General features: G+C 62.2%; 57 protein-coding genes. 19 read left to right on the forward strand and 38 right to left on the reverse strand.

What is annotated here, in order from left to right; translation table 11 throughout:
* Nucleotides 1–143: 143 nt before the first annotated feature.
* Nucleotides 144–839: an ATP-dependent DNA ligase gene (locus tag AC0L3D_RS24610; protein WP_287240919.1), complete on the forward strand. Its 696-nt coding sequence runs from the start codon at nucleotides 144–146 to the stop codon at nucleotides 837–839.
* A 24-nt stretch (nucleotides 840–863) separates the two neighbouring features.
* Here the strand turns inward: AC0L3D_RS24610 and AC0L3D_RS24615 are convergent, their stop codons facing one another.
* Nucleotides 864–1,016, reverse strand: a complete 153-nt coding sequence (locus AC0L3D_RS24615; RefSeq protein WP_473646089.1) for a hypothetical protein — start codon at nucleotides 1,014–1,016, stop codon at nucleotides 864–866.
* Between the two features lie 308 nt (nucleotides 1,017–1,324).
* Between AC0L3D_RS24615 and AC0L3D_RS24620 the strand changes: the two genes are divergently transcribed.
* A complete protein-coding gene (locus AC0L3D_RS24620) occupies nucleotides 1,325–1,639 on the forward strand; it encodes a hypothetical protein (RefSeq protein WP_473629307.1) in 315 nt (104 codons plus the stop codon).
* Between the two features lie 18 nt (nucleotides 1,640–1,657).
* On the opposite strand, the gene AC0L3D_RS24625 is transcribed toward AC0L3D_RS24620, so the two are convergent.
* Nucleotides 1,658–2,089 carry a hypothetical protein gene (locus AC0L3D_RS24625; RefSeq protein ID WP_128248162.1) on the reverse strand — a complete coding sequence of 144 codons (432 nt, stop codon included), beginning with the start codon at nucleotides 2,087–2,089 and terminating at the stop codon, nucleotides 1,658–1,660.
* 745 nt (nucleotides 2,090–2,834) lie between these two features.
* Between AC0L3D_RS24625 and AC0L3D_RS24630 the strand changes: the two genes are divergently transcribed.
* From AC0L3D_RS24630 to AC0L3D_RS24665, 8 genes are all read left to right on the forward strand, one after another.
* Complete coding sequence (locus tag AC0L3D_RS24630; protein ID WP_473629306.1) at nucleotides 2,835–4,064, forward strand: septal ring lytic transglycosylase RlpA family protein; 1,230 nt, start codon at nucleotides 2,835–2,837, stop codon at nucleotides 4,062–4,064.
* Nucleotides 4,065–4,273: 209 nt separating this feature from the next.
* Entirely contained in the window at nucleotides 4,274–5,440 is a 1,167-nt protein-coding gene (locus AC0L3D_RS24635) for a D-alanyl-D-alanine carboxypeptidase family protein (RefSeq protein ID WP_473629305.1), read from the forward strand.
* A gap of 64 nt (nucleotides 5,441–5,504) precedes the next feature.
* Nucleotides 5,505–6,176 carry a dTMP kinase gene (gene tmk, locus AC0L3D_RS24640; protein ID WP_473629308.1) on the forward strand — a complete coding sequence of 224 codons (672 nt, stop codon included), beginning with the start codon at nucleotides 5,505–5,507 and terminating at the stop codon, nucleotides 6,174–6,176.
* A complete protein-coding gene (locus AC0L3D_RS24645) occupies nucleotides 6,173–7,228 on the forward strand; it encodes a DNA polymerase III subunit delta' (RefSeq protein ID WP_473646090.1) in 1,056 nt (351 codons plus the stop codon). The genes tmk and AC0L3D_RS24645 overlap by 4 nt, the downstream gene beginning before the upstream one ends.
* A gap of 80 nt (nucleotides 7,229–7,308) precedes the next feature.
* Nucleotides 7,309–8,862, forward strand: coding sequence for a methionine--tRNA ligase (gene metG, locus AC0L3D_RS24650; protein ID WP_023799204.1), 1,554 nt, complete (start codon nucleotides 7,309–7,311; stop codon nucleotides 8,860–8,862).
* Nucleotides 8,862–9,656 carry a TatD family hydrolase gene (locus AC0L3D_RS24655; RefSeq protein WP_023799205.1) on the forward strand — a complete coding sequence of 265 codons (795 nt, stop codon included), beginning with the start codon at nucleotides 8,862–8,864 and terminating at the stop codon, nucleotides 9,654–9,656. Before metG ends, AC0L3D_RS24655 begins: the two co-directional genes overlap by 1 nt.
* A 3-nt stretch (nucleotides 9,657–9,659) precedes the next feature.
* Entirely contained in the window at nucleotides 9,660–10,478 is an 819-nt protein-coding gene (locus tag AC0L3D_RS24660; protein ID WP_473646092.1) for an MBL fold metallo-hydrolase, read from the forward strand.
* A 15-nt stretch (nucleotides 10,479–10,493) separates the two neighbouring features.
* The gene (locus AC0L3D_RS24665) at nucleotides 10,494–10,964 is read left to right on the forward strand and encodes a YbaK/EbsC family protein (protein ID WP_473646094.1); all 471 of its coding nucleotides are present in this window, start codon (nucleotides 10,494–10,496) and stop codon (nucleotides 10,962–10,964) included.
* An 81-nt stretch (nucleotides 10,965–11,045) separates the two neighbouring features.
* On the opposite strand, the gene AC0L3D_RS24670 is transcribed toward AC0L3D_RS24665, so the two are convergent.
* Nucleotides 11,046–11,699: a TetR/AcrR family transcriptional regulator gene (locus tag AC0L3D_RS24670; protein ID WP_287346941.1), complete on the reverse strand. Its 654-nt coding sequence runs from the start codon at nucleotides 11,697–11,699 to the stop codon at nucleotides 11,046–11,048.
* Between the two features lie 243 nt (nucleotides 11,700–11,942).
* On the opposite strand from AC0L3D_RS24670, the gene AC0L3D_RS24675 reads away from it, so the two are divergent.
* The gene (locus AC0L3D_RS24675) at nucleotides 11,943–12,890 is read left to right on the forward strand and encodes a homocysteine S-methyltransferase family protein (RefSeq protein WP_023799209.1); all 948 of its coding nucleotides are present in this window, start codon (nucleotides 11,943–11,945) and stop codon (nucleotides 12,888–12,890) included.
* A 508-nt stretch (nucleotides 12,891–13,398) separates the two neighbouring features.
* Here the strand turns inward: AC0L3D_RS24675 and AC0L3D_RS24680 are convergent.
* The 4 genes from AC0L3D_RS24680 to AC0L3D_RS24695 form a co-directional block, all read right to left on the reverse strand.
* Nucleotides 13,399–14,634, reverse strand: coding sequence for a MalY/PatB family protein (locus AC0L3D_RS24680; protein WP_473646095.1), 1,236 nt, complete (start codon nucleotides 14,632–14,634; stop codon nucleotides 13,399–13,401).
* A complete protein-coding gene (locus tag AC0L3D_RS24685) occupies nucleotides 14,631–14,777 on the reverse strand; it encodes a hypothetical protein (RefSeq protein WP_287240854.1) in 147 nt (48 codons plus the stop codon). Before AC0L3D_RS24685 ends, AC0L3D_RS24680 begins: the two co-directional genes overlap by 4 nt.
* A gap of 48 nt (nucleotides 14,778–14,825) precedes the next feature.
* Nucleotides 14,826–15,395 (reverse strand): OsmC family protein, encoded by a 570-nt coding sequence (locus AC0L3D_RS24690; RefSeq protein ID WP_473646097.1) that lies wholly within the window; start codon nucleotides 15,393–15,395, stop codon nucleotides 14,826–14,828.
* A gap of 375 nt (nucleotides 15,396–15,770) precedes the next feature.
* Nucleotides 15,771–16,334 carry a TetR/AcrR family transcriptional regulator gene (locus AC0L3D_RS24695; protein ID WP_023799212.1) on the reverse strand — a complete coding sequence of 188 codons (564 nt, stop codon included), beginning with the start codon at nucleotides 16,332–16,334 and terminating at the stop codon, nucleotides 15,771–15,773.
* A 429-nt stretch (nucleotides 16,335–16,763) separates the two neighbouring features.
* Between AC0L3D_RS24695 and AC0L3D_RS24700 the strand changes: the two genes are divergently transcribed.
* Nucleotides 16,764–16,904 carry a hypothetical protein gene (locus AC0L3D_RS24700; protein WP_473646120.1) on the forward strand — a complete coding sequence of 47 codons (141 nt, stop codon included), beginning with the start codon at nucleotides 16,764–16,766 and terminating at the stop codon, nucleotides 16,902–16,904.
* Between the two features lie 428 nt (nucleotides 16,905–17,332).
* Here AC0L3D_RS24700 and AC0L3D_RS24705 read toward each other — a convergent pair whose 3' ends face one another.
* The 5 genes from AC0L3D_RS24705 to AC0L3D_RS24725 all read right to left on the reverse strand — a co-directional run bounded on the left by AC0L3D_RS24705 (nucleotide 17,333) and on the right by AC0L3D_RS24725 (nucleotide 20,054).
* Nucleotides 17,333–17,755: a DUF2076 family protein gene (locus AC0L3D_RS24705; RefSeq protein ID WP_287173880.1), complete on the reverse strand. Its 423-nt coding sequence runs from the start codon at nucleotides 17,753–17,755 to the stop codon at nucleotides 17,333–17,335.
* Nucleotides 17,719–17,889 carry a DUF2076 domain-containing protein gene (locus AC0L3D_RS24710; protein WP_287173828.1) on the reverse strand — a complete coding sequence of 57 codons (171 nt, stop codon included), beginning with the start codon at nucleotides 17,887–17,889 and terminating at the stop codon, nucleotides 17,719–17,721. Before AC0L3D_RS24710 ends, AC0L3D_RS24705 begins: the two co-directional genes overlap by 37 nt.
* A gap of 126 nt (nucleotides 17,890–18,015) precedes the next feature.
* Complete coding sequence (locus AC0L3D_RS24715) at nucleotides 18,016–18,732, reverse strand: Bax inhibitor-1/YccA family protein (RefSeq protein ID WP_023799215.1); 717 nt, start codon at nucleotides 18,730–18,732, stop codon at nucleotides 18,016–18,018.
* Nucleotides 18,733–18,753: 21 nt separating this feature from the next.
* Nucleotides 18,754–19,527, reverse strand: a complete 774-nt coding sequence (locus AC0L3D_RS24720; RefSeq protein WP_287240916.1) for an anti-sigma factor family protein — start codon at nucleotides 19,525–19,527, stop codon at nucleotides 18,754–18,756.
* Nucleotides 19,528–19,535: 8 nt separating this feature from the next.
* Nucleotides 19,536–20,054 (reverse strand): sigma-70 family RNA polymerase sigma factor, encoded by a 519-nt coding sequence (locus AC0L3D_RS24725; protein WP_473646099.1) that lies wholly within the window; start codon nucleotides 20,052–20,054, stop codon nucleotides 19,536–19,538.
* A gap of 361 nt (nucleotides 20,055–20,415) precedes the next feature.
* Between AC0L3D_RS24725 and AC0L3D_RS24730 the strand changes: the two genes are divergently transcribed.
* The 3 genes from AC0L3D_RS24730 (at nucleotide 20,416) to mazG (ending at nucleotide 23,861) form a co-directional block, all read left to right on the forward strand.
* Entirely contained in the window at nucleotides 20,416–21,582 is a 1,167-nt protein-coding gene (locus AC0L3D_RS24730; protein WP_287240848.1) for an OpgC family protein, read from the forward strand.
* 182 nt (nucleotides 21,583–21,764) lie between these two features.
* Nucleotides 21,765–22,949, forward strand: coding sequence for an amino acid aminotransferase (locus AC0L3D_RS24735; protein ID WP_473646102.1), 1,185 nt, complete (start codon nucleotides 21,765–21,767; stop codon nucleotides 22,947–22,949).
* Nucleotides 22,950–23,036: 87 nt separating this feature from the next.
* On the forward strand, nucleotides 23,037–23,861 hold the full coding sequence (gene mazG / locus AC0L3D_RS24740; RefSeq protein ID WP_031254926.1) for a nucleoside triphosphate pyrophosphohydrolase: 825 nt from the start codon (nucleotides 23,037–23,039) through the stop codon (nucleotides 23,859–23,861).
* Between the two features lie 6 nt (nucleotides 23,862–23,867).
* Here mazG and hflX read toward each other — a convergent pair whose 3' ends face one another.
* The 8 genes from hflX to dusB all read right to left on the reverse strand — a co-directional run bounded on the left by hflX (nucleotide 23,868) and on the right by dusB (nucleotide 34,131).
* Nucleotides 23,868–25,259: a GTPase HflX gene (gene hflX, locus AC0L3D_RS24745; RefSeq protein ID WP_023799220.1), complete on the reverse strand. Its 1,392-nt coding sequence runs from the start codon at nucleotides 25,257–25,259 to the stop codon at nucleotides 23,868–23,870.
* Nucleotides 25,260–25,505 carry an RNA chaperone Hfq gene (hfq, locus tag AC0L3D_RS24750; protein ID WP_006202172.1) on the reverse strand — a complete coding sequence of 82 codons (246 nt, stop codon included), beginning with the start codon at nucleotides 25,503–25,505 and terminating at the stop codon, nucleotides 25,260–25,262. It abuts the gene before it with no gap.
* Nucleotides 25,506–25,650: 145 nt separating this feature from the next.
* Nucleotides 25,651–26,511, reverse strand: a complete 861-nt coding sequence (locus tag AC0L3D_RS24755; protein WP_023799221.1) for a D-amino-acid transaminase — start codon at nucleotides 26,509–26,511, stop codon at nucleotides 25,651–25,653.
* Between the two features lie 188 nt (nucleotides 26,512–26,699).
* Nucleotides 26,700–28,061 carry a nitrogen assimilation response regulator NtrX gene (gene ntrX / locus AC0L3D_RS24760; protein WP_027153990.1) on the reverse strand — a complete coding sequence of 454 codons (1,362 nt, stop codon included), beginning with the start codon at nucleotides 28,059–28,061 and terminating at the stop codon, nucleotides 26,700–26,702.
* Nucleotides 28,051–30,336 carry a sensor histidine kinase NtrY-like gene (locus AC0L3D_RS24765; protein WP_473646104.1) on the reverse strand — a complete coding sequence of 762 codons (2,286 nt, stop codon included), beginning with the start codon at nucleotides 30,334–30,336 and terminating at the stop codon, nucleotides 28,051–28,053. The genes ntrX and AC0L3D_RS24765 overlap by 11 nt, the downstream gene beginning before the upstream one ends.
* A 170-nt stretch (nucleotides 30,337–30,506) precedes the next feature.
* The gene (gene ntrC / locus AC0L3D_RS24770) at nucleotides 30,507–31,967 is read right to left on the reverse strand and encodes a nitrogen regulation protein NR(I) (protein ID WP_023799224.1); all 1,461 of its coding nucleotides are present in this window, start codon (nucleotides 31,965–31,967) and stop codon (nucleotides 30,507–30,509) included.
* The gene (locus AC0L3D_RS24775; protein WP_023799225.1) at nucleotides 31,964–33,106 is read right to left on the reverse strand and encodes a two-component system sensor histidine kinase NtrB; all 1,143 of its coding nucleotides are present in this window, start codon (nucleotides 33,104–33,106) and stop codon (nucleotides 31,964–31,966) included. Before AC0L3D_RS24775 ends, ntrC begins: the two co-directional genes overlap by 4 nt.
* Nucleotides 33,103–34,131 (reverse strand): tRNA dihydrouridine synthase DusB, encoded by a 1,029-nt coding sequence (dusB, locus tag AC0L3D_RS24780; RefSeq protein WP_473646106.1) that lies wholly within the window; start codon nucleotides 34,129–34,131, stop codon nucleotides 33,103–33,105. Before dusB ends, AC0L3D_RS24775 begins: the two co-directional genes overlap by 4 nt.
* Before the next feature lie 218 nt (nucleotides 34,132–34,349).
* On the opposite strand from dusB, the gene AC0L3D_RS24785 reads away from it, so the two are divergent.
* Nucleotides 34,350–35,579: a bifunctional 2-C-methyl-D-erythritol 4-phosphate cytidylyltransferase/2-C-methyl-D-erythritol 2,4-cyclodiphosphate synthase gene (locus tag AC0L3D_RS24785; protein ID WP_023799227.1), complete on the forward strand. Its 1,230-nt coding sequence runs from the start codon at nucleotides 34,350–34,352 to the stop codon at nucleotides 35,577–35,579.
* The gene (locus AC0L3D_RS24790) at nucleotides 35,576–36,085 is read left to right on the forward strand and encodes a CinA family protein (protein ID WP_023799228.1); all 510 of its coding nucleotides are present in this window, start codon (nucleotides 35,576–35,578) and stop codon (nucleotides 36,083–36,085) included. Before AC0L3D_RS24785 ends, AC0L3D_RS24790 begins: the two co-directional genes overlap by 4 nt.
* Here the strand turns inward: AC0L3D_RS24790 and AC0L3D_RS24795 are convergent.
* The 16 genes from AC0L3D_RS24795 to AC0L3D_RS24870 all read right to left on the reverse strand — a co-directional run bounded on the left by AC0L3D_RS24795 (nucleotide 36,061) and on the right by AC0L3D_RS24870 (nucleotide 49,886).
* Nucleotides 36,061–36,519: a type II toxin-antitoxin system RatA family toxin gene (locus AC0L3D_RS24795; protein WP_023799229.1), complete on the reverse strand. Its 459-nt coding sequence runs from the start codon at nucleotides 36,517–36,519 to the stop codon at nucleotides 36,061–36,063. The genes AC0L3D_RS24790 and AC0L3D_RS24795 overlap by 25 nt on opposite strands.
* 12 nt (nucleotides 36,520–36,531) lie before the next feature.
* The gene (gene lipA, locus AC0L3D_RS24800; RefSeq protein ID WP_027153994.1) at nucleotides 36,532–37,497 is read right to left on the reverse strand and encodes a lipoyl synthase; all 966 of its coding nucleotides are present in this window, start codon (nucleotides 37,495–37,497) and stop codon (nucleotides 36,532–36,534) included.
* A gap of 126 nt (nucleotides 37,498–37,623) precedes the next feature.
* Nucleotides 37,624–37,881, reverse strand: a complete 258-nt coding sequence (locus tag AC0L3D_RS24805) for a GlsB/YeaQ/YmgE family stress response membrane protein (RefSeq protein WP_023799232.1) — start codon at nucleotides 37,879–37,881, stop codon at nucleotides 37,624–37,626.
* 96 nt (nucleotides 37,882–37,977) lie between these two features.
* Entirely contained in the window at nucleotides 37,978–39,441 is a 1,464-nt protein-coding gene (lpdA, locus tag AC0L3D_RS24810; protein WP_473646107.1) for a dihydrolipoyl dehydrogenase, read from the reverse strand.
* A gap of 19 nt (nucleotides 39,442–39,460) precedes the next feature.
* Nucleotides 39,461–40,099 carry an SGNH/GDSL hydrolase family protein gene (locus tag AC0L3D_RS24815; protein ID WP_023799234.1) on the reverse strand — a complete coding sequence of 213 codons (639 nt, stop codon included), beginning with the start codon at nucleotides 40,097–40,099 and terminating at the stop codon, nucleotides 39,461–39,463.
* 147 nt (nucleotides 40,100–40,246) lie between these two features.
* Complete coding sequence (locus AC0L3D_RS24820; protein ID WP_023799235.1) at nucleotides 40,247–41,656, reverse strand: pyruvate dehydrogenase complex dihydrolipoamide acetyltransferase; 1,410 nt, start codon at nucleotides 41,654–41,656, stop codon at nucleotides 40,247–40,249.
* A 101-nt stretch (nucleotides 41,657–41,757) separates the two neighbouring features.
* Complete coding sequence (locus tag AC0L3D_RS24825; RefSeq protein ID WP_473646109.1) at nucleotides 41,758–43,188, reverse strand: pyruvate dehydrogenase complex E1 component subunit beta; 1,431 nt, start codon at nucleotides 43,186–43,188, stop codon at nucleotides 41,758–41,760.
* Between the two features lie 15 nt (nucleotides 43,189–43,203).
* The gene (gene pdhA, locus AC0L3D_RS24830; RefSeq protein WP_287247996.1) at nucleotides 43,204–44,250 is read right to left on the reverse strand and encodes a pyruvate dehydrogenase (acetyl-transferring) E1 component subunit alpha; all 1,047 of its coding nucleotides are present in this window, start codon (nucleotides 44,248–44,250) and stop codon (nucleotides 43,204–43,206) included.
* Nucleotides 44,251–44,422: 172 nt separating this feature from the next.
* Nucleotides 44,423–44,746: an FtsB family cell division protein gene (locus AC0L3D_RS24835; protein WP_128187469.1), complete on the reverse strand. Its 324-nt coding sequence runs from the start codon at nucleotides 44,744–44,746 to the stop codon at nucleotides 44,423–44,425.
* Between the two features lie 201 nt (nucleotides 44,747–44,947).
* Entirely contained in the window at nucleotides 44,948–46,222 is a 1,275-nt protein-coding gene (eno, locus tag AC0L3D_RS24840) for a phosphopyruvate hydratase (protein WP_473646111.1), read from the reverse strand.
* Nucleotides 46,223–46,626: 404 nt separating this feature from the next.
* A complete protein-coding gene (locus AC0L3D_RS24845; RefSeq protein WP_095494874.1) occupies nucleotides 46,627–46,992 on the reverse strand; it encodes a PRC-barrel domain-containing protein in 366 nt (121 codons plus the stop codon).
* A 97-nt stretch (nucleotides 46,993–47,089) separates the two neighbouring features.
* Nucleotides 47,090–47,287, reverse strand: coding sequence for a dodecin family protein (locus AC0L3D_RS24850; protein WP_473646113.1), 198 nt, complete (start codon nucleotides 47,285–47,287; stop codon nucleotides 47,090–47,092).
* Between the two features lie 101 nt (nucleotides 47,288–47,388).
* A complete protein-coding gene (kdsA, locus tag AC0L3D_RS24855; protein WP_473646115.1) occupies nucleotides 47,389–48,219 on the reverse strand; it encodes a 3-deoxy-8-phosphooctulonate synthase in 831 nt (276 codons plus the stop codon).
* Nucleotides 48,216–49,142 carry a VOC family protein gene (locus tag AC0L3D_RS24860; RefSeq protein WP_473646117.1) on the reverse strand — a complete coding sequence of 309 codons (927 nt, stop codon included), beginning with the start codon at nucleotides 49,140–49,142 and terminating at the stop codon, nucleotides 48,216–48,218. The genes kdsA and AC0L3D_RS24860 overlap by 4 nt, the downstream gene beginning before the upstream one ends.
* A 210-nt stretch (nucleotides 49,143–49,352) precedes the next feature.
* Nucleotides 49,353–49,643 carry a Dabb family protein gene (locus tag AC0L3D_RS24865; protein WP_473646118.1) on the reverse strand — a complete coding sequence of 97 codons (291 nt, stop codon included), beginning with the start codon at nucleotides 49,641–49,643 and terminating at the stop codon, nucleotides 49,353–49,355.
* A gap of 108 nt (nucleotides 49,644–49,751) precedes the next feature.
* Entirely contained in the window at nucleotides 49,752–49,886 is a 135-nt protein-coding gene (locus AC0L3D_RS24870) for a hypothetical protein (protein WP_023799246.1), read from the reverse strand.
* Between the two features lie 244 nt (nucleotides 49,887–50,130).
* Between AC0L3D_RS24870 and AC0L3D_RS24875 the strand changes: the two genes are divergently transcribed.
* Nucleotides 50,131–51,387 (forward strand): class I SAM-dependent methyltransferase, encoded by a 1,257-nt coding sequence (locus AC0L3D_RS24875; RefSeq protein WP_473587199.1) that lies wholly within the window; start codon nucleotides 50,131–50,133, stop codon nucleotides 51,385–51,387.
* A gap of 207 nt (nucleotides 51,388–51,594) precedes the next feature.
* Here AC0L3D_RS24875 and AC0L3D_RS24880 read toward each other — a convergent pair whose 3' ends face one another.
* Nucleotides 51,595–52,860, reverse strand: a complete 1,266-nt coding sequence (locus tag AC0L3D_RS24880; RefSeq protein WP_473629284.1) for an NAD(P)/FAD-dependent oxidoreductase — start codon at nucleotides 52,858–52,860, stop codon at nucleotides 51,595–51,597.
* 226 nt (nucleotides 52,861–53,086) lie between these two features.
* On the opposite strand from AC0L3D_RS24880, the gene AC0L3D_RS24885 reads away from it, so the two are divergent.
* Nucleotides 53,087–53,746: a 5-formyltetrahydrofolate cyclo-ligase gene (locus AC0L3D_RS24885; RefSeq protein ID WP_473629283.1), complete on the forward strand. Its 660-nt coding sequence runs from the start codon at nucleotides 53,087–53,089 to the stop codon at nucleotides 53,744–53,746.
* Here the strand turns inward: AC0L3D_RS24885 and AC0L3D_RS24890 are convergent.
* Entirely contained in the window at nucleotides 53,743–54,216 is a 474-nt protein-coding gene (locus AC0L3D_RS24890) for an Lrp/AsnC family transcriptional regulator (RefSeq protein WP_023799250.1), read from the reverse strand. The two genes, AC0L3D_RS24885 and AC0L3D_RS24890, sit on opposite strands and share 4 nt — an antisense overlap.
* Nucleotides 54,217–54,468 lie beyond the last annotated feature (252 nt).

Below are 54,468 nucleotides of genomic sequence, written 5' to 3' on the forward strand. Positions count from 1 at the left end.
GCAACAGAATGCGCAGGCAGCGTAGCCGCAATCTAGGATCTCGCAGCTAACCACACCGCCATCATGCCGGTGAGCGATTTGCCGCGCTGCGCAAGGCCATCACCAGGCACCAGCACGACCTCTATTTCGTCGCGTTCGATCTGCTGCATCTCAACGGCCACGACTTGCGCGACATGGTGCTGGAGGACAGGCGGGAAATCCTGGCCGGCCTTATAGGGTCTGACAGCCGCATCCAGTTCAGCGAGACGATGCCAGGCGAAGCCAACGGGATCTATCATCTGATCGACGCGGCAGGCCTGGAAGGGATGGTATCGAAGCGTCGAGACAGCAAATATCGCAGCGGCCCGACTACAAATTGGCTGAAGACAAAATCCTTCACCGAAAGCGAGTTTGAACTTCTCGGAGTTGAACGCGAGAGGGGCAAGCCGGCGTTTGCTCTGATGGCTGACCCAGGTACCCGGAAATATGTCGGCAGTGCGTTCGTGAGCGTCAATCGCGAGATGCGGGAGCGGCTTTGGAAGCGCGTCCAGGAACATGCCGGGCCACCGCCCAAGGACATGCCAAAGCGGCCGGCAACGCAGTGGGTTAAGCCGGGGATCAAAGCCCGCGTAAAGCACCTCAGAGGCGAGGAAGACCTTCGGCACGCCTCACTGCAGGATTTCTGGACGACGATTGAAGACGACGACGTATGTCTCCCTCTATTCATGGCCCATACGCCACTCCATCCGGCCCCACGCATACCCACGGCTGCTGAACGCCTCCGATCTGGAGGTTCCCCTGGGTGTAGCACTCGGTCCGCGATCCTCGAATGTTATCCAGCACGAGGATGCAGACGATGAGAATGGCCGCGACGACTAGCGTCTTCATGTCGACGCCTCATCCAAAGAAGTAGTGCTCGCCGCCACCGAGGTCGAGGCGGCCAGCTGGACCCAACTTGTCGTCGCTCTTGGGGTCTGCTTGTCCATGAGGAGGCGGGCGTAGTCGGCTGGCTCGATGCCCGGTGGCAGGTCGATCATGGTGCCCCCGCTTGATGTGATAGAGCAAATTTTGATGCCGGTTATACCACAAAATGTTAGAAGCTGCTAATGTTCAGGTGCCCTGGATGGGGCCGCGGCGTAGTTCGAGGGTGGGTCAGCGAACGCCTCATGTCCGCTATGACGCCGGGCCAGTTAGCCGGGTGGCATCGCTGAAGACTCGAGACGCTATCAGCGAGGCCGAGAAGCGAGGGTCGGCAAGCTTCCTCGCGCTCCAACCCGCTTGCCAGCGACATCAAATTTTAGGAATATAATCTCCATTGCGGCGAACCCCTTTTACGGAGATCGCCATGCCTTTAAAAACCCTCGCCGACACCCTGGCCGCCCGCGAAACCATCTATGTCAATTGTGCGCACCCGATGTGCTGCAAATCGACGAAGCTCGACATCCAGGCGCTGATTGACAGGCTCGGGCGTGACCACGGCTCGATGCATGACGACCTGGTCGGGCTCTTTGTCTGCTCAAATTGCAAGGCTGCTGGCCGTGACCGCCGGCAAGTGTTCTTCACAGCAGCGGGCGCGCAATCGCGACTGGAAGCCAACCTTCGAACGAAAGGGCTGAAAGTGGCCGGCGCCGCTTGCTGCAAGGCGCGCTCGACGATTTGAGCGTAGCTCGTCTTGTGCTTAGGGCCCTGCTTTGACGGCGCATTGCGGAAACTGTCCCGCGGCCCGATCTGCAAGCGCCTTTTTCGTCTCAGCTTCTGTCACGCAGGCTCGGCCATCCATCTTGACGGTGAAGCCGTTGGACTGGAGGCAGCGAACTATATATCGGTCGCGCAATTCGCCATTAACGTCATAGGTTGTCGAAGAGGCCGGGATATTCACGGCGCCGATTCGGTTGCACGTCACCATCGTTCCATAGGTGTTGCACTGGATTGTGCCTGGGTTGTTGTATCCAGGGCGAACATCCGTCGCGAGCGACTGCGGAATCTCTTTGAAGGAGTCGATCTTGCATTGGTCAAGCGCTACGACGGTCGAATTCAGATCCACGCCCGGCTTGAAGATGATCGGCGCCGGACCTGTCTGACAGCCGGCAATCACAGCGGCGGGCTGCAAGTAGAAAGCGTTTGCGCATTGTGGTTCCCCCTCCACACACTGAACTTCAAAAGCTGCGCCCCCGCAAGAGGCGCCCCTGACGTCTCAACGCGATATTCCCGGTTAGCCCGCTGCCTCATGGTGGCGGCTTCGTCCTTTGGGGAACAGGCTAAGAACGTGCTGCTACGCTTTTTGCAACGCAATGCTACGGTATCGGACGGGACGACTTGGCACAAACGGCGCTGGCGAGTCTTCAAACCCTTGCTAGAGAAGGCTTTGCAGGGACGCTGCGATATGGCTCGGTATGGCTGGCACCGAATTTCAAGACCGGTGCCTTAAACCGCTCGGCCATCCCTCCATCGTGATTTTTCAACCACCTGGATGCTCGTCCTGATCGCAACGCGTACCCTGTGGGCACGCCTTGGAGATCGTTCGCGCTTCATTGCTCTAGTGCGCCCAACGAAGTCCTGTCAACCGGCTGTTGCCGGTTCCTGCCAGGGGCAGGGCACGGGCGCTTGACGGCGGGGCTTGAGCAGGACGAGCAGCGCTGCGCCAAAGCTCGATACGCTGTGATTTCTCACAGCGATCGCCGGGACGGCTTGTGCCACAATCTCGCCCGGTTCCGACCATAATCGGTTAATACGGTGATAAACAATTCCTGTGCACAAGGGATTGCGAATCAAGGCGGCGCTGGCATTGTCGGGTAGGTTTTGGCCCTGCCGACGGTCAAGTTGCGGTGCCTTTGTTGAGAGGGGACAATCAAAAAATGCCAAGCACGACGCGCCCGCGTCTTCGTCGCGCTTCCGCTTTCGCGTTGTGTGCCCTGTCGGCTGCCTTGCTGGCGGCTTGCGCGGCGCCGCCACAGCCGAAGGCAATGGTCAACAAGAAGCCTCGCTCCAAGGAATATTTTGCCGAATCCGAATATGGCGTAAAAGCCAGCCCGCGCGTTAGCTTCAAGATGTCGGGCCTGCAGCGTGGCGGCGGACGCGATCAGCTCGGCAAGCCCTATCAAGTGCGCGGCAAGTGGTATTATCCGAAGGAAGACAAGCGCTACGCCAAGAAGGGTCTCGCCTCCTGGTATGGCGAAGCCTTCCACGGCAGGCTGACCGCAAACGGCGAAGTCTATGACATGACACATCTGACCGGCGCGCATCCGACAATGCCACTGCCGAGCTATGCGCGCGTCACCAATCTGAAGACCGGCAGCTCGGTCGTCGTGCGCGTCAACGATCGCGGTCCTTACCATGACGGGCGCATCATCGATGTGTCGAAGCGCGCCGCCGAAATGCTCGACTATGCCAATATCGGCACGGCCAAGGTGAAGGTCGAATATGTCGGACGGGCGCCGCTGCACGGCAATGACGAACACTATCTGATGGCCTCTTACCATCCCGGCAACAGGGCGCCGGATCCGTCGGACGGCCTGCCCATCGGCGTCATGATCGCCATGAATGGACCATCGCCGAGCACGGCGTTGGCCGCCGCCGCTGCCTTTCCCGGTCAGTTGACGAATTCCGCATCGGCACAGCCTGTCGTGGCAGCGCAGACGCCGGCCGCTGGCAGCGTGACGCTGCCCGATTTCGGGCCGATCGTGCCGGAACGGCCGCAGATCAATCTGCCGCCGCAATCGCCGTTCAGGGTAGCGACGCTGTCTTATGCGAGCGAACGCGTGCAGCGCTCCTCCACTGTCTTTGCCGCGATGGATGGCGCCGGCATGTCGCCTGCCGAAATCCTGCAATCGTGGAAGCGGCAAGGTCCTTCGGCCGCTTCGCCCACCGACTATATCGCGGCGGGCTCGTTCGAGGATGCCGCCGAGGCGCAGCAGGTGGCAACCCAGCTTTCCGGCTTTGGCAAGACCGAAATCCAGCGCTCCGAATTCGAGGGCAAGGACTGGTATTCGGTCAATCTCTATCCGGACGGCCATGGCAGCCTGGACGACATGCTGCAGGCGGCATGGTCGCACGGCGCGCCGGACGCGCTCGTGGTTCGGAATTGACCGGCAAAACCTGAAGTTTTGGCCGGTTGTCCATCGCGCGGTTGCTCGGCCGGGACAAAGCCTGATAATGCATGTCGCGCAAAGGTGTGCAGCGGTTTTGCGATAACGACATGCATAAAACAACAGCCTAAAGCACGTCGCGTGAGGTCGTCGAAGGCGACGCGCTTTACAGCTTGCCCGGAACTACCGGCTGACAGGTCGAACTTCTCATGAAATTTCGCTTCGCCGCGCCTCTCGCCGGGCTTCTGGGTTTTGGCCTCCTGCTGCTTTCGCTGGCTCCAGCCGCGGCGCAGCTTTTCGAAACCAAGGCCGCGCAGGCCTTCATGATCGATGCCGAAACCGGAACGGTGCTGTTTTCCAAGGATGCCGACAGGCCGATTCAGCCGGCGTCGCTGGCCAAGCTGATGACGATGGAGGTGGTTTTCAACGCCATCAAATTGGGGCGCGTGACGCTCGACGATACATACGTGGTGAGTGAGAACGCATGGCGCACCGGCGGCGCGCCATCCGGTACGTCGACGATGTTTGCCCAACTCAAGTCGACGATCCGGCTTCAAGACCTGATCCAGGGCGTGACGGTCCAGGCAGCCAATGACGGCTGCATCATCATCGCAGAAGGGTTTGCCGGGTCGGAGGCGAATTTCGCGACTGAGATGACCGAGCGCGCAAGGCAGATTGGCCTCGAGAAATCGACATTCGTCAATGCAACCGGCCTGCCGGCCGATGGTCAGCAGACGACGGTTCGAGAGCTTGCGCTCCTTGCCCTGCATATCTGGCGCGAGTACCCGGACATCTATCGCTACTACGGCCAGAAGGATTTCACCTGGAACAAAATCACCCAGAGGAACCGCAACCCGCTGCTGGCGATGGATATCGGCGCCGACGGCCTGGCGATGGGCAGGAGCGAGGCATCCGGCTTCGGCATCGTCGGCTCGGTCAGCCAAGGTGGCAGGCGGGTCATTGCGGCGATGAGCGGCCTGGCAAGCGACCGCGAGCGCGCCGAGGAAGCGCGAAAGCTGCTCGATTGGGGCCTTCGTTCCTTTGAGAAAACCGAGATTTTCGCCAAGGACGAGGTGGTCGGCGAGGCCCAGGTTTTCGGCGGTGCGAAATCCGGCGTGGCGCTGAAGGCAAAAGCGCCCGTGGTCATCTTCCTGCCGATCGCCAACCGCGACAAGCTGACCGCCAGGATCGTCTATGAGGGACCGGTTGCAGCCCCCGTGGAGGAGGGGCAACCGGTGGGTGCGCTGCGGGTCTGGATCGGTGACACGCTGAGCCAGGAGACGCCGCTTTTTGCCGCCGAGCCGGTTGACGTCGGCTCGCTGCCGCAACGCGCGCTCGATGCCGCCAAGGAACTGGCGGTCGGCTGGCTGCGTTAGCAGCCGCGGCGTGGACCTTTTCTCAAGTCAGGACTATTACGGTCCCGCAGCATGGACAAAGGCTTTGGTGAGCGGATTCTTCATCACCTTCGAAGGCGGAGAAGGGGCAGGCAAGTCGACGCAGATCGAGCGCCTGGCCGGCAAGATGCGCGCCAAGCAATACGATGTCGTTGTCACGCGCGAGCCGGGCGGCTCGCCAGGCGCAGAGGCGGTCCGGCATGTCCTGCTTTCCGGCGCTGCCGAGCCATTCGGCCCCAGAATGGAGGCGCTGCTGTTCGCCGCCGCGCGTTCCGACCATGTCGAGCAGGTCATCCGGCCGGCGGTCGAGCGCGGCTCGGTCGTGCTTTGTGATCGCTTCATGGACTCCTCGCGCGTCTACCAGGGCGTCACCGGCGGCCTCGATCCAGCCTTCATGGACGCGCTGGAAAAGGTCGCCATCAACGGCATGGTGCCCGACATGACGCTGATCTTTGATCTCGACCCGGCCGAAGGACTGCGGCGCGCCACCGCACGGCGGGGCACCGATGCCGGCGCCGACCGCTTCGAAAAGGAAACGCTTGATATCCATCAGCGCCGCCGCGAAGCGTTTCTGGCGATCGCCGCGGCAGAACCCGAGCGCTGCATCGTCGTCGACGCGTCCGCCGACCCCGACACGGTGGAGAATGTCGTCGCCGGCGCCGTGTTCGCGGCGCTGGAGACGACGACGCCGAGACACAGGAAGCAGGCGCCGGGATGATTTTCGAACGGATCGCACCAGAACAGCACGACACACTTGACGGCGTACCGGAGCCATCCGAGACGCCGCGCCTGGTCGGACATGACCAGGCAGCGAACATGCTGGCGTCAGCCTATCGCTCCGGGAAGCTGCCGCACGCGCTGATCTTTGTCGGGCCGGTCGGCATCGGCAAGGCGACGCTCGCTTTTCATCTGGCGCATCATTTGTTGAAGCATCCGGCGTTCGAACAGGCGCCGGAGGTCCTTGCCGTTCCCGATCCGGCGTCATCGCTGTTTCGCCAGATCGCCACCGGCGCGCATCCCTCGGTGCTGCATCTGACCCGCCCACCGAACGACAAGACGAAAAGCTTCAAGACGGTCGTCACTGTCGACGAGATCCGCAAGGTCAGCCGTTTCCTGTCGCTGACCTCGCATGACGGCAGCTACCGGGTGGTGATCGTCGACCCGGCCGACGACATGAATACCAATGCGGCTAACGCCTTGCTGAAGAATCTTGAAGAACCACCTGCACGCAGCTTGTTCATCCTCATCGTCCACGCGCCGGGCAGCCTGTTGCCGACGATCCGCTCACGCTGCCAGATGGTGCGGCTCACGCCGCTCGATGCCGAGAGCCTGATGACGGTTTTGGAAAGCGTCGAACCACCGCCTCCGGACGATCCCGCGGCGCGCGCGGCACTGGCCAAGCGGGCAGGGGGCAGCGCCCGCACCGCAATCCTGTTGACGCAGTATGGCGGGCTGGAAATCGCCGAGACGCTCGACGCCCTGGCGACAGCGGCAAAGAGCGATGTTGCCGGCGCCTATCGCCTCGCCGAGGCGGTCGCCGGGCGCGACCGGGCGATCCAGTTCGATATTTTCAATCGCCGTGCGCTCGACCTGCTCTCGACCGGCGCAAGCCAGGCCGCGCTGGCGGGCGATCTGGCGCGGGCCAAAACGCTGTCAGACACTTGGCACGAGGCTTTGAACGCTATATCTGAAACCGACACCTACAATCTCGACAAGAAGCAGCATGCCTTGACCATGATCGACCGCCTGAATTCTGCAATGCGAATGTGACGGCCCATCGGGATGGCAATCGCCGTTTCGATGCGATATCCACCGACATCTTTCATTCAGACATTCATGACGGTTCATTCATGTCACGCGAAAAATACTACCTCACGACGCCGATTTTCTATCCGAACGGCAAGCCACATATCGGTCATGCCTACAATGTCATCGCCAGCGACACGCTGGCCCGTTTTCAGCGGCTCGACGGTAAGGACGTCTTCTTCGTCTCGGGAACCGACGAGCACGGTTTGAAGATGCAGCAGACGGCGGACGCCGAAGGCCTGACGCCGAAAGCGCTTGCCGATCGCAATTCGGCGATCTTCCGCTCGATGCTTGAAGCGACCGGCTGTTCGAACGATATTTTCATCCGCACCACCGAGGAGCGCCACTACAAGGCCTGCCAGGCGATCTGGACACGCATGGCGGAAAATGGCGACATTTATCTCGACCGCTATAGCGGTTGGTATTCGGTGCGGCAGGAAGCCTATTTCGACGAGGCCGAAACCAAGGTCGGCGACGACGGCGTCCGTCGCGAACCGCTCGGCTCGCCCGTCGAATGGACCGAGGAAGAGAGCTATTTCTTCCGCCTTTCCGCCTATCAGGATAGGTTGCTCGCGCTCTATGAGAACAGCCCCGAATTTGTCGGACCGGCGGAGCGGCGCAATGAAATCGTCAGCTTCGTCAAATCCGGGCTGAAGGACCTGTCGATCTCGCGCACCACGTTCAAATGGGGCGTGCCGGTGCCGGGCGACGACAAGCATGTGATGTATGTCTGGGTCGATGCACTGACCAACTACATCACGGCTGCCGGTTATCCGGATGCGGCCGATGACAGATGGTCCTTCTGGCCGGCGAACGTCCACGTCATCGGCAAGGACATCGTCCGCTTCCATGCCGTCTACTGGCCGGCCTTCCTGCTGTCGGCAGGGATCGAACTGCCGAAGCGCGTATTCGCGCATGGCTTTCTGTTCAACCGCGGCGAGAAGATGTCGAAGTCGGTCGGCAATGTCGTCGACCCGTTTGCGATGATCGAGCATTACGGCCTCGATCAGGTACGCTATTTCTTCATGCGCGAGGTGCCGTTCGGCCAGGACGGCAGCTACAGCCACGAGGCCATCGTCAACCGCACCAATGCCGACCTCGCCAACGGCCTTGGTAATCTGGCGCAGCGCTCGCTGTCGATGATCGCCAAGAATTGCGGCGGCGTGGTGCCGAAACGCAGCGATCTGGCGGAGGCCGACAGGGCGATCCTCGACCAGACGGTGGAGGCGGTTGCTGCTGCACGCAAGATGATGGCGGAGCAGGCCATCCATCTGGCGCTGGCGGCGATTTTTGGCGTCGTGGCGGAGGCCGATCGCTACTTCGCCTCGCAGGAACCCTGGGCGCTCAGAAAGACCGATCCGGCGCGCATGGAAACGGTGCTGTGGACGACCGCGGAAGTCGTCCGACGCGTGGCGCTGCTGTGCCAGCCCTTCATTCCGGGGTCGGCCGCCAAGCTGCTCGACCTGCTGGCTGTGCCACAGGACCGTCGCGATTTCGCGCATGTCCACGCGGACTATGCGCTGGTATCGGGGGTTGCCTTGCCCGCGCCGGAGGGCGTGTTTCCGCGTTACGTCGAGCAGCCGGACGCGAACATCTGATGTTGGTCGACAGTCACTGCCATCTCGACTTTCCGGATTTCGCTGAGGAGCGGACGGCCATCGTCGCCCGCGCCTTGGCCGCTGGAATCGGTCGCATGGTGACGATCTCGACGCGTGTGAAAAAATTTCAGCAAGTGCTTGAGATCGCAGAATCTTTCGACGAAGTCTATTGCTCGGTCGGCACCCATCCGCACAACGCCGCCGAGGAACTGGACGTGACTGTCGAGGCGCTTGCCCGGCTGTCCGCGCATCGCAAAGTGGTGGCGATCGGCGAGGCCGGGCTCGACTATTTCTACGATCATGCGCCGCGCGACGCGCAGGCTCAGGGCTTTCGCACGCACATCGCGGCAGCGCGCGAGACGGGCCTGCCTCTGGTCATCCATGCGCGTGATGCCGACAGCGACATGGCTGATATCCTCGAGGACGAAACAGGGAAGGGCGCCTTTCCCTTCGTCCTGCACTGCTTTTCGTCCGGGCGCAGGCTGGCCGAGATCGGCGTGGCGCTCGGCGGCTATGTTTCCTTTTCCGGCATCGTGACTTTCAAGAATTCGGCCGAGCTGCGCGCCATCGCCGCCGATGTGCCACACGACCGCCTGCTGGTCGAAACCGACGCGCCGTACCTGGCGCCGATCCCGTTTCGCGGCAAGCGCAACGAGCCTGCCTATGTCGCGCATACGGCCAAGGTGCTGGCCGAAACGATCGGCGTCAGCGAGGCCGACATTGCTGCCATTACCACCGACAATTTCTTCCGGCTGTTCAGCAAGATGCCGCGCCCGACCGCGCTGAGCGCCTGACGCATGAGCGACCGGCTGCGCCTCACCATTCTCGGCTGCGGCTCATCGCCGGGCACGCCGCGCATCACCGGCGACTGGGGCAATTGCGATCCGGCCAATCCGAGGAACCGGCGCATGCGCACCGCAGCGCTCATCGAGCGGATCGCGGCAAACGGCGACAGGACCACAGTCGTCATCGATACCGGGCCGGACTTTCGCGCGCAGATGCTGCTCGCGGCGGTCAGGCGCATCGATGCGGTCGTCTATACGCATCCGCATGCCGACCATATCCACGGTATCGACGATTTGCGCGGCTTCGTGCTCGAGCAGCGTCATCGGATCGATATCCACGCCGACCAGCTGACCATGCTGCGGTTACGGGAAGCGTTCGCCTACTGTTTTGAAACACCGCCAGGCAGTTCCTATCCGCCTATCGTCGAGCCTCATATCATCGACCATGCCAGGCCGGTGGTGGTCGAAGGCGAGGGGGGTGCCCTCACCCTCGAGCCGCTGCCGCAGATCCATGGCGACATCATATCGCTTGGTTTTCGCATCGGCGGCCTCGCCTATTGCCCCGATGTCAGTGATTTCCCCGACGCCACCGCCGAACGACTGCGCGACCTGGACGTGCTGGTCATCGACGCGCTGCAATACAGGCCGCATCCGAGCCATCTGTCGCTCGGCCAGGCACTCGGCTGGATCGAAAAACTGGCGCCGCAAAAGGCCGTTCTGACGCACATGCATGTGCCGCTCGACTACGCTGCGGTGATGGCCGAGACGCCGGCCGACGTCGACCCGGCCTATGACGGCATGGTGATAGAAATCCCTTTTGAATCATTATGATAGGTTTGGTTCTTCATGGCTGGAAGCATTGATCGTGTGACCAGGGCAGGGGCCGATGCCGGCCTCGACATCGAAATCAGGCGCATGGGCGCCTCGACACGCACCGCCGAGCAAGCCGCCGCGCAATGCGGCTGCACAGTCGCCCAGATCGTCAAGTCCCTGGTGTTCCAGGGAGAAACCAGCGGAAAGCTGTTTCTCTTCCTGGTTTCCGGCTCCAATCAGCTCGATCTGGCCAGGGCTGCCGCACTGGCTGGCGAGCCGCTGAAGCGCGCCGATCCGCGGCAGATCCGCGACGAGACCGGCTTTGCCATCGGCGGCGTGGCGCCGATCGGCCATCTGATTGCAATCCCGGCGTTCGCCGACGAAACGCTGCTCGGTTTCAATCGCGTTTGGGCTGCGGCCGGCGCGCACGACGCGGTGTTCGCCGCCGAGCCACAGGCGATGGTCCAGGCAGCGCAGGCTGTCGTGGCGACGCTGGCAGTCTGAATCGAACACGCTGGATATCGCAGCGCGGCGAACAGCCGGGCAATGGGACCTCGGCGCGCCGCAACGTGCGACCGGAGCACTCTATTCGGCGGCGATGGCGGTGGGCGGCTGCATGATTTCGGGCGCCGCCGGCGCGAACAACATCTTTATGACGTTGCGGAAGGCGAGGATCTGGCGTTCGAGGACACGCGGGTCGCCGAGCCCCCGCGACATGATGATGCCGCCGTCGATCACACAGGAGAACATGATGGCGACGTCGTCGAGGTCCATGCCCTTGCGGGCAGGGTAAACGGCCGCGATCTCGTTCAGCGCATCGCGAAACCGCCCGTTCCAGGAGCGGACGGCGGCGGCGGCGATGTCGCGAACGGTACGGTCGAAGAGGCGCTCCTGATAGGTGAATGTCGCGATCAGGCAGCCGGGGTGGCCGTTCGGCAAGTCACCCATCAGCTCGGCAAGCAGCTTGAGCGTGATCAGGAACGACTGCAACGGATCATCGGACAATTGCCGGCCGCGGTGAAACACATCGTCGAAGATGCGGTCGTTCTCCTCGACGTAGCGCAGCATCAAGGCGCGGGCGAGTTCGTTCTTGTCCTTGAAGTGATAGAAGAAGCCGCTCTTGGTGATGCCGGCTTCGGCGATCACCTCCTCGATGGACGTCGCGCCGAACCCCTTGGCGAGCACCGAGGCCTCGGCGATCTCCAGAATGCGTTCGCGCGTTTCCGCACCTTTGCGCATGACCGAATGCCCTCAAATCTACTGTACCGGCGGTATGGTTTTCACACCCGCCACCATCGGCACCGATAGCAATATGACCGGCCCAGCGCGGCTGTCCGTCTGTAATTGCTGCGGTTTCCGCTTCGTTGGAGTACCGGACCACAAGCCTTCTACCGCACCGGCGGCACGTACTGCTAAAACCTGCCTATTGCGAACCGGCCGCCATCAGGGCGGCACGGTGTCATCTTACCACTGGAGACAAACATGGCCAAGTACCGCCAGAATCTGCCGCAACTCGCCAACAGAACATTCCTGAGCGATGGCGGCATGGAAACGACCCTCATCTTTCACGAAGGCCTCGACCTTCCGCACTTTGCTTCATTCACGCTGATGGCAACGCCTGAAGGCCGGCAGAAGCTGAGGGAATATTTCGTCCGTTATCTGACCATTGCGCGCAGAAGCGGGACCGGCTTCATCCTCGACACGCCGACGTGGCGAGCCAACCCCGATTGGGGAACCTTGCTCGGCTACGGGCCGGAAGCGTTGCGGGCCGTCAACGAGGCCTCGATCGAGCTTCTTCTCGACCTGCGCAATGAGTTCGAGACCGCCGAAACGCAGTGCGTCATCAGCGGCGCGATCGGGCCGCGCGGCGACGGCTACAAAGCCGGCAAGATGGACGCCAGCGAGGCGGAAGCCTATCACGCGGCGCAGATCGAGAGTTTCGCGCGGACCGAGGCCGACATGGTTGCGGCCTATACGCTCACCAATTTCCACGAGGCAATCGGCGTGGCGCGGGCTGCCAAGGCGCATGCCATGCCGTGCATGATCTCGTTCACCGTGGAGACGGACGGCAAGCTGGTGACCGGCATGGCGCTCGGCGAGGCGATCGACAGGGTCGACGACGCGACAGACGGTGCGCCGGCCTACTATATGATCAACTGCGCCCATCCGACGCATTTCATGCAGGCGCTGAACAAGGGCGAGCGCTGGCTCGATCGCGTCTATGGCGTGAAGGCGAACGCTTCAACCAAAAGCCATGCCGAACTGGATGAATCGGAAACGCTCGACGCGGGCGACCCGGACGATCTCGGGCGGCGCTACAGCAGGCTGACAGCTTCGTTTCCGACGATGCGCATCCTGGGCGGTTGCTGCGGCACCGACCACCGGCACGTCGCGGCGATCTGCGAGGCCTGCGTGCCACAGGCGGCGTAGGAACTTGTGTGCGTCGCAGGAGGCGCAACGCCATCAACCGCAGTTCCGCTGGTTCCAAAGGAAACAAGGAACTGCGGTTGGGCCGAAAAGCAACGCAATCACAACGCACATCAGTTCCATAATCTATCTTATGCGACTTTCTGATGGGTGGAATTCTCAGCGTGAACCGACGGAAAGCCTCTCTGATTTTTGCGTCGATCGGCTTAGCGTAGGATTTCGTCCCCTACAGCACCGAAATCCTCAAGACCATCAAAATGACCGCCTCGCATCCCTTTCTCGGCTTCCCCGATCGTCTCGCCAATGGCCACACGCCCGTGCGGTGATCTTCGGAGCCGGTCACGGCAGCACCTATCCCGGCACGGCAAGCGGTCTGCTGCATCGACGCCGGCGACATCCCGACCACCATGCATGCGGCGACTGAGGCCGAGCACAAGGCCCCCAGCCGAACAGGCGGTGCCTTCCGCTCTGTCGGCAAAAACCGAAACTTCCGCCGAAGCGATCTTCGGGGTTACCGCAGCGGCCTTGCATCCGCGTTGATTGGTTGGGTCCCTCGCCCCGCAAGCGCCTGATGTATATGCATGAGGGCGCTCGACAGCACTGGCCGTGGGCATGCGATGTTGAGGCGAACATGGCAGCCACCGTTCGACACGAACATCTCACCGCCTTCCAGTACGACGCCTGCTTTTTCCAGGAAGAAGCGCGTCAGGTTGATCGGCCGTGGGAAATAGGCCGACAAGTCGACCCAGGCGAGATAGGTCGCATCGGGGATCTTGAAGCGGGCTTGTTGCAGATGTTGGCCAAGGAAGGCCGCAACCATCCGAAAGTTTTCGTCGAGATAGGTGCGTAGCGCGTCCAGCCACGCACCTCCCTCGGTGTAAACCGCGACCGCCGCGGCAAGGCTGATCGGATTGACGAACGGATAGTGCCGCTCGCGCCACTGCGCGCGAAGCGACGGATCCGGGATGATGACGGTCGCGAGCATCAGTCCAGCGAGGTTGAACGTCTTGCTGACCGCCATACAGGTGACGATGTCCTTGCTGTCCGGAAACAGCTTCGCCAGCGGGAGGTGCCGTTTGCCCCGACGCAACAAATCGGCGTGAATTTCGTCCGACACCACACGAACGCCATTGGCGAAGCAGAATTCGCCCACACGGCGCAGTTCGTGCTCCGTCCAGGCACGGCCGGTTGGATTGTGTGGGTGGCACAGGAAGAACAGCGTGACAGACGGGTCCTTCACCTTCGCCTCGAAATCGACGAAGTCGATTTCATAAAGCCCATCCTTCAAGACGAGCGCGGATGACACCAGTTCATGGCCGGTCTGAACGGCTGCGCGCTGGAAATAGCCATAGGCGGGCGTCAGGGTCAGAATTTTGTCCCCTGGCGCGCAAAGATACTCCGCAAGCGCATAGAGCGCCGGGATAACGCCCAGCGACACCTGCAAGGCCTCGCGTTCGAAGCGCCAGTCGTATCGCTCGACGCACCAGGCATGGAACGCGTCGTAGAGTTCGCCGCCCATGTTCATCGTGTACCCGAAGATCGGGTGCGCCAGCCGTTCCGTCATTGCATCGAGGGCAGCTTGCGGCGCGGGGAACTGCATGTCCGCGACCCACATCGAGATCAATTCAGATCGAGGGACTGGCAACTTCAAATCGGCGTCGCCGCCGAACAGATAGTTCTCGAAACCGTCCTCGGCCACGGCGTTGGTCGCGGTGCGTGGAATGATGCGGTCGAAGTCGAAGGTCATGGGTGCGCCAGTATCAACAGGACTGCGAGCGACGGCATTGCCGCCATCATGTTGGGAGGGCCGGCCGACATTGGACGGCCAATGACGACGCGATTGGCAAGGGTGGCGCCCGACAGGCCGCAGGAGGTGAATAGCTTGCTCATGGTAGTTGCGGGCGCCCGGTGTCGACAGGAAGGTTGGCTTGGAGGGACCTAGGCCTCGACGATCTCCAGCTTCGAGACCATCCGGATCGCCTTTGAGAAGTTCGCCAGGTTGACCGATGTCCTGGTGACGACGGCGTGAAGTTCTTCCAGCCGGTCGCGCGAAGCGTCGGTCGTCAAGCGAACGACGTAGCTGACCTCGTCGTAGCCGGGATTGACGCTCTCATCGAGCCCGAGGAAACCGCGAAGGTCGAGTTCGCCATCGGTCTCGATCTCGAGGCTGTGTACGGTGATGCCCATCGCCGCGGCATTGACGACGTAACCGACGGTCAGGCAGGCATTAAGCGCCGCCATCAGCAGCTCCTGGGGATTGGGCGCCGAATTCTGGCCGAGCAGTTCGGTCGGCTCGTCCGCGGCGATCTCGAAGTTGCGCTGATGCTCCAAACCGCCCAGCGAATAGTGGCTGACGGTCGCGACGGAGCGGGTCTGGCCGGCCCACTTCGTCTTGACGTTGAACCGCGCGCTGCGCTTCGACGAGTCTTCGGCGACCCCCATTGCGAACTGCTGCAGGGCCGCAACATCGATGCCATTGGGGTCGATGCTATTGGGATTGTCAGTCATGTGAGATGTCCTTGTTTCTGGATGTGGAGTGATGGTGGAAGAAGATCGACCCCAGGCGCCTTGTTAGGTCGCGAGATGTGTGAAGGCCGGAACTGGTCGGACCGGCGGTGCGGGCGACTATCCGGTGCACCCGGCGGCGCTGCAGGCAGCGCCGTCTGCGATGTCCATCGCCGCAGGCATCTCGATCGCCGCGTCACCACGGACATACGAAGTCCGCCCAAACCTGCACGTTAACTGTTTTCAAGACCGTCTTTCCTTTATGGTCACCACAGACTTTGTCGTTGCCGCTCCAACCCGACTAGTTGGTTGGCTCTCAAGGGAAATGGATGCCGCCACGGTTCACCGAACGCCCGGGGCCCGACCGCGTGGCCGTTCTCAGGTGCCTTCTATGATGAGGCGGATGATGCCGTCGTCGATGACATCGCCGTCTTTGGTTGCCCAGTCGATGAAGCTGGAACCCTCCAGCAAACTTAACAGCATGAAGGCCTTCTGCCTGGCGCCGCACCCGAGCGGAATTTCGCCGCGGCCTATTCCCTGCTCGATGATCCCGCTCAGCCACTTGAGCTGAATGTCGAAGAAGCGTTTGGTCATCTTTTGCAGCCCAGCCGGGAGCGCCGACATTTCCGCGGCCAGCGCACCACACAAGGGCAAAAACCCGCTCTCGGTGCTCTTCCGGAACATTGTAAAGAAGGCTTCGAGACGTGCGATGACGCCACCGTTCTCGGCCTCGATCCGATCGAAATCACGCCGGACCCGATCAATATAGGCTTCGACGATGGCGGTCCCGAGATCCTCCTTGGCGGGGAAATGATGGTGGATTGTCGGCTTGCTGATGCCCACCGTTTTGGCCAGATCCGCATAACTGAAGGCCGCATACCCTTTGGTACGTATCAGACCCTCCGCGGTCTTTATCAGCGCATCACGTGTTCCGATTGCCATGGTCTTTCCATCCGCATCGCCTCTTGCCGCGTGCCGTCCATTGCTTCACCTTACCGGTCGTCGCGCAGCCAGCCGATCGCTCGATCAAAGCTGCTCACAGGCTTCGAGCGCGCGGGAGGAATAGACATAGGCCCCTCTCTCGCGTCGCGGCCTCCACCTTATGGAAGGCGCTCGTAACCGGCGGGGTCGCTTTTGCCAATCCGCCGACCCGCTTGACCAGCGCGCCCAGTCTTTCGTTCCAGGTGTTCAATCGGATTGTCCCGCCAGCATGAACTTTGACTCTCTAACCTACCTACTAGTCGGTAGATAGAGGAGCGATCGCCATCTGTCAAGCCCAGATGAAATTGTTGCCACGAAAGCGACGCCCCCTGAGGTAATGCGTTTGCCGGGCTTGACGAGCTACTGGCGGAATTGGGCGTCGGTGAATTGGTGTTATGCGGCGTCAATACGCACGCCTGCATCCGCATGGCTGCGGTGGACGCCTATCAACGGGATTTCCGGGTTGGTCCTGGCCGAAGAATGCGTCGGCTCTTACGACGCAGAGCACGCGCGCCTCCCTGCACTACATGAACGGCTAGATAGCCAAAATAGCGACTGCTTCTGAGATCCTTAAACCTCTCGCGCAATCTAATGAACGTCTGAAAGGCACCGACTGCGGTCATCATCACGAGTACATCCGATAAAGCACAAGCGGGATCAGGCCCACTACAATTGCAATGACGGCGCGTTCTAACCATCGCATAAATTTCGACTTCGAACGATTGCCCGATATCAAGTTACCCAGCATGTCACCGAGAAATTGGAGCAAATCACCCATCGTATATCCGGCCCCAAGTCGTCATCGCCCTGCCGCTGTGAATGCACTACATCATTTACTTTTAGGTTGATGACATGGCGGCTTAGGGCCGCACCCTGCCCTTCGCGTTGTCGTTGCCAGACACTCAAAACCAACGCCGGGAATTCCTGCTCAGACCGCCCTGCGCGCTTGCCGCTCCTTGTCAGAAGTCAATATCGCCGAAATCGCCACCGCCATCGGAGCCGGCATCGTCTGCCTGGTCGGAACCGCCCTCCTCTGCCTGTGACGCCGCCAGCTCGGTTGCCTGCGCTTGGCTTCCGCCAAACATGCCGGTGATGGCGTTGCCGAGAAGCACGCCGCCGGCCACGCCCATTGCAGTCTGCGCGGCTCCGGCGAGGAAACCGCCGCCTGCCCTTTGTTGATCATTGCCAGAAAGCGGCTCCTGCGGCGCAGCGGCAGCGGTGCGCCCGACCCGCGGGACCGAACCCGAGCGCCGCCGCCGAAGAGCCCGCCAAGCAATCCGCTGCCGGCAGACTGCTGTGCCTGTTGCTCCAGGTCTTCGATGCGGGACTGCGCCGCGTTCAGCACCTATTCCTGAACAATGATCGTCTGCGCCATGTAGTATGGCGCGCCGGGCTGCCGGGCAATCTGATCGTTGATAAAGCGTTCCGCTTCGGGGTCGCGTGGCGGCGTCTGCCGCTCGACGTTGCCAAGTTTCTCGAAAAGAGTGGCGATCGCCTGCTGGTCGTTCCTGTCCATGGGAAGCAACTCCGATATCCAGTCGCGCCACGTCCCGAGAGATTTTCGCGGCGCGTTTTCCAAGTCTCTGTTCATGCATGTCGCTGCTGCAAAAATGCTGCCGCGACATGCATGGATTTGACGCGGCTATTCGCGCTCGCCGGTGAAGTTCAACAGCAGCTGGAAGATGTTGATGAAGTTCAGATAGAGTGAGAATGCCCCGAAGACGGCGAGCTTCTGCTGCGATTCAGCACCAAAATTTTCCGCAAACTGCTCCTTGATCGTCTGGGTATCCCAGGCGGTGAGACCGATGAACACGGCGATGCCGATCACCGAGATAGCGAACTGGAGCGCGGTCGAGCCGAGGAAGATGTTGACGATGCTGGCGATCACCACGCCGATCAGACCCATGATCAGGAAGGACGAGAACTGGGTCAGGTCGCGTTTGGTCGTATAGCCGTAAAGGCTGGTCGCGCCGAACATGGTGGCGGCGATGAAGAAGGTGCGCGCGATGCTGGTCCCGGTGAACACCAGGAACACGGAGGCCAGCGACAGGCCCATGACCGCACAGAATGCCCAGAACATCGCCTGAGCGCCGGCTGCGGACATCGTCTGTATCCGGAACGAGAACAACAGCACGAAGGCGAGCGGCGCCAGCATCACCACCCACTTCAACGGAGTGGAAAAGATCGGCACGTAGAGGGCTGGCGTCGAAGCCACGACGAAGGCGATCACGCCGGTAACGACGAGGCCAATTCCCATGTAGTTGTAGACGCGCAGCATGTGCTGGCGCAGGCCCTCGTCATAGACGGCGCCGGTTTGGGCTCCGACGCCGGTGCGGTAACCTAGATTGGGGGTGTTCATGCGGCTTCTCCTTTGTGAAGGTCAGTAAAGCGTGTTGGCGAGCGTTTCTGCGGTGCGATCGAGATCGCGGACACCGCTTCGGGCGACGACTGCGTAAGCAACTTCGCCGATCTGGAAATAGGCCGAGGAAATTTCGCCCGACGGGGCGACGGTCGGCTGGACGACGTCGAACGTTCCGGGCCTGATCGCGAACAGCGAGACCAGTCCCAGGTCTGTTGTTTCGACAGCCATCTCGACGCTCGGGCCGAACTGCGATGGATAGATCTGGACGTCACGGACTTTCCAGTCCTTCGGCAGCGACGGCATGACGATCGCCGTGGCGGCGCGGATTTCGTCCGCATCATAATCCGGCGCTTCGGGCTGGGATGACATCGCCTCCCGTATGATCGTCGTCCTGTGTGCCCGGATCGCCTCTTCCAGATAGACGGGCGGCTGGGTCGAGGCGACGACTTTCGTCACCGATATCGGCCCGACGATCCCGTTGGCCAACCAGCCCGCAGCCAGCAGGACTGCGACCGCCGCAGCCCGCTGCAACGTGCGCAAGGCGCGCCCTCGAGCCAGTCCCCGTTCCAGCCGCCGTGCCGCATCAGCCGTCGCCGGCCGCGCCATGCCCTTGCATCCGGCAAGCGCCACGCGCAGTTCGTCGCGCGTCCTGAGGTCGGACATGACGCGGGCGGCAGCCTCCGGACGGGCGGAAAGGAACGCCTCGACCTCAATGCGGCGGGCAACGTCCAGCTGGTCGTCGACATAGGCGTCGAGATCGGCATCGGTCACCGGGTCGCGCAGTTCGCTCATCATGGACATCACGGGCCTCCCACGATCTTGAGGTGGCTTTTCGCATGTGGCGGCAATTTGTCCTCCATCTCGCGAAGCGCTGCGCGCGCCCTGCCGATGCGCGACATCAGCGTTCCCAGCGGCACGCCGCTGGCCTCGGCCGCCTGGCTGTAGGTAAGTCCCTCGATGGCGACGAGATGCAGCGCCGAACGCTGCTCATCCGGCAAATTGAAAAAAGCTTCGCGTACCTGTGCCAGGCGGACGGAATGCTCCTGGGGTGCCTGCATGCTGGCGTCGGCAAGATATCCGGCCTGCTCGACCCGCGCCGCTTCGGATTTGCGGGACCGCAAGCCGTCAATGAAAGCGTTGTGGACGATCGACAGCAGCCATGCGCGCAGGTTTCCGCCGGATCGAAAGGTGCCGCGCCGCTCATAGGCACGCACCAGCGCGTCATGCACAAGATCCTCTGCTTCCGCGCTGTCGCGCGTCAGAGAACGCGCGTAGCGTCGCAAAGAACCAAGCTGTCCTACGATATCGAAGCGTGGCATCGACCCTCTCACGTCCTGTTTACGGAGCATGGCAGGCTTTTAATCCCGCTCTTTGAGTTTTTTGAGTTTTTTGCGATCCGGGATGTCAGGCACAGCCGGTACAACGCCACCAGCGCGCGTACGGCTTCCTTGTCCGGGAACGAGCGGCCCTCCCCGCAGCCGCCTCAATTCGCCGCGCGGTTTTAGCGCCACCGGGGATTTCGATGTTTATCCCTGAATTAATTTGTGACGCGAAAAATCGCGAAAGTGTCATCTTTTTCGGGGCACTTGCGAGTTATAGGCAGGAAACATTCACCGCCGAATCTTCCCTTCGCCGACGGCGCTTTGGGCCCGCTTTTGTTCAACGAATTATCGACCCGACATGACAAGCCCCGACATGACAGGCAATGTGCCAGCCCAGCGGGATACCCGCATCGATGTCTTCCGCGCGCTAGCGCTGCTGACGATCTTCGTCAACCACGTGCCGGGGACGATCTTCGAGTATGTCACGCACAAGAACTTCGGCTTTTCCGATTCGGCCGAAGCATTCGTACTGATTTCGGGGATTGCCGTTGGGCTCGCCTACGGACTGAAGTTCCAGCCGGGGAATCGGTTGCTCATCACCCTGAAGGCCTGGCGGCGTGCCGGTGTCCTCTATGTCACCCACGTCATGACCACTGTCGCGACGCTGGCGATCTTCTCGGCGGCTGCATTGCATTTCTCGCGGCCCGATCTTTTGAAGCTGATCAACATCCAGATGATCATTGAGGACACGCCGGAAGCGCTGCTCGGCATCGCGGCGCTCGGGCATCAGATCGGCTATAACAACATTCTTTCCATGTATGCCGTCGTACTTCTGATGATGCCGGTTTTCCTGTGGATCGGCACTTTCAGCCTGCGCCTGATGCTCGCTGCGTCCGCTCTCCTCTGGCTCATCGTCGGCGTTTTCCAGATCGCGCCTTCAAATTTTCCCGGCGACGGCTTCTGGTTCCTGAACCCGCTCTCCTGGCAGTTTCTCTTCGTCATCGGCATCGCCGGCATGCTGCATATCAAGCGCGGCGGCGAAATCCGCTTCAACTGGATGATGGCGAGCGCGGCAGTCCTGTATCTGGTCGGCGCGCTGATCTGGGTGCGGTTGCCGCTTTGGGGCATCGAGACGGCCTCCGGCCTGCCTACTGTGCTGACTGGCTTCGACAAGACGTTCCTGTCGCTGTCGCGCCTCATGCACATTCTGGCGATCGCCTATCTGATCGTGGCAATCCCGGCGCTTTCCAACCTGGCGAAGACGAGGCCCGGACACCCGCTCGCGGTTCTCGGCAAGCATTCGCTGCCGGTCTTCATCGCCGGAACGATCCTCGCCATGATCGCGCAGGTCATGAAGGTCGTCAGCCCGGGCGGCCTCCTCTACGACGCGATCCTGATCTCGACAGGCATCGCGCTGCAGTTCGGCTTCGCCTACTACCTCGAATGGTTGCCGCGGATCGGTTGGGGCGGCAAGAAGCGGCAATCTGGAGCCGCCTTGCCGTCTGCTGCCCTCAAACCGGCATGATGGAACGGCGCGACGCGCCGTGCGTTCAAGGCCTTTCCCCGGTGCGAGCCTCGCCTCCAGGCCACGCTTTGGATTCCTGTGTCCAGTCTCCCGGTTGGCGGTTTTCAGCCTGGCGCAAATGAAAACCGCTGGCGCAGCACAGCCGATTTGCGTATCACTCCGCCGCCAACGGAGCCGCGCCGATGTTCGAAAACCTCCAGCCTGCCCCAGCCGACAAGATCCTCGCCTTGATCGGCCTCTATCGTGCCGATCCCCGCCCCGGCAAGGTCGACCTCGGCGTTGGCGTCTACAAGGATCGCGATGGCAAGACGCCGGTGATGCGCGCCGTGCGCGAAGCCGAAAAACGATTGCTGCAGAGCCAGGACACCAAGACCTATCTCGGCCTTGCCGGCGATACCGACTTCAACACGGCGATGGCGAGGCTGGTTTTTGGCCCTGCGGCCGAGTTTTCGCGCATCCGTGCGGCTCAGGCGCCCGGCGGCTCGGGCGCGCTGCGGCTGGTGGCCGAGCTGCTCAAGAGGACGCGATCCGACGCGACGATCTGGTTGTCGGATCCGACCTGGCCGAACCACATGCCGGTGATGCGCGCCGCCGGCCTGCAGATACGCGAATATCCCTATTTCGACGCAGCCTCAGGTGCTGTTCGCTTCGCGGACATGATGAGCGCGCTGGCGACCGCCAGGAGCGGCGACGTGGTGCTGCTGCATGGTTGCTGCCACAATCCGACAGGCGCCAATCTGGACATCGCGCAGTGGGCTGAAATAGCAGACCTCGTCGTCGAGCACGGCCTGCTGCCCTTTGTCGACATTGCCTATCAGGGGTTTGGCGAGGGCCTTGACGCTGACGCCGCCGGCTTGCGCCTGCTGGCAGCAAAAGCCCCGGAAATGGTCGTTGCCTCGAGCTGCTCGAAAAACTTTGCCGTGTATCGTGACCGCGTCGGCGCGGCGATGATCCTGGCAAAAGACAGGGCGCAGGCGGATGTCGCAATGAGCCAGATGCTGTCGGCGGCGCGCGCCATGTACTCGATGCCGCCGGACCACGGCGCGGCCGCGGTGCGCATCGTGCTTGAAGACGCCACGCTGCGCGCCGACTGGGAAGCGGAGCTCGAGGAGATGCGCCTGCGCATGCTGCGGCTTCGGGTGCAGTTCGCCGAAGCGCTGCGGCGGCAGTCCAATTCCGATCGCTTCGATTTCGTCGCCAGCCATCGCGGCATGTTTTCCCGGCTTGGCCTGTCCGAAGCGCAGGTCGAGCGGCTGCGCGCCGAGCACGGCGTCTATATGGTCGGCGACAGCCGCATCAATGTCGCCGGCCTGCCGGAGGACGGCATGGACGCGCTCGCCGAGGCGATCGTCTCTGTGCTCGACTGAGGTTTTGAGCAGCAGCGCTGTGGACAATCGCCCCTCGCCTGCCGACGGCGTTGGCTACACCGTTGGACGCAGGCTAGCATGCGACCGATGAAACCCTCGAAAGACATTTCCCGGCTGATCGAGATCATGGCGGCGCTGCGGGCGCCGGAAACCGGCTGCCCGTGGGACGTCGAGCAGGATTTCTCGAGCATCGCGCCCTACACGATCGAGGAAGCCTACGAGGTGGCGGACGCCATCGCGCGTGGCGACCTGGACGATCTGCGCGACGAGCTCGGCGACCTTCTGCTGCAGGTCGTCTACCATGCGCAGATGGCCGAGGAGGCCGGTGAATTCGCCTTTGGCGACGTGGTCCAGGCCATCACCACAAAAATGATCCGCCGCCATCCGCATGTCTTCGGCGACGATGAGGCGCGCAGCGCCGGCATGGCCAAGGGCATGTGGGAGAAGATCAAGGCCGAGGAAAAAGCCGAAAAGCGAAATGCCCGCCTCGCCCGCGGGCACGATCCGGAGGATCATGGCAAGGGTTTTCTGGACAGCGTACCGGTCGCCCTGCCGGCTTTGACGCGGGCGCTCAAGCTGCAGGAAAAAGCGGCCCGCGTCGGCTTCGACTGGAGCGAGGCCACGCCGATCCTCGACAAGATCGAGGAAGAGATCGGCGAGTTGCGCCAGGCCCTTGCCAAGGGCGATACGGCTTCGATCAAGGAAGAGTTCGGCGACATGCTATTTGCCGTCGTCAATCTCGGGCGTCATCTCAAGGTTGATTCCGAAGCGGCGCTCAGCGGCACCAACGAGAAATTCCGCTCGCGGTTCCACTATGTCGAGCACGCGCTGGAAAGGTCCGGAAACACCCTGGAAAAGGCGACGCTCGACGAGATGGAGGCGCTTTGGCAGCAAGCTAAAAGCGCGAAGTAACAGAAATTACCCGTTGTTTTTACGGTGCAATCTGGTTTCTATATCTTCGTGTGCGCTTCGTGTCGCTTTGAGCGACACGGTTATACCGCCATCTTCATTGTCGGTGCGCGAGACCACGTCGCCATTGCGGTAGAGCCAGTCGACGAACCCAAGCTGGTCAGGCTTGAGCGTGACGGTCTGCGTTTCCAGTTCGCCTGAAACTCGTGTCTCGATGATCGCCTTCAGCACATCGATGCCCTCGCCGGTGGCGGCCGATATGGCAATCGGCGGTGCCTTGCTGCCGTCGATCCCGTCGGCGAGCAACCGCTCCCGGTTGCCCTCATCGAGCCGGTCGATCTTGTTCCACACTTCGATGACGCGCCTGCCGTCGCCGGCATCGACGCCGAGATCGGCGAGGATGCGCTCGACATCCTCGGCCTGGGCGGCCGTGTCGGGATCCGAAATATCGCGCAAATGGATGACGAGATCGGCCTCGACCACCTCTTCGAGCGTTGCCCGGAAGGCGGCGATCAGATGCGTCGGCAGGTCCGAAATGAAACCGACGGTGTCCGAAAGGATGACCGGCGTGCCGTGCGGCAGCCGCACCCGACGCAGTGTCGGGTCGAGCGTGGCGAACAGCATGTCCTCGGCCAGCACCCCAGCTCCGGTCAGCCTGTTGAACAGCGTCGACTTGCCGGCGTTGGTATAGCCGACAATGGCCACGACCGGGAACGGCACCTTCTTGCGCTTGGCGCGGTGCAGGTCACGGGTGCGTCGCACTGTTTCCAGCTCGTGCTTGAGCTTGTTGATCTTGTCCTGTAGGACACGGCGGTCCGACTCGATCTGCGTTTCGCCAGGGCCGCCGAGGAAACCGGCACCGCCGCGTTGGCGCTCGAGGTGAGTCCAGCTTCGCACCAGCCGGCCCTTCTGATAGTTCAGGTGCGCCAGATCGACCTGCAGCGTGCCTTCCTTGGTCCGCGCACGCTCGCCGAAAATTTCCAGGATCAGGCCGGTGCGATCCAGCACCTTGGCGTTCAATTCCTTCTCCAGGTTGCGCTGCTGCACCGGCGTCAGCGGATGGTCGACAATGACCAGTTCGGCACGGCCCTCTTTGACGATCTCGGCGAACTCCGCGACCTTGCCGCTGCCGAGCAGGGTTGCAGGCCGGGGATCGTTGACGGTCACAACAGCGGTATGGATCGGGTCGAGGTTTATGGCTTGGGCAAGGCCGACCGCCTCGTCGTGGCGGGCCTCGGCAGAACGCGTCAGGCGCGGGCGATTGGTGTCTTCGTCGCCGCGCGGCTGGCGGGTAAGCACCGGCACGATGACCACGGCGCGGGTCGGGCCTTCGGCCTCCGCCCCCGGCTGATATGCTGGTTTTTCGCGAACGCTGCGATCCGCGTCTTTCTTACGTGCCAATCAGGCGCCCTGGCTTTCCTCGCCATCGAACATCTGAACCGGCTGGCTCGGCATGATCGTGGAAATGGCGTGCTTGTAGACGAGCTGGGAGTGGCCGTCTCGACGCAGCAGAACACAGAAATTGTCGAAGGAAGTGACCACACCGGTCAGCTTCACGCCGTTGATGAGGAAGATGGTGAGTGGGTTTTTGCTTTTGCGAACTGAATTCAGGAACAGGTCCTGAAGATTTTGCGATCGTTCCGCCATTGTTCTTGTCTTTCGCCGATCCCCTTCGGTTTGCAGGCCAATGCGCCAAATTAACTGGCACATGTCAAGCGCGCAAACACCGTCTTGCCGTCAATAACGACAAGCAGAACGAGATATATTGATGTTCATTCCACCTGTGCGGTTATCAGGCTGGACTTTTTTCCGCAACGTCAAAAAAGGCGTGCCGCAAGGAAAGTGTTATCGAGCCCGGATGGCCGTTGGCGACCGGAGCACCGTCGATCGCCACGATCGGCATGGCGATTGTGGTCGCGGAGCTGATGAAAACCTCGCGCGCGGCCTTGGCTTCGGCGACCGAAAAGCCCCGCTCCTCGATCGTCAGGCCGAGCTTGGCGGCCACTTCGAACAGCGTGGTGCGGGTGATGCCGCGCAGGATGCCGTGCTCGGCCGGACGCGTCACCAGCACGCCGTCCCTGGTGACGATCCAGGCGTTCGACGACCCACCTTCCTTGACGGTGCCGTCGGCATCGATGAACCAGGCTTCCTGGGCGCCAGCTTCCTTGGCCTTCTGCTTGGCGAGCACGTTTGGCAGCAGGCCGACCGACTTGATGTCGACCCGGTCCCAACGGTTCTCCGGCACGGTGATGACCTTGATTCCGCTTTCGGCCCTCCTGGTGGCAGCAGCGGGGTCGGCTTTCCTGGCGGTAACCACCAGCGACGGCTTCGTGCCCGCCGGGAAAACAAAATCACGGCTGGCGACGCCGCGCGTCACCTGAAGATAGACCAGGCCATCGGCGACATGGTTGCGGCGGACCACCTCGCGCAGGATAATCGGCAACACGCCCGGCGTGACCGGCCAGTCGATCGACAATTCGGTCAGCGAGCGGTTCAGCCGTCCGAGATGGCGAGGCATATCGACGATGAAGCCGCGCGCCACCTCGCAGACCTCGTAGACACCGTCGGCGAACTGATAGCCACGGTCCTCGATATGCACGAAAGCGTCGGCGTGAGCGACATAGCGCCCGTTCACATAGGCAATGCGCGGCATGGGTCACCCCTGAAGAAGTCAGCGCATGGCCCCCGAAAATCGGAATCCATTTTTCGGGGAAGACCATGCGCAAAAAACAAAATGCTACAGCGTCCGTTGCGCGTCCCGAAAGACGTGCGGCAGCGTTTCTTATGCGATTCCGCCGCCGCCGTAACCGATAATTGCGTAGGCCACGACCGGATTGGCTGTCAGACGCCCAGCGACTTCAGCTTCCGGTGAAGCGCCGAGCGCTCCATGCCGATGAACTCGGCCGTCTTCGAGATGTTGCCGCCAAAACGGTTGATCTGGGCGATCAGATAGTCCTTCTCGAACTGTTCGCGCGCTTCACGCAACGGCAGTGCCATGATGTGCTGATCGGATTGGTTTGGCGTGCGCGGCATGACATCGCCGATCTCGGCAGGCAAGAGATCGGCGGTGATCGGTGCGTCGATATCGTCGCCGCGCGCCAGGATCATCAGCCGCTCGACGTTGTTGCGCAACTGGCGAACGTTGCCTGGCCAGTTGTGCGCCTGCAGCACCGCCAGCGCGTCGTCGCCGATGCGCCGCGGCCGGATGCCGGCCTGGCGGGCGATCTGCTTCATGAAATTGTCGACAAGATAGGGGATGTCCTCACGCCGCTCGGCCAATCCCGGCACCATGACCGGAACCACCGCCAGGCGGTGATAGAGATCCTCGCGGAAACGACCGTCGGCGATCATCGCCTCCAGGTTCTGCGACGTCGACGAAATGATGCGGACATCGACCTTGACCCGTTTGGTGCCCCCTACCCGCTCGAACTGCTGCTCGACCAGCACGCGCAAGATCTTGTTTTGCGTTTCGCGCGGCATGTCGGCCACTTCGTCGATGTAGAGAATGCCGCGATGGGCTTCCTCAAGCGCGCCGACCTTGCGTTCGACACCGTTTGATTCGGTGCCGAACAGCTCGACCTCCATGCGTTCGGGCGTGATGTTGGCGGCGCTCAGCGTGACAAACGGGGCGCCCTTGCGCGCCGACAGCGTGTGGATGGCGCGCGCCGCGAGTTCCTTGCCCGAGCCGGAGGGGCCGATGATCATGACGCGGCTGTTGGTCGGCGCGACGCGCTCGATGGTCTGGCGCAACTGACTCATCGCCGACGACATGCCGATCAGGTCGAAGGTCTCGCCGCTGCGCAGCTTGAGATCCGAAACCTCGCGTCTCAGCTTCGAGGTTTCAATCGCACGTTCGGCGATGAGGATCAGCCTGTCGGCCTTGAACGGTTTTTCGATGAAGTCATAGGCGCCGCGGCGGATTGCCGAGACCGCGGTCTCGATGTTGCCGTGGCCCGAGATCATCACCACCGGCAGGCTCGGATGCATCGTCTTGATCTCGTCCAGCAGCGCCAGCCCGTCCAGGCGCGAGCCTTGCAGCCAGATGTCGAGGAAAATCAGCCTCGGCGCCCGGTCGGCGATCGCCGCCAGGGCGCTGTCGGCATCGAATGCCGTGCGGGTTTCGTGACCTTCGTCGCTCAGGATACCGGCGACAAGCTCGCGGATGTCTTCCTCGTCATCGACGATGAGAATGTCAGACGCCATTACCGACCTTTTCAGTTTCTCTTTCGGGTTCCGTCCTGCCTTCGCCGCGCGAGGGCACGGTGGCGGCGAGCGGCAGGATGATGCTGATCATCGCGCCTCGCCCGTCGTGGAAATCCGCCGGCGCGTCATTCAATTCGAGCCGGCCGCCATGGTCCTCCACTATCTTCTTGACGATAGCGAGGCCGAGCCCGGTGCCCTTCTCGCGTGTCGTCATGTAAGGCTCGAGCAATCGCTGGCGGTTCTCGCGCGGCAAGCCCTTGCCGTTGTCGATGACATCGATGCGAATCGTACCATCCTGGCGCCCGGCTTGAATCCGGATTATGCCGTGCGAGCGGTCCTTTTGATCAAGTCCGTCAATCGCCTCGGCTGCGTTCTTGATGACGTTGCCAAAGGCCTGCGCCATCAGGCGGCTGTCGAACGTGCCTTTGAGCGGTTCGTTGCCGAATACGCGCTCGAAGGTGATATCGGAGCGGCTCACCTCGACGAGGAACGAGGCTTCGCGCAACGATTCGCGCAAATCGAGGGCCTTCATTTCGGGCTTGGGCATGCGTGCGAAAGCGGAGAACTCGTCGACCATGCGGCCGATGTCCTCCACTTGCCTGATGATCGTATCGGTGCACTGATCGAAAACCTCGCGGTCTTCGGTGATGACCTTGCCGTAGCGGCGCTTGATGCGCTCGGCCGAAAGCTGGATCGGCGTCAGCGGGTTCTTGATCTCGTGGGCGATGCGCCGCGCCACATCCGCCCAGGCCGAGGAACGCTGCGCCTGGACCAGATCGGTGATGTCGTCCACCGTCACGACATAGGATTTCTCCTCCGAACCGTCGTCGCCGGCCTCGACCGTGATCTGCACGTTGAAGGTGCGCTCCGCACCGGCGCGATAGAAGGTCACCTGTTCGCGATGGACAGGCTTGCCCGACTTGCGGCCGATCTCGAAGACGCGGCCGACATGCGGCAGCACGGCGGAGAGGTTTTGCCCGAGTGCGGCGGTGGCGGATATGGCCAGCATCGTTTCGGCCGAGCGGTTGACGATGGTGACGATGCCATACGGATCGACGCCGATAACGCCGGCGGTGACACCGGCAAGCACGGCTTCCGAAAAACGCCGCCGCTCGTCGATCAAATCCTTGGCGGACAGAATCTCGTTACGCTGCGATTTCAGTTCCAGCAGCATCTTGTTGAAGGTGTCGCCGAGCGAGGCGACGTCGCCGTCGGAGGGCCGAACCGGCACGGCAACGTCGAGATTGCCGGTCGCGACCTCGTCGGCCGCGCCGATGAGCTGGCGGATCGGCCGCACCAGGCGGTCGGCCACGGCGATGCCGGTCCAGATGGCGGACAGGATGATGATCAGCGTCAGCGACAAATAGGGAAGTGCAAAGGCCACCTGCGAGGTGCGGCGACTGTCTTCGAGGCCGCGATATTCGTCGCTGTTGGACCTGACAATCTGCCGCGCCTTGATCACCTCGGGATCGACGAGCCGGATGGTGTAGAGATAGAGCCCTTCGATCTCGCGCAGTTTGACGATGGCGCCCATGATGTTGCGCGTCTTCGGCTCGATCAGCACCGGCCTGCCGTCAGCGGCACCGCTCATGGCGCCTTCCGGCGGCTCCGGCATGGCAAAATCTGCGTCGGTCTTGGCGCTCATGACGAACGAACCGTCGGACCTGATCAGTGCGGCATGGGCCAGCGAGCGTCCAACGGCTTCCTTGTTCATCAGATCGAGGAAGCCGGTTCGATCGAGGCCGTAGAGCGTGCGGGAGGCGTCGAGATCGTAAGCCATCGACAGGGTCGTTCCCTGGAGGTTGCGCGCGTTCTCCTGCACATAGGCATCGGCTATCGACAGCGACGAATTGACGATCGTCTTGGTGCGGATTTCGAACCAGCGATCAAGACCGATATCGAGCGTGATCGAGGCGATGATCGCCACCATGATGGCGGGAATCGCGGCGACCAGCGCGAACATCGCGACGATCCGCACATGCAGCCGCGACGCCGCCTTGCCGCGCCGGCGCGCCATCACGATACGATGTACTTCGCGGCCAACCAGCGCGATCAGGAACAGGATGAACGCCGCATTGACGGCGATTAGCGCCAGCGTTGTGCTCTCGTCCGGCGTGATCGGCGTGGCACCGACGAGGATGGCGAAGGAGATCGCCGCCGTAACCAGCGCACCGGCAATTGCCATCACGCCCGGCAGCGCAAGCAGCCGGCGCCCGTCACTTGTGCGGGGTTCGCTGAAAAGCGTTTCGCTCAGTCTCGTTGCCCGTGGAGCCATGTCGCCGTCTAGAGCCAGTGATTGCGTCGGATGTATGCAACGCATTGTGGCGATTATGCAACAAGTGTGGCCTGGACGGAACTGTTTCGGCGCTCCATCCCCCGGAAAAGGCTTCGCTCTGTCTCACCGGCCCGAAATTCGGGAACGATTTGATGAAAGAAAACGGCGCTCTAAGCTTGCCTGGTCGATTTGTAGACGTTGACGCCGAGTTCGCGAATCTTCTTGCGCAGGGTGTTGCGGTTGAGCCCGAGGAGTTCCGCAGCCTTGATCTGGTTGCCGCGGGTTGCCGTCATCGACGCGAGCACCAGCGGATATTCGACCTCGGAAAGGATACGCTGATAGAGGCCGGCGGGCGGCAAGTCGCCGGCGAACGACGCAAAATAGCGCTGCAGGAAATGTTCCACCGCCTGGCCGATGGACAGATCGTCGGGAATGAGGTTGCCGCCGCCGGGAACGACCGGCCTCTCGCCGGTCTTCAGTTCTGCCTCGATGACTTCGGCAGAAATCTCGTCCTGCGAATAGAGCGCGGCAAGTCTGCGGACAAGATTTTCGAGCTCGCGCACGTTGCCCGGCCACGGATAGCGCTTCATCAGCTCGATGCCGCCCGTGGAAATGCGCTTGGTCTGCAGGCCTTCGCTGGCGCCAAGCTTGAAGAAGTGCCGGACGAGATCCGGAACGTCCTCGGACCGCTCGCGCAGCGCCGGCAGCCTCAGCGGCACGACATTCAGGCGGTAGAACAGATCCTCGCGGAAAAGCCCTTGATTGATCAGCGTGCGCAGATCCTTGTTGGTGGCGGCGACGATGCGCACGTCGGTCTTGATCGGCGTGCGGCCGCCGACAGTGGTGTATTCGCCCTGCTGCAGGACACGCAGCAGGCGGGTCTGCGCCTCCATCGGCATGTCGCCGATCTCGTCAAGGAAGAGCGTGCCGCCTTCGGCCTGCTCGAAACGGCCGGTGGAGCGGTTCTGCGCGCCGGTGAAGGCGCCTTTCTCGTGCCCGAACAGTTCCGATTCGATCAGGTCGCGCGGGATCGCAGCCATGTTGATCGCAACGAAGGGGCCGCCGCGGCGGCGGCCATACTCGTGCAGCGCGCGCGCCACCAGTTCCTTGCCGGTGCCCGATTCGCCTGAAATCATCACCGTCAGGTCGGTCTGCATCATGCGCGCCAGCATGCGGTAGATATCCTGCATGGCGGCCGAGCGGCCAACCAGCGGCATGGTTTCCGGCGGCTCGTCCGCCCGCGCATCGATCTTCGGCCGTCGGGGCTCGGAAAGCGCCCGGTTGACGATGTTGAGTAGCTCGGTCAGGTCGAACGGTTTCGGCAGATATTCGTAGGCGCCGGTTTCGGAGGCGCGAATCGCGGTCATGAACGTGTTCTGGGCGCTCATGACGATGACGGGCAGTTCCGGCCGCGCCTTCTTGATGCGCGGCAGCATGTCGAAGGCGTTTTCGTCGGGCATAACCACGTCGGTGATGACGAGATCGCCCTCGCCCGCCGCCACCCAGCGCCACAGCGTCGAGGCGTTGGACGTCACGCGCACCTCATGGCCGACGCGCGAAAGCGCCTGATTGAGGACGGTGCGGATGGCCGCATCGTCGTCGGCGACGAGAATATTGCCGCGAACCGTCATTTGCGGTCTCCTTCGCCATCGTCGTCTGTGCCGAACGGCGTTTCTTTCCAGGCTGGCATCAGGATGCGGAAGGTGGTTGCGCGCGGCGTCGAATCGCATTCGATGATGCCGCCATGCTCGCCGACGATTTTCGCGACCAGCGCCAGACCAAGCCCCGACCCGTTCGGCTTGGTGGTGATGAAGGGGTCGAACAGGATCGGCAGGATATCTTCGGAGACGCCAGAACCGTTGTCGCGCACGCAGAATTCCAGCGGCAGCGACACGCGGCCCTGCGATCCCGGAACGGAAACACGGATGCCCGGCCGGAACGCGGTCGACAGGGTGATCTCGCCTTGCGGATCGCCGCCAATGGCCTCGGCCGCATTCTTGACCAGGTTGAGGAACACCTGGATGAGCTGGTCGCGGTTGGCGAAAACCGGAGGCAATGATGGATCATAATCCTCCAATATCTTGATCCGTTTGGCAAAACCGTTCTTGGCAATCGCCTTCACGTGGTCGAGCACGACATGGATGTTGACCGGATAGCGATCGACGGGCCGCTCGTCGGAAAACACCTCCATGCGATCGACGAGCGAGACGATGCGGTCGGTCTCGTCGGTGATCAGCCGGGTCAGCGCGCGATCCTCGTCGGAAGCCGACAATTCGAGCAGTTGGGCGGCGCCCCGGATGCCGGATAGCGGGTTCTTGATCTCGTGGGCAAGCATCGCGGCAAGGCCGGTCACCGAGCGTGCCGCACCGCGGTGCGTCATCTGCCGGTCGATCTTGTCGGCCATCGACCGTTCCTGGAACATCACCACGACGGAGCCCGGGAATTCCGACACCGGCGCGACATAGAGATCGACGACCTTCTCGATGCCGAGGCGCGGCGATGATACGTCGACCCTGTATTCGTTGACGGGTGCCCGGCGCTCGCGCACCTGGTCGACAAGCGTCAGCAACGGACTGCCGAATGGAATGAGCTTGGGTAATGTGTTGCGGGCGAGCATGGTTGCGCTCGAGCGGAAGAAATCCTCGGCATCGGCGTTGGCGAAGGTGATGAACCCTTCCGCATCGAGCATGATCACCGGGCGGCGGATGGTGTTGAGCACGATGTGTGCGGCGTCCGCCATGTCCATGTTCTGTGCAACGGTGGCATTCATGCTGCGCTCCGCAGGTTCATCGCCTCGGCAGCGCTTGAAAACACCTCACGCAACGCGGCGATGACGCGGACGGGTTCGAAGCAGGTAAGGATGGCCTTTCGCTGCTCATCAACGACGCCAGCGGCGTGGTGGTCGAGATACCAGCCAAGATGCTTGCGCGCCTGGCGCACGCCCCTTTCGATGCCGTAGAGCGACAGCATGTCCTGGTAGTGGGCAACGACGTAGTCGGCCAGCGCTTGCGGGCTTTCCGGCACACCGGGCGTCGCCTCTTTTGCCGCGCCTGCCGCGATGCTGCCTGCCGTCCATGGCACGCCGTAGTGCGCGCGGCCGATCATCACCGCGTCGGCGCCCGACTGGTCGAGGATCATTGCTGCCTCCGCCGGCGAGCCGACATCGCCATTGGCAACGACCGGGATCGAAACAGCCTGCTTTATGCGTGCGATGGCGCGCCAGTCGGCCTTGCCCTGGTAGAACTGGCAGCGCGTGCGGCCATGCACCGTCACCATCTGAACCCCCGCCTGCTCGGCGCGGCGCGCCAGAACAGGCGCATTGAGCGCGCTTTCGTCCCAGCCGAGCCGCATCTTGACCGTGACCGGCACCTCGACGGCGCCGACCACCGCCTCGATCAGCGACAAAGCGTGATCGAGATCGCGCATCAGCGCCGAACCGGCATAGCCGCCCGTCACCTTCTTGGCCGGGCAGCCCATGTTGATGTCGATGATGTCGGCGCCCTCGCCCGCGGCTATACGGGCGCCCTCTGCCATATGCACCGCCTCACGGCCGGCAAGCTGGACCATGTGCACCGGCAGCCCGGAATGGCGGATGCGCAGGTCGCAACCGGCTCTGCCCCTGGCAAGTTCGCCGCTCGCCACCATCTCCGACACCACCAACCCGGCGCCATGCGCATAGGCACGCTGCCGGAACGGCTCATCTGTTATGCCCGACATGGGCGCGAGAAAAGCGCGATTGCGGATTCTCACACGACCCACATCCAGCGGAGATGCCAATTTGGTCAGGTCAAGCATGCACAAAAACCAAGCATTTTTAATAGCTGCACATTCACTAGCCAGAATGGCGGCAATGTGCAACGCGCAATGACGTCGCATTAAGGCGCATTTGGGAAAATGCTGGCACTAGCCAAAGTGCGGTGCGTGTAGGGGACGCTATTGGCACTTTGCATCTGCGCATGATCTCTTCCGAAAAGCGATTCCACTTTTTGGGATGATGCGCTAAGCGTCTCGGCATGACAGACGCAAGCGAAAAGCAGGCTTTGGCTGCGGACGACAAGGTTGCCGTCGTTATCGTCGCCGCCGGCCGCGGCGCGCGCGCCGGTCAGGCCGACGGGCCGAAGCAATACCAAAGGATCGGCGGCCGTGCCGTCATCGCGCGCACATTGGACGTGTTTTTGGCGCATACGAAAATCGGTCCTGTCGTCGTCGCCATTCATGCCGACGACAGCGGGCTTTTTCGCAGCGCCGCTGGCGCCAACGCCGACCGGGTGGTCACGGTGACCGGTGGCGCGTCCAGACAGGACTCCGTCCGGCTCGGATTGCTTGCGCTGAGAGGCCATGCACCGCGCCGGGTTCTGGTCCATGACGCCGTCCGCCCGTTCGTCGACGCGGAATTGATAGACCGCACGATAGCCGCCATCGGCGAGCGCCAGGCAGCGCTGCCTGCCCTGCCCGTCGCCGATACGCTGAAACGCGAGTCGGCCGCGGGCATGATCGGCGAGACGGTTTCCAGGAACGGGCTTCATGCCGCGCAGACGCCGCAGGGCTTCCCGTTCTGGCCGATCCTGGCCGCCCATGAAAAGGCCCATCATCTGGGCAAGGCGGACTTCACCGACGATGCCGCGATTGCCGAATGGGCACATATTCCAGTGAAAATCGTCCCGGGCTCGCCGGACAATGTCAAACTCACCTGGGCAAGGGATATCTCGATGGCGGATCAGCGGCTTTCCGGCGAACGGCCGCGTTTTCCGGACATCCGCACCGGCAATGGCTACGACGTCCATGCCTTCGAGCCCGGCGACCATGTCGTCCTGTGCGGCGTCTCGATCCCGCACGACAAGAAACTGTCCGGCCATTCGGACGCCGATGTCGGCCTGCACGCCTTGACCGACGCGCTGCTCGCCACTTGCGGTGCCGGCGACATCGGCACGCATTTCCCGCCGTCGGACCCGCAGTGGAAAGGCGTGGCCTCGCGGATCTTCGTCGAACATGCGGCAGAACTGGTACGCGCGCGCGGCGGGCGCATCGCCAATGCCGACATCACGCTGATCTGCGAGGCGCCGCGCGTCGGCCCACATCGCGAAGCGATGACCGAAATCCTTTCGGCAATGCTGGCGATTTCCCGGGACCGCATCTCGATCAAGGCGACAACCAACGAAAAGCTCGGCTTTGTTGGACGCGAGGAAGGCATAGCCGCCATCGCCACCGCCAGCGTCGTGTTTCCAGGTGATGTCCCCGAATGAGCAACAGCGATCTCGCAGATGCTCTGCTTCAAGCCTGCCAACAGCGCGGCATCATGCTGGCGACGGCCGAGAGCTGCACCGGCGGCATGATCATCGCCGCCTTGACCGACATCGCCGGCTCTTCGACAGTGGTCGACCGGGGTTTCATCACCTATTCCAACGAGGCCAAGACTGAGATGCTCGGCGTTTCCGCCGCCACGCTCGAGGCGCACGGCGCGGTCTCACGGGAAACGGCGGTCGAGATGGCGGCCGGCGCCTTGGACCATTCGCGCGCCGGGCTAACTCTTGCCGTCACCGGCATTGCCGGTCCGGGCGGCGGCTCGACGGAAAAGCCCGTCGGCCTGGTCTGGTTCGGTATCGCCTTGACCGGCCGGCCGGTCGTCAGCGAATGCCAGTTGTTTGCCGACAAAGGCCGCAAGTTCATCCGCCGGGAGACCGTCAGACACGCGCTTGAACTGGGCTTGCGCGCGCTCGCTGCGGATCAGGCTGCCGGCGCTGCGCCATAGATGACGTCGGCGCGCTTCTCGAACGCCTCGGAAAACATGCGGAAGGCGCGATCGAACATCGCTCCCATCACCGCACCCAGAATACGACTCTTGAATTCGTAGTCGATGAAGAAGCAGACATTGCAGCCGCCGTCGGCCGGCTCGAAACGCCAGGCATTGCTCAGATATTTGAACGGACCGTCGATATATTTGACGTCGATGGCCTTCTCGTCAGGCTTTAGCAGCACCTGCGTGGTGAAAGTCTCGCGGATCGCCTTGTAGCCAATGCTCATGTCGGCGACGAGGAGGGTGCGTCCGTCGCGTTCCTTGCGCGAGCGAACCGTCAGCGCCTCGCAAAGCGGCAGGAATTGCGGATAGGATTCGACATCGGCGACCAGAGCGAACATCTGTTCCGGCGTATGCGCAACGCGGCGATGGGCTTCGAATTGTGGCATGAAACCAGTGTGTTAGGCGGACTTCTTGAGAAACGCTTCCCGTGCCGCGCGCAGCTTGGCGAAATCGTCGCCGGCGTGATGCGACGAACGCGTCAGCGGGCTCGATGCCACCAGCAGGAAGCCCTTGGTCTTGCCGATTGTCTCGAAGGACTTGAATTCCTCCGGCGTGACGAAACGGATCACCGGATGGTGCTTTTTCGATGGCTGCAGATACTGACCGATTGTCATGAAGTCGACATTGGCCGAACGCAGATCGTCCATCAATTGCAGGATCTCGTTCCGCTCCTCGCCAAGGCCAACCATGATGCCGGATTTGGTGAAGATCGAGGGATCGAGTTCCTTGACCCGCTGCAGCAGCCTGATCGAATGGAAATAGCGGGCGCCCGGCCGGACCGTCAGATAGTTCGACGGAACGGTCTCCAGATTGTGGTTGAACACATCAGGCTTGGCCGCCACCACGATCTCCAGCGCGCCGTCCTTGCGCAGGAAGTCGGGCGTCAGGATTTCGATCGTCGTCGAAGGCGTTGCCGCCCTGATGGCGCGGATGACCTCGGCAAAGTGCTGAGCGCCGCCATCGGCGAGATCGTCGCGGTCGACTGAGGTGATGACGACATGGGTTAGACCCATTTGCTTGACGGCGTGGGCGATGCGCGCCGGTTCATCGGGATCGAGCGCGGTCGGAATGCCGGTGGCGACGTTGCAGAAGGCGCAGGCGCGCGTGCAGATCTCGCCCATGATCATGAAGGTGGCGTGCTTCTTCTCCCAGCACTCACCGATATTGGGGCACCCGGCCTCTTCGCACACCGTCACCAGCCTGTGCGACTTCACGATGTCGCGCGTCTCGGCATAGCCTTTCGACATCGGCGCCTTGACGCGGATCCAGTCGGGCTTGCGCAGCACATCCTGGTCAGGCTTGTGCGCCTTTTCAGGATGCCGCAGGCGCGGCGCATTGGCGATCGTGTCGAGGACGGTGACCATCAGAAATCCAGTTCATTCGCGATCGCTTCCGGCGTTCGCTTTCCATCTAGGACTTTTCGCTGCAAAGAAAAAGGCCGCGGCGACGCATGCCGCCACAGCCGTTTTCGCATGGCAAGAGTTCAGCAACTAACGACGCACCATGCGCCCTGCCAAGATCAGCAGGCAGGCGCCAACGAAACCGGTGATCAGATAGGCGATCCAGCCGGTGCCGAAGGCGCCGATGTTGAGCGCCTGCAGGATGGCATTCAGCACGATCGCGCCGACGATGCCCAGAACGATGTTCATCAAGATGCCCATGTTGCTTTTCATGAACATCTCGGCAAGCCAGCCCGCCAGCCCGCCGATGATGATGGCTGCGATCCAGCCCACGCCATTCACGTCCATATGCCCTCTCCTCTGGTGATAAATGCATCCGGAAACGAATTACCTTACGGTTGAGTTCCTTGGCTCTCACCTTTTGAGTCTCACGCGGTCAATTTATCACGCGTTGAGCGCGCGGCCATAGGCGTCGAGCACGCTTTCCTTCATCATCTCCGACAGCGTCGGGTGCGGGAAGATCGTGTGCATCAGTTCTTCCTCGGTGGTCTCCAGGTTCATCGCCACGACAAAGCCCTGGATCAGCTCGGTCACTTCGGCACCGACCATATGCGCGCCGAGCAACTGCCCGGTCTTCCTGTCGAAGATGGTTTTTACGAAACCCTGGTCCTCGCCGAGCGCGATGGCCTTGCCGTTGGCGGCGAACTGGAAGCGGCCGACGCGGATGTCCTTGCCTTCGGCCTTGGCTTTCGCTTCGGTCAACCCGACGGAAGCAACCTGCGGGTTGCAATAGGTGCAGCCCGGAATTTTCAGTTTGTCAGTGGCGTGCACGCCGGGGACGTTGGCGATCTTCTCCACGCAGACCACGCCTTCATGCTCGGCCTTGTGGGCGAGCATAGGCGGGCCGGCAACGTCGCCGATAGCATAGATGCCGGGCACATTGGTGCTGCCGTAGCCGTCGACGACGACGCAGCCGCGATCGGTCTTCACGCCGAGCGCCTCGAGGCCGAGATTCTCGATATTGCCCTGCACGCCGACGGCCGAGATCATCCGGTCGGCGGTGATCTTCTCGACCTTGCCGTCCTTCATCTCGACATGCGCGGTTACCGAGTTCGCAGCTTTTTCGACCTTGGTGACCTTCGCATCGAGGATGATCTTCATGCCTTGCTTCTCGAACTGCTTTTGCGCGAATTTCGAGACCTCTGCGTCCTCGACCGGCATCACCGCCAGCAGCAACTCAACCACCGTCACCTCCGCGCCCATGGTGCGGTAGAATGAGGCGAATTCGATGCCGATTGCGCCCGAACCCATCACCAGCAGCGATTTCGGCATCTCCTTCGGCACCATCGCTTCGAAATAGGTCCAGATCAGCTTGCCGTCGGGCTCGATGCCGGGCAGCGCCCGCGGCCTGGCGCCGGTCGCCAGGATGATGTGCTTGGCGGTGTAGGTGCCCTCGCCCTTGACGCCCTTGGGCGCCGGCGGCTGAGGCTCCATCGGCTTCTTCGACGATTTCGACACGACGATCTCGCCCGGTCTGTCGCCGGAAGCCGCTTTGGACAGCCTGGCTTCGCCCCAGATGACATCGACCTTGTTCTTCTTCATCAGGAAGGCGACGCCGCCGTTCAGCCGCAGCGAGACCTTTCGCGAGCGGTCGACCACGGCAGCGGTATCGACGCTGACCTTGCCGTCGATCTTCAAGCCGTAGTCCTTCAAATGATCCGAATAGTGCATGATCTCGGCCGAACGCAGCAGCGCCTTGGTCGGGATGCAACCCCAGTTGAGGCAGATGCCGCCGAGATGCTCGCGCTCGACGATCGCTGTCTTGAACCCGAGTTGGGCGGAACGCACCGCCGTGACATAGCCGCCGGGGCCGGAGCCGATGATGATGACGTCGTAGTTCTCAGCCACGGATTTCTCCCATGATTCTCTAGAGTTCCAGCATGACGCGCACGATTGGCGCCAATGCCTGCCCGATTTTGCGCGTGTTCTCTGCGTCGAGATGGACGCCGTCGAGTGGCGTGGTCTCGGCCACCGAGCCGGCATCGAAGAAGCCGCAGCCGACCTCGTCGGCAAGGACGGAAAATTGTGGCGCCAGCCGCTTCGACGCTTCATCGCCGCCGGCGAACATTTCTTTGAATTCGGCGTTTTCCGTGCGGCTGACGGCGGGCGGCGCGACGATCAGGATTTGCGGCGACGGCCAATCGAACGGGTAGTCGTGACCGCGCACGATGTCGATCAGGCGCTGCATGCCTTGCTTGGCGGCGACCGGATTGCCGTGAATCCACGGCTTCATGTCGTTGGCGCCGAGCATAATGATGACCAGGTCGATCGGCGCATGCGTCATCAGGATCGTCGGCAGCACTCTTGCGCCGTTACGGTCGGCGCCGGCCAGATGGTCGTCGAAAGCCGTTGTGCGGCCGTTCAAGCCTTCGGCGATGACCTCGATACCGCCTCCCAACGTCGCCTGCAGCACACTCGGCCAGCGGTCGTTGAGCGGGTGACGATCCAGACTTGCCGCATCATAGCCCCAGGTGAGCGAATCGCCGTAGCAAAGGACTGTTTTCATGCGTTTGCCCCACTCCGGTCGAAATTCGCCTGCGCGCGCCTCACCCGCCAACCCACGAACAGCCAATGCACGACGATCGTTGCGACGCTGGAAAGGCTGAAGGCAAAAAGGCTGGTGAAGAGTTTTTCCGCACCCCCTCCTTCCTTTCTAGACCAGCATGCCCATCGGGTTTTCGATCATGCGTTTGAAGGCGACAAGGAGTTCGGCGCCGAGCGCCCCGTCGACGGCGCGGTGATCGGTCGACAATGTCACCGACATGATTGTCGCTGTTCTGATCTCACCGTTCTTGACCACCGCGCGCTCCTCGCCGGCGCCGACCGCCAGGATCGTCGCATGCGGCGGGTTGATGACGGCGGCAAAGTCCTTGATGCCGAACATGCCGAGATTGGACACCGCCGTGGTGCCGCCCTGGTATTCTTCCGGCTTCAGCTTGCGGCTGCGCGCGCGGCTGGCAAGATCCTTCATCTCGTTGGAGATGACCGACAGCGTCTTTTCGTCGGCGCGCCGGATGATCGGCGTGATCAGCCCGCCGGGGATCGACACGGCGACACCGACGTCGGCATGCTTGTGCTTGACCATGGCGCTCTCGGTCCATGACGCATTGGCATCCGGCACCGCCATCAGCGCCATTGCCATCGCTTTGATGATCATGTCGTTGACCGACAGCTTGTAGGCCGGCGCCTCACCCTTGTCGGTCTTCTTCACCGGGGCGGCCGCATTGAGCTGCGCGCGCAGGGCCAGAAGCGCATCAAGCTCGCAGTCGAGCGTCAGGTAGAAGTGCGGGATGGTGGTCGTGGCCTCGACCAGCCGGCGCGCAATGGTCTTGCGCATGTTGTCATGCGGGACAAGCTCGTAAGAGCCGTCGGCAAACAGTTTCAGCACCTGGTCGTCCGACATTGGCTTGGCTGCGGCCGCCGGAGCCGGAGCGCCGGCAGGTGCGGCTTTCGCGGCGGGTGCCGCCTTGGCGCCGCCGCTGGAAATCGCTGCGTCGACATCGGCCTTGACCACGCGCCCATGCGGGCCGGAGCCGGTCACGGCGGAGACATCGACACCGGCTTCCCGGGCGATGCGACGGGCCAGCGGCGAGGCGAAGGTGCGACCGTCCGACTGGCTGATCTCCCCCCTTGTGGGGGAGATGGCCGGCAGGCCAGAGGGGGGCGCCTCGTTCCTTGCCGCTGGCGGGACAGCGCCCCCCTCTGTCGACTTCGTCGACATCTCCCCCACGGGTGGGGAGATTGGCGCCTTATCCTGTTTTGCCTCGGCCTTTGCCGGCGCAGCGCCGTCGCCGCTTTTCGCGGCAGCCGCCGCATCTTCACCTTCGGCCGCGAGCACGGCGATCAGCGCGTTGACCTTGACGCCTTCGGTGCCGGCTGGAACCACCAGCTTGGCCACCGTGCCCTCATCGACAGCTTCGACTTCCATCGTCGCCTTGTCGGTCTCGATCTCGGCGATCACATCGCCCGGCGAAACCTTGTCGCCCTCCTTGACCAGCCACTTGGCAAGATTGCCCTCTTCCATCGTGGGCGACAGGGCCGGCATGGTGATGTTGATCGGCATAGGTATTCTTCTCCCAAGCGAAATGCGTTCACCGTGTCAGCAGCGCTATACAGATAGCGAAAGAGTCTCTCTCGCAGTCGCCACCGGATCCTCCCCATTCATCAGCGATATGTGACGGCCTTGACCGCCTCGACGACCTCGCCGACATTGGGCAGCGCCAGCTTTTCGAGGTTTGCCGCATAGGGCATCGGCACGTCCTTGCCGGCAATGGTGATGACCGGCGCGTCGAGGAAATCGAAGGCGCGCTGCGACACCTGGCTGGCGATATGGTCGCCGACCGAGCTCTGCGGAAATCCTTCCTCCACCACCACGAGACGATTGGTCTTCTTGACCGAGGCGATGATGGTGTCGAAATCGAGAGGGCGGATGGTCCTGAGGTCGATGATCTCGGCATCGATGCCCATGCCGCGCAATTCGGCATCGGCCTTCACCGTGTAGCTCATGCCGATGCCGAAGGAGACGATTGTGACATCCTTGCCCGACTTGTGGATGCGCGCCTTGCCGATCGGCAGCACGAAATCGTCGATCTTCGGCACATCGAAGGACTGGCCGTAGAGGATTTCGTTCTCGAGGAAGATGACCGGGTTGGCGTCGCGGATCGCGGCCTTCAGCAATCCCTTGGCGTCGGCGGCGGTGTAGGGCATCACCACTTTGAGGCCGGGAATTTGGCTGTACCAGGCGGCATAGCACTGCGAATGCTGGGCGGCGACGCGGGCGGCCGCGCCGTTTGGACCGCGGAAGACGATGGGCGCGCCCATCTGGCCGCCGGACATGTAGAGCGTCTTGGCGGCGGAGTTGATGATATGGTCGATCGCCTGCATGGCGAAGTTGAAGGTCATGAACTCGACGATCGGCCTCAGGCCGGCCATCGCCGCGCCAACGCCGACGCCGGCAAAACCGTGCTCGGTGATCGGTGTGTCGACGACGCGACGCGGCCCGAATTCCTGCAGCAGCCCTTGCGTGATCTTGTAAGCGCCCTGGTACTCGGCGACCTCCTCGCCCATCACGAAGACGTCTCCGTCACGGCGCATTTCCTCGGCCATCGCGTCACGCAGCGCTTCGCGTACCGTGGTCGAGACCATTTCCGTGCCGGCCGGGATGTCGGGATCGGCGGCTGCCTTCATCGCAGGGGCAGCGGGTACGGACGCCTTCGGCGCCTCGCCGGCATCCTGCGGCGCGGCCTTCGAGCCTTCCTCGGCTGCGTCGGTGCGCTGCCCGCCGTCTGAAATCGCATCCTGGGTGGAGGCCGGTGCAGCCTTGGCCTCCTTGCCGATATCGGCGGAGCTCTCGCCGTCCTGCAGCAGCACCGCGATCGGCGTGTTGACCTTTACGCCCTCGGTGCCCTCGGCAACCAGGATCTTGCCGAGCGTGCCTTCGTCGACCGCTTCGACTTCCATCGTCGCCTTATCGGTCTCGATCTCGGCGATGACATCACCAGCGACAACCTTATCGCCCTCTTTCTTCAACCATTTGGAAACATTGCCCTCTTCCATAGTCGGCGAGAGAGCAGGCATGAGAATTTCGATCGGCATGGCCTTGCCCTCTCGTTACAGTACGATATCGGTCCAGAGCTCGGACGGATCCGGCTCTGCGTCGTTCTGGGCAAATTCGGCGGCGTCGGCGACAATGTCGCGGACCTCCTTGTCGACGGCCTTGAGCTCGTCCTCATCAGCCCACTTCCTGTCGAGCAGGCGCGCCTTGACCTGCTCGATCGGGTCGCGCTCGGAGCGCATCTTCTGCACTTCTTCCTTGGAACGGTATTTTGCCGGATCGGACATCGAGTGGCCGCGGTAGCGGTAGGTCTGCATTTCGAGAATCAGCGGCCCCTTGCCGTCACGGCACCATTCGGTGGCGAGATCGCCGGCTGCCTTGACTGCACGGACGTCCATGCCATCGACCTGGATGCCGGGGATCTTGAAGGAGGCGCCGCGGTGCGAAAAATCCGTCTCGGCCGACGAACGCGTTACCGAAGTGCCCATGGCATAGCGGTTGTTCTCGATGATGAAGATCACCGGCAGCTTCCACAGCGAGGCCATGTTGAAGCTCTCATAGACCTGGCCCTGATTGGCGGCGCCGTCGCCGAAATAGGTCAGTGTCACATTGTTGTTACCACGATAGCGATTGGCGAAGGCGAGGCCGGTGCCGAGCGAAACCTGCGCGCCGACAATGCCGTGGCCGCCGTAAAAATGCTTCTCCTTGGAGAACATGTGCATGGAGCCGCCCTTGCCCCTGGACAAGCCGCCGCGGCGCCCGGTCAATTCGGCCATGACGCCGCGCGGCGACAGTTCCATCGCCAGCATGTGACCATGGTCGCGGTAGGCGGTGATCATCTGGTCGCCGTCGATCAGCGCCATCTTCATGCCGGTGACAACTGCTTCCTGGCCGATATAGAGGTGGCAGAAGCCGCCGATGAAGCCCATGCCGTAGAGCTGGCCGGCCTTTTCCTCGAAGCGGCGGATCAGCAGCATGCGCCGGTAGGCGTCAAGCTCCTCATCCTTGGTGAAGTCGAGAGGTTTGGGGGCTGAAAGCCCTGCCGATTTGCCGTCGGATTTGGGTTTGGTTTTGGCAGGCGCTTTTCTGGCGGCGGTGGCCATGCATCACTCCCTGTTGGCGTCTCTTGCGGACACTGAGGGAGATCAGTTCTCCCCACCGATTTGGCAAAGGCTAACACGCGGGAAAGCGTTTCGCCATGCTGAAAAATGCATGGCTGACATGCGTCTAAGCGATTAAAATCGTTGAAAAAATCGGCGATTAACTTGAATTCGGTTATCTTGCCGTAGCCGGCAACATGATGGTGATTTCGTCGGCGTGGGACACATTGAGCGCCTTGCGCGCCTGCTCGTCGAGCATGTCCTTCTCCAGCGTGCCCTGATGCATCAGCTGAACCCGCCGCTGCAGATCGAGCCGGCGCGCCTTGACGGCATCGAGCTTACCTTGCAGATCGACGGCTTCGGCCTCCAACCGGTATTTGGAATAGATGCCGAATTCGCCGTGGTAGGCGTGAAAGCCGAAATAGGCGAGGAACGCCACGCAGAGCGAGGGGATGATCAGCCGACCGGTATTTCTCTGCTTGTGCTGACGTGTCCACATGACCCAAATCCCTTAGAGCGCCGCGCGCCCGCCTGGACGCGCAAAGGGCGCTCTAACCACTCTGCGACCTAGCCCTTTCTCGCCCGATTGTGCTTAATGGACGGTTACGGGCGACCGGATCTGGCGGTGTTGAAACAAAAAAGGCGAGAATGCCCCGCCCTTTCGTTTTCGGATTTTCTGGGTTTTAGGATTTTCTGCGGCTCAGCCCTTCACGATCGACTTGCCGGCGTAGAGCGCCTGCTTGCCGAGCTCTTCCTCGATGCGGATGAGCTGGTTGTACTTGGCCATGCGATCCGAGCGCGACAGCGACCCCGTCTTGATCTGCCCGCAATTGGTGGCGACGGCGAGATCGGCGATGGTCGAATCTTCGGTTTCGCCCGAGCGGTGCGACATGACCGCGGTGTAGCCGGCCTTGTGCGCGGTCTCGACGGCATCCAGCGTTTCGGTCAGTGAGCCGATCTGGTTGACCTTGACCAGGATAGAATTGGCGACGCCCATGCGGATGCCGTCGCGCAGCCGGGCCGTATTGGTGACGAACAGATCGTCGCCGACCAGCTGGATCTTGTTGCCGATGAGCTCGGTCAGCGTTTTCCAGCCATCCCAGTCGTCCTCGGCCAGCCCATCCTCGATGGTGATGATCGGATAGTCCGCGGCGAGCTTGGCCAGATACTTGGCCTGGGTCTTCGGATCGCGGGTCTTTTTCTCGCCTTCATAGACGTAGTTGCCGTCCTTGAAGAATTCGGTCGCGGCGCAGTCGAGGCCGAGCGCAACCTCTTCGCCCGGCTTGAAGCCGGCCTTCTCGATTGATTCCATGATGAAATCGAGCGCGGCCGGCGCGCTTTTCAAGTTAGGAGCGAAGCCACCCTCGTCACCGACATTGGTGTTGTGGCCGGCGTCCTTCAGCCGCTTCCTCAGCGTATGGAAAATCTCCGAGCCCCAGCGCACGCCGTCACGCAGTGTCGGCGCACCGATCGGCAGGATCATGAATTCCTGGAAATCGATCGGGTTGTCGGCATGGGCGCCACCGTTGATGATGTTCATCATCGGCACCGGAAGCACATGCGCCTTGGTGCCGCCGACATAGCGGTAGAGCGGCATGCCAGCCGCTTCCGCCGCAGCCTTGGCCACCGCCAGCGACACGCCAAGGATCGCATTGGCGCCGAGGCGGCTCTTGTTGGGTGTGCCGTCGAGCTCGATCATGGTCTGGTCGATGTGGATCTGGTTCTCGGCTTCCATCCCGCCGATCGCCTCGAACAGTTCGCCATTGACGGCCTCTACCGCCCGCAGGACGCCCTTGCCGAGGTAGCGGGCGCCGCCGTCGCGCAGTTCGACCGCCTCATGCGCGCCGGTCGAGGCGCCGGAAGGCACCGCAGCGCGGCCCATCGAGCCGTCTTCGAGCACGACGTCGACCTCGACGGTCGGGTTTCCGCGGCTGTCCAGGATTTCGCGCCCGACAATGTCGATGATGGCAGTCATTGCGATGTCCCCGATTGATCTGACGAAGCGTCGCGCACCTCTTAGCCAAAGTGCCGCAAAACGCAATCGGGGCGTCCGCAAATAGTGCCGCCACTTCCGCCACATCGAATCACGAAGCACAAATTGCTGTCATCATAAGTCATGTCAGTCATGGGCCTTGGCGGCATGCGGCTTTCTGGTTTATGCTCACAGCTGCGCGGGGCGAAACAGGAGGAGTTTCGCCATGTCTCAGTTGAGCGGTATTGTGAGTTTGTTCCTGATCGCGGCGGCGTTTTTGACGTCGTGTGACACTCAGCAGCCTCAACAGGGCGCGGTAGAGTTGTCGACCCTTGCAGCGGAGTAGATATCCCAGAGAAAAGGCCCCCGGTTCAACCGGGGGCCTTTTTGATTCCGGCAGTGCAAGATCAATGCCAATAAGGCTCGACCTTGTAGTAACTGTATGAAGCATCACGCGCGGCCTCGCCATCGGCGCCCGTCAATTCGTTGATCGAATAGGCGGGAGCAGCCTTCAGTTGCTCCTTGGTGAACGGCACGACATAGCCGCCCTTGTTCTCGTCATAGTCGAGGCTCGCCCACGGAATGGCGTGGTACTTCTCGCCGATGCCGAGAAATCCGCCAAAGCCGATCACGGCAAACATGATTCCATTCGACAATTTGTCGAGCATGACATCCTCGATGTCGCCGATGTGCGTGCCTTCCGTGTTGTAGACGGAAGTGCCGATCACCCGCGAGGCAGCGATGGCTTCAGTGTGTCCTGTCTGGGTTGTCATGATGTGCTCCTTTTGTCGTTCACTTCCTGTTCGACAATGAGGAGAGGGCTGCGAAGGTTCCCGACTTTTATGGACGCGGTCATACGTGCAGGGCTGATCACTCAGCGAGGATGAAGGTGACCTTCATGTTGACGCGGTAGGCGGAGATCGTGCCGTTCTCGACGACGACCTTCTGGTCCTGGATCCAGGCGCCTTCGACGTTTTTCAATGTCTTTGCGGCGCGGGCAATCCCCTGTTCGATGGCGTCCTGAAAGCTCTTATTCGAAGTGATTTCGGTGACGCGGGCGACGGACATGGCTTCCTCCTCCAAGGCACTCGGTTGCCCGGGCAGCGTACAACCGGCGCCTGTTGATCACAAGTTTCGGGTCGGACTTAGGGCTGGGCCGCTGAACTTGCTTAGCCCTTGGCGACGCGATCAAATGCCATCAGCCTTTCAAGCAGCGCCCGAAGGTCCTTCAGCGGCACCATGTTGGGACCGTCGGAGGGGGCGTTGTCGGGATCCTGATGCGTCTCGATGAAGACGCCGGCGACACCAACCGCAACCGCGGCGCGCGCCAGCGTCTCGACGAAGCGCCGATCGCCGCCTGACGAGCCGCCCTGCCCGCCCGGCTGCTGCACCGAATGCGTGGCGTCGAAAATCACCGGCGCGCCGATCTCGGCCATGATCGGCAGGGCGCGCATATCGGACACCAGCGTGTTGTAGCCGAAGGACGCGCCGCGCTCGGTGACCAGCACATTGGCGTTGCCGGAACCGGTGACCTTGGCGACGACGTTCTTCATGTCCCACGGCGCGAGGAACTGGCCCTTCTTCACATTGACGACCTTGCCGGTTCTTGCCGCCGCGATCAGCAGATCGGTCTGGCGGCTGAGGAAAGCCGGAATCTGCAGGATATCGACATGCGGCGACACGAGCGCGCACTGTTCCTCGGTGTGGATATCGGTCAGGATCGGCAGCGAAAACGCCTTGCGCAAATCGTCGAAGACGGGCAGCGCCGCATCGAGCCCGGCGCCGCGCGTGCCGCCAAGCGAGGTGCGGTTGGCCTTGTCGTAACTGGTCTTGTAGACGAGGCCCAGCCCGAGCTTCTCGGTCAGTTCCTTCAGCGCGCCAGCCATGTCGAAGGCGTGCTGCCGCGATTCAAGCTGGCACGGGCCGGCAATCAGCGACATCGGCGCGGTGTTGCCGAAGACGACATTACCGACGGTTACGGACGAATTGGGCTTGCTCATGCTTTCTCCTGGAAAACGAAGGCCGCACCCTGCCCGGATGTCGGCCACACGACAATATCATCGCCGCGTATGTCATGTTCTACGGAACTTGCTGCAAGCAGCTTGGCGACCGTGTCGGCGGAACCAACTGAAAAGACGATCGCCGCGAAGCGGAGTTCCGATGGCGCGCCGGCAGGTATGCCGAAGCGCGATTCGAAAGCGACGGGGTCAAGCAGGGTCAAGGTCGCGTTCGGCAGCTCAAACGCAGTGCTGCTCCCCGGCACGGTCGCCGGACTGTGCGTCGCGATCGAAATCAAACGGCGCTGTTCGGATGGCTCGGTGCTGACCGCCATGACCTCGACAATGCCGTTTGCGCCATTGGCGTGGACCTGCAACGCGCTGCGGTCCACTTTCGGCGCATTGATCCGCTCGCAGGCAAACAGGAATGCGTCCGTCGCCCCGGTGCCGGAGGCGAAGGCCAGTTTGAACGATGCCGTGTCGCTGCTTCCCGCCGCGTCGGTGAAGGCGCGCGAAAAGCTCAGCATGTCTCCAGCCGACAGGCCGGCTTCGACATAGCGTGCGTGGTCGGCATCCGCACTTTGGGTACCCAGGACAAGGGCGGAAAATCCCTCATTGCCGCAGCTGTCGCGATAGGCGCGATCGCGCGCGACGAAGGCGTTATCGTCGGCGATCGCTTTCGCCGCCGCTTGCGCATTGCCCACTGCCAGCAACTCGAGATAGGTGCCGTCCTCAAGGAAGACGCAGCAGTTTTCCGTGCCGAAAGGATGGATGCCGGTCGGCGCCACGACAAAGCCAAGCGAAACTAGCCGCGCCCGTGCCACGTCGAGGCTGGCGGTCGGCAGCACAAGATGGTCAAGCGGGTAAGCGCCGGGCGGACAAGCGCCGGGCGGATAAGCGCCGGGCGAATGAGGGCGTGCTGGCATCGTCTCGATCATGCTGGCGCGGTGTGCATCATTCCGGAAGTTGGTTCAAGAGCCCTCGCCTGACGCGCAGGGATTTCATATAGCGGCAGCGGTCGTCGCGATGGCTGTTCTTGGCCACGCTGCCTTGGCGACGCGCGAAAGCGGCAGGGCGCTGATCCGACCGAACCAACGGCTGCAGACGGGTGCGCTCCAGCTTCGATCAGTTTCACTTCAAGTCGCAGCCACAATGTCCGCCGAATAGCGCAATTCGCGCAGCGGTTTGACCTGGCTGGTCGTCTCGGCATAGAGCGGATGCGCCTTGTAGGCGGCCAGAGCGGCGGCGTCCTCGAACTCGGCATAAACGACCACGTCGATCTCGTCCGAAAGCGGGTCGACCTTGCTGTTGAGCGTCACCTCGAACAGATGGGAATGGGGGATGTTGCCCAGCGCCAGCAAGCCCGTGCGTACGGCCTCGACGTCCTCTTTGTGCCGTGCGCTGAAGAAAACGATATGCCGGATCAACCCCAGCCTCCTCGATCGATGTGCAGCCATGTTTTGTGTGGGCAACACGATTGCGTCAACCGGCAACGATGTCGCGGCAACAACGCGGTGGGGCGAAGGCGAGGAAACCTACATCATGCTGGTGATGTAGCGCACGATGCGGTTAATCTCCCTGACCGTGGTGTCCAGATAGCTGCCCTGATTGTAGAGCCCGTCCCAGATCAGGAAGAACGTGACGGCGCAGATGACGATGACATAACGCATGGCTAAAACTACTGCATCCGGGTGGCCGCAACCATAGTGATTCCGGCGTTGATCAGCGCCCTCCCGCAAAATCTTTCGATTGATCCGTGTTCGCTTGCCTTGGCTCTTGAAGTTCCCTTTGATCGCATGAAAGATTGCTGCGGGGATTCATCGGGAAGCGGCGTTCGCGCCCTGCCGATGAACTGCGAGAGAGTTGGAAACCGGCGATTTTGCGCCGGCGCCGCAGAAGTCCCGGGGGCGTGACATGGCTCACAAGGAAGACACCAGCGTTGCGTCGGGCGACGCGGTCAAGTTGGACGAATTCAATTTCGCCGAGACCGTCAAAGGCCTGCCGGCCAAGGCGCGCATGGTGCTGTCGGCGGCGATGAACCTGCCGCGTGGCTCGCTCAAGGTGAGGATGCCGGACGGCCGCGCCGTCCTCGTCGGCGGCAAGGGCCCGGGTCCGGACGCCGAACTGGTGCTCAAGAACTGGCGCTTGCCCGGCCGTGCCTTCACCGGCGGCACCATCGGCATCGCCGAATCCTACATCGACGGCGATTGGGACAGTCCCGATGTGACCAGTTTCCTGGAACTGTTCGTCGTCAATTCAGAAATCGGAGAGCGCATCGCCGGCGGCGCCAGCTGGCTGATCAACGCCGTCCAGCGTGTCCGCCACTGGTTCAACCAAAACACCCGCACCGGCTCGAAGCGCAACATTTCGGCGCATTACGATCTCGGCAACGCCTTTTACAAGGAATGGCTGGATCCGAGCATGACCTATTCGTCGGCGCTCTATGCAGCTGGCGCCAACGATCTGGAAAGCGCGCAAGCCGCCAAATATCGCGCGCTGGCCAAGGACACGGGCATCGGCGCGAACGACCACGTGCTTGAAATCGGTTGCGGCTGGGGCGGCTTTGCCGAATTCGCGGCGCGCGAGATCGGCTGCCGCGTCACCGGGCTGACGATCAGCCGCGAGCAGCATGACTTCGCCAGAGCACGCGTCCAGAAGGCTGGATTTGCCGACAAGATCGACATCAAGCTGCAGGACTACCGCGACGAAACCGGTTCCTACGACCGCATCGCCTCGATCGAGATGTTCGAGGCGGTCGGCGAAAAGTACTGGCCCGTGTTTTTCGGCAAGATGAAGGATTGCCTGCGGCCTGGCGGTACCGCCGGCCTGCAGATCATCACCATCAACGAGAAAGCCTACGATACCTATCGCGCCCGGCCGGATTTCATCCAGCGTTACGTCTTCCCGGGCGGCATGCTGCCGACGCCGTCGATCCTGAAAACGCTCGGCAAAGACCATGGCCTTGCTCATCTGCGCGAGCGCATTTTCCCGGACGACTATGCCCGCACGCTCGCCGAATGGCGGCACCGTTTTTGTGGGTCATGGGAAAAGATCGTCCCGCTCGGTTTCGACGACCGCTTCAAGAAGCTCTGGGAGTTTTACCTGCATTATTGCGAAGCCGGCTTCCGCGCCAGCTACATCGATGTCCGCCAGGTGGTTTACAGGGCTTAGGGTGGCGACGACTAATTTCCGCATGGGATCAATTGGTTCTCCGTCGAACATCAAGTCGATGATGCGGTTCGAGCCGGCTGCTGTTCAACGGCGTGCCAGCCTTCAACAGCGTGCCAAGTCCTGACCGAAGCAGAGCTTCGCGCCTGAATCCGGTCGAGTCCATAAGGGAACAGATGACGTGCGGATGCATGTGCGCGGGGAGAGACGTCAGTTCCTGTCGTCGTCGCCTTGGGTGATCAGCCGCGCGCTGCGCTGCCCTGTCAGGTAGATCCATAGCCAGCTCAGCGAAACCGCAAGCCGGTTACGGAAGCCGATCAGGAAATAGATGTGCGCCAGGCCCCAAAGCCACCAGGCCAGCCGGCCGGTGAGCTTGATCCAGCCGAAATCGATCGCGGCGGCGCGCTTGCCGATCGTCGCCAGGTCGCCGTCATGCCTGTAGCGGAAAGGCCGCGGGGCTGCGTCGCCGGCAAGCCGGGCCTTGATCGTCGCGGCGACATGCCGGCCCTGCTGCTTGGCGGCGGGTGCTACGCCGGGCACCATGCGGCCATCCGGCCGCAGGACGTGTGCAGCGTCACCGACGACGAAAATTTCCGGGCTGCCCGGCACGGTCAGATCGGGCTCGACCAGCACCCTGCCCGCGCGGTCCGCTGCCGCCCCCAGCCATTCGGCGGCCGGCGAAGCGGCGACGCCTGCTGCCCACAGGATAGTCCTGGCCGGCAGATGCGTTTCACCGAAGACGACACCCTCCGCGTCGCAGCATGTCACGGGCCGACCGAGTTCGACCGTCACGCCAAGCCGCTCGAGCGCCTTGCTGGCATAGTCGGAGAGTTCAGGCGCGAAATTGGGAAGGATACGGTCACCGGCCTCAATCAGCACCACGCGCGTCTGCCGCGTATCGATGTTGCGGAACTCGCCGCGCAGCATCTCGTGCGCCAGTTCGACAATGGTGCCGGCCAGTTCCACGCCGGTCGGTCCGCCACCGACGATCGCCAGTGTCAGCAGCGCCTGGCGCCTGGCGGGATAGGTCTCCCGCTCGGCCTGCTCGAAGGCGAGCAGGATACGCCGTCGAATGGTGGTGGCGTCCTCCAACGTCTTCAGCCCCGGTGCGAAAGGCTCCCACTCGTCATGGCCGAAATAGGCGTGGCGGGCGCCGGTGGCCAGCAGCAGCGTGTCGTATCCAACTGCGCCGCCATCATCGAGCAGCACGTTTCTGCCGGCGCGGTCGACGCCGCTGACGGTGGCCAGCAGTGTCGTCACATCCTTGCGCTTGCGCAGGAGATGGCGGATCGGCCAGGCGACTTCCGAGGTCGCCAGCGCCGTGGTCGCCACCTGATAGAGCAGCGGCTGGAAAAGATGATGGTTGCGCTTGTCGATCATGGTGATGCGCACCGGCGCACCGTCAAGCGCGCGGGTGAATTCGAGACCCCCAAAGCCCGCTCCGACGACGACGACATGATGTCTGGTTTCGTTCAATTCATTCACTCCGGGAGCAGGTTGGCCGGGAGAGCAGGTGGGCCGGGAGGGCCGTTGGCCGCGAGAGCAGACCTGGAGAGCAATTCGTCAAGGCTGATGTAGCTATTTTTGTGCACCGCAACAACATCCGACTTTGCCGACTGCCCGCCCTGAGATGTCGCTGTTGTACATGCCCCCATCCTGCCGCCGAGTATAATTTCATCGAAGCAGATGACAGGAGTGAAAGTTGGCTAGCGATCATGACGACGACGGTCCGGGGCAATATTCCTCGCCGCCTTGCTTCATGCACGAGCTCGACCCGGAATTCCGGCCGCCCCTATCCGACTGGAACGACGTGAAACGATGGCGCAAGGCCGAGCGCGAGCGGCTGATTGCGGCGCGCCTCGCTGTCCCGGCTGACGTGCGGACGGCAATGTCGCAGCGCATCGGCGAAAACCTCGACGCGGTGATCGGCGACATTGCCGGCCGCATGGTCAGCCTCTACTGGCCGTTCCGCGGCGAGCCGGATTTGCGGGCCTGGATAGCTTCCGTCAATGAGCGCGGCGGCCGTACCGCACTGCCTGTTGTCGTCGAAAAAGCCCGCCCGCTTATCTTTCGCGCCTACGCACCGGGCGACCGGCTTGAAAAGGGTGTCTGGAACATCCCGATCCCGGCTGGAGGCGATCCGGTGCTGCCCGACATCGTCATCTCGCCTGTCGTCGGCATCGATCCGAGACAGTATCGGCTGGGCTATGGCGGCGGCTTCTTCGACCGCACGCTGGCGGCGATGCCGTTCAAGCCGCTGGTCATCGGTGTCGGCTACGAACTGCAGCGCATCGCCACCATCTACCCGCAGCCGCATGACATCCCGATGGACCGGGTGGTAACGGAGGCTTTCAAAGCCTAGGCAAGTTCCGGCTTCATCCCGACCGCCGTCCGGTCGACGATCTCGCGCAAGGCGAACGACGAGTTGATCTTCGTCACATGCGGCATCGCCGACAGCCATTCCTTGTGGATGCGCTCATAGTCGACGAGGTCCTTTGCCGCGATGCGCAGGATATAATCGTATTCGCCCGACATCAGGTGGCAGGACAACACATTCGGGCAGCGCTTTATCGCCGCCTCGAAATCCGACAGTGTCTTCTCGAATTGCCCCGACAGCGATATATGCACGATCGCCGTCATCTGGTGGCCAAGCGCGGCATTGGAAAGCCGGGCGTGGTAGCCGCGGATGGTTCCGGATTTCTCCAGATTGTCCAGCCGCCGCGAGCAGGCCGACTGTGACAGGCCGACCTTCTCGGCAAGCGCCGCGTTGGGTATCCGCCCATCCCGTTGCAACGTTTCGAGGATGGCGATATCAATCCTGTCGAGCGGCATTTTTCGGGATTCCTGCGACAATCCAGCTGTTTTGCGCAACGATTATCGAACCGCACCGTCTTGCGCAAGCGTATTCGCAAACACCTACGCGACGATTCGTGGTTCACTGTCTCTCAACAGCGAACATGCCCCAAAAGGCTGGATCAGGAGGAGAAGAAGATGCGCGTCGGCTGCCCCCGGGAAATCAAGAACCACGAATACCGCGTCGGCCTGACGCCGGGATCGGTCCGCGAATATGTCGCGCATGGCCAC

The organism is Mesorhizobium sp. WSM4837 (genome assembly GCF_055811435.1).

Coding starts and splice junctions, on each gene's coding strand:
- AC0L3D_RS24615 (WP_473646089.1), bottom strand. CDS start 1,016: ATGATCGACCTGCCACCGGGCATCGAGCCAGCCGACTACGCCCGCCTC.
- AC0L3D_RS24620 (WP_473629307.1), top strand. CDS start 1,325: ATGCCTTTAAAAACCCTCGCCGACACCCTGGCCGCCCGCGAAACCATC.
- AC0L3D_RS24630 (WP_473629306.1), top strand. CDS start 2,835: ATGCCAAGCACGACGCGCCCGCGTCTTCGTCGCGCTTCCGCTTTCGCG.
- AC0L3D_RS24635 (WP_473629305.1), top strand. CDS start 4,274: ATGAAATTTCGCTTCGCCGCGCCTCTCGCCGGGCTTCTGGGTTTTGGC.
- AC0L3D_RS24645 (WP_473646090.1), top strand. CDS start 6,173: ATGATTTTCGAACGGATCGCACCAGAACAGCACGACACACTTGACGGC.
- metG (WP_023799204.1), top strand. CDS start 7,309: ATGTCACGCGAAAAATACTACCTCACGACGCCGATTTTCTATCCGAAC.
- AC0L3D_RS24655 (WP_023799205.1), top strand. CDS start 8,862: ATGTTGGTCGACAGTCACTGCCATCTCGACTTTCCGGATTTCGCTGAG.
- AC0L3D_RS24660 (WP_473646092.1), top strand. CDS start 9,660: ATGAGCGACCGGCTGCGCCTCACCATTCTCGGCTGCGGCTCATCGCCG.
- AC0L3D_RS24665 (WP_473646094.1), top strand. CDS start 10,494: ATGGCTGGAAGCATTGATCGTGTGACCAGGGCAGGGGCCGATGCCGGC.
- AC0L3D_RS24670 (WP_287346941.1), bottom strand. CDS start 11,699: ATGCGCAAAGGTGCGGAAACGCGCGAACGCATTCTGGAGATCGCCGAG.
- AC0L3D_RS24675 (WP_023799209.1), top strand. CDS start 11,943: ATGGCCAAGTACCGCCAGAATCTGCCGCAACTCGCCAACAGAACATTC.
- AC0L3D_RS24680 (WP_473646095.1), bottom strand. CDS start 14,634: ATGACCTTCGACTTCGACCGCATCATTCCACGCACCGCGACCAACGCC.
- AC0L3D_RS24685 (WP_287240854.1), bottom strand. CDS start 14,777: ATGAGCAAGCTATTCACCTCCTGCGGCCTGTCGGGCGCCACCCTTGCC.
- AC0L3D_RS24690 (WP_473646097.1), bottom strand. CDS start 15,395: ATGACTGACAATCCCAATAGCATCGACCCCAATGGCATCGATGTTGCG.
- AC0L3D_RS24695 (WP_023799212.1), bottom strand. CDS start 16,334: ATGGCAATCGGAACACGTGATGCGCTGATAAAGACCGCGGAGGGTCTG.
- AC0L3D_RS24710 (WP_287173828.1), bottom strand. CDS start 17,889: ATGGACAGGAACGACCAGCAGGCGATCGCCACTCTTTTCGAGAAACTT.
- AC0L3D_RS24715 (WP_023799215.1), bottom strand. CDS start 18,732: ATGAACACCCCCAATCTAGGTTACCGCACCGGCGTCGGAGCCCAAACC.
- AC0L3D_RS24720 (WP_287240916.1), bottom strand. CDS start 19,527: ATGAGCGAACTGCGCGACCCGGTGACCGATGCCGATCTCGACGCCTAT.
- AC0L3D_RS24725 (WP_473646099.1), bottom strand. CDS start 20,054: ATGCCACGCTTCGATATCGTAGGACAGCTTGGTTCTTTGCGACGCTAC.
- AC0L3D_RS24730 (WP_287240848.1), top strand. CDS start 20,416: ATGACAAGCCCCGACATGACAGGCAATGTGCCAGCCCAGCGGGATACC.
- AC0L3D_RS24735 (WP_473646102.1), top strand. CDS start 21,765: ATGTTCGAAAACCTCCAGCCTGCCCCAGCCGACAAGATCCTCGCCTTG.
- mazG (WP_031254926.1), top strand. CDS start 23,037: ATGAAACCCTCGAAAGACATTTCCCGGCTGATCGAGATCATGGCGGCG.
- hfq (WP_006202172.1), bottom strand. CDS start 25,505: ATGGCGGAACGATCGCAAAATCTTCAGGACCTGTTCCTGAATTCAGTT.
- AC0L3D_RS24755 (WP_023799221.1), bottom strand. CDS start 26,511: ATGCCGCGCATTGCCTATGTGAACGGGCGCTATGTCGCTCACGCCGAC.
- ntrX (WP_027153990.1), bottom strand. CDS start 28,061: ATGGCGTCTGACATTCTCATCGTCGATGACGAGGAAGACATCCGCGAG.
- AC0L3D_RS24765 (WP_473646104.1), bottom strand. CDS start 30,336: ATGGCTCCACGGGCAACGAGACTGAGCGAAACGCTTTTCAGCGAACCC.
- ntrC (WP_023799224.1), bottom strand. CDS start 31,967: ATGACGGTTCGCGGCAATATTCTCGTCGCCGACGACGATGCGGCCATC.
- AC0L3D_RS24775 (WP_023799225.1), bottom strand. CDS start 33,106: ATGAATGCCACCGTTGCACAGAACATGGACATGGCGGACGCCGCACAC.
- dusB (WP_473646106.1), bottom strand. CDS start 34,131: ATGCTTGACCTGACCAAATTGGCATCTCCGCTGGATGTGGGTCGTGTG.
- AC0L3D_RS24785 (WP_023799227.1), top strand. CDS start 34,350: ATGACAGACGCAAGCGAAAAGCAGGCTTTGGCTGCGGACGACAAGGTT.
- AC0L3D_RS24790 (WP_023799228.1), top strand. CDS start 35,576: ATGAGCAACAGCGATCTCGCAGATGCTCTGCTTCAAGCCTGCCAACAG.
- AC0L3D_RS24795 (WP_023799229.1), bottom strand. CDS start 36,519: ATGCCACAATTCGAAGCCCATCGCCGCGTTGCGCATACGCCGGAACAG.
- lipA (WP_027153994.1), bottom strand. CDS start 37,497: ATGGTCACCGTCCTCGACACGATCGCCAATGCGCCGCGCCTGCGGCAT.
- AC0L3D_RS24805 (WP_023799232.1), bottom strand. CDS start 37,881: ATGGACGTGAATGGCGTGGGCTGGATCGCAGCCATCATCATCGGCGGG.
- AC0L3D_RS24815 (WP_023799234.1), bottom strand. CDS start 40,099: ATGAAAACAGTCCTTTGCTACGGCGATTCGCTCACCTGGGGCTATGAT.
- AC0L3D_RS24820 (WP_023799235.1), bottom strand. CDS start 41,656: ATGCCGATCAACATCACCATGCCGGCCCTGTCGCCCACGATGGAAGAG.
- AC0L3D_RS24825 (WP_473646109.1), bottom strand. CDS start 43,188: ATGCCGATCGAAATTCTCATGCCTGCTCTCTCGCCGACTATGGAAGAG.
- pdhA (WP_287247996.1), bottom strand. CDS start 44,250: ATGGCCACCGCCGCCAGAAAAGCGCCTGCCAAAACCAAACCCAAATCC.
- AC0L3D_RS24835 (WP_128187469.1), bottom strand. CDS start 44,746: ATGTGGACACGTCAGCACAAGCAGAGAAATACCGGTCGGCTGATCATC.
- eno (WP_473646111.1), bottom strand. CDS start 46,222: ATGACTGCCATCATCGACATTGTCGGGCGCGAAATCCTGGACAGCCGC.
- AC0L3D_RS24845 (WP_095494874.1), bottom strand. CDS start 46,992: ATGACAACCCAGACAGGACACACTGAAGCCATCGCTGCCTCGCGGGTG.
- AC0L3D_RS24850 (WP_473646113.1), bottom strand. CDS start 47,287: ATGTCCGTCGCCCGCGTCACCGAAATCACTTCGAATAAGAGCTTTCAG.
- kdsA (WP_473646115.1), bottom strand. CDS start 48,219: ATGAGCAAGCCCAATTCGTCCGTAACCGTCGGTAATGTCGTCTTCGGC.
- AC0L3D_RS24860 (WP_473646117.1), bottom strand. CDS start 49,142: ATGCCAGCACGCCCTCATTCGCCCGGCGCTTATCCGCCCGGCGCTTGT.
- AC0L3D_RS24870 (WP_023799246.1), bottom strand. CDS start 49,886: ATGCGTTATGTCATCGTCATCTGCGCCGTCACGTTCTTCCTGATCTGG.
- AC0L3D_RS24875 (WP_473587199.1), top strand. CDS start 50,131: ATGGCTCACAAGGAAGACACCAGCGTTGCGTCGGGCGACGCGGTCAAG.
- AC0L3D_RS24890 (WP_023799250.1), bottom strand. CDS start 54,216: ATGCCGCTCGACAGGATTGATATCGCCATCCTCGAAACGTTGCAACGG.